The following is a 57,671-nucleotide window of genomic DNA, read 5'->3' as shown; positions in this document are numbered from 1 at the left end:
AGGGTAAGCTCGACAATGCTTTTTGCACCTGTGCGATTAATGACAGTAGGGGTGCCGATATAAACATTGCTATGGCCATATTCGCCTTCCAACAATGACCCCACTGGCAAGACGACATTTTCATTCTTTAAAATCGCTTTTGTGATTCTGGCCAATCCCATTGCGATTCCGTAATACGTAGCACCTTTAGACTCAATGATCTGGTAGGCAGCATCACGGACACTGACGGCAATCTCTTTTTTTCTTGCCTCCGTTAATTTTGGTGCGATCGGCAAACCGGAGAAATTGGCAGAGCTCCAAACCGGGAGTTGTGAATCACCATGTTCACCAATGATATAGGCATGGATACTTGTAGGTGCGGTATTGAATTCTTGCCCTAATAAAGAGCGGAATCTTGCAGAATCCAATATAGTCCCTGACCCAATCACTTTTTCTTTCGGTAAACCGGAAAATTTCCAAGTCGCATATGCCAAAATGTCCACTGGATTCGTTGCGACCAAGAAAATGCCATTAAATCCAGCTTTCATGATGCTGCCGACGATCGCTTCAAAAATGTTCATATTTTTCTTTACAAGATCTAACCTGGTTTCTCCGGGCTTTTGTGCTGCCCCAGCACATATTACGACGATTGCTGCATCCGAACAGTCCTTGTATGATCCGGATTTTATATTCATGGCACTAGGCGCATACACAAGACCATGATCTAAGTCCATAACATCGCCTTTCGCTTTTTCTTGATTCAAATCGACAAGCACCAACTCATCGCATATTCCTTGATTCATCAATGCGTAGGCATAACTTGATCCAACTGCGCCAGTACCAACCAAAACGACTTTCGTTCCTTTTGTAGAATTCATAATGAATACCTCCAATTTCTCCGAATGTAAATTACTTTTGATATAAATAATTCCCTACTCGAATTTCATTGCAGTATTATTCTGTCCCCCGTTTCCCAGGGGAATTCTTTAGAAAGGTTGCCTGATCATCCCCCCATTAAATTTGTGAACAAATTCACATATTGTTGCAAAAAAATGGCAAGCTTGCCTGTTTTCACGTTTGGGTTCTTGTTGTAAGTAATTACTTTGTGAAGTATTTCACAATGTTATTGTACTACATAGCACGACAACATTGCAACAAACAAAAGAAATAGTTAATTTGTTTTTTATATGAATGTAGCAGCATTTGCAATGGTTGCCGGATCGGCACTGACCAAAGAGAAGGCCGTTTAAAAAGGAGATGATCGATGGCACAAAGAATATAGTGTAAAGAAGGGATATTCCAAACGTTTGAAACTGGAAAAGGAGCTGGGAAGTATGAAGTATATCATCATTGGAACGCTGATTTTGGTCGTAGCATGTGTGGTAATGGCCAAACTGATTACCTATAAATATTGGACTTGTATTTATACCGCATTCGGCCATGATAATTATTTTAAGGTAATCGCAAAATTGGAAAGGGAAGGGGTGGGCTTCAAAACGAAAACGCCTCTCCAGCTAGGTTCCACGGACTTTCAAAATCGCAACAAAATGACTCAATACGATGTTTTTGTGAAAAAAGGAGATGAGCAGGCTGCCCAGAGGGCCATTCACAGCGCGTGATCTGCGTGACAGGCTATTTGCTTTGGCAAAACGGTGAATTCCAGTTGGAAGGAAATCAATGATGAAAAAACAATTGCTTAATATGATGGAAAGAAAAGAACTGGTGGAACTATACTCGGATCCTAATGACTTAAGAAAATTCGATGTGGTCAGAATCTTAAAAGTGTCGGATGCATTTTTAGTGGCAGCCAATATGGCATCCAACGGAATGTATGATGGCTATCGCCTGCTTTATGTCGATAACATCCACCAAATGAATATCCAGACGAAATATATTAAGAAAATCAAGAAACTATATCAGGCCAAAAAACAAAGTCATCTCGATTTCGTTGATGAAAATGATGATTTGCTTTTGAGTTTTCTCGACTTTGCCCATAAACATAACTTCATGGTTTCGGTTGACCTCCTTAATGTTCCCGGGGAGGTGCAAGGCTTCATAAAACACCTGGAAGCTGATATATTTGTCATTTCAATGGTGGACGATATGGGGGAACTGGATGGGGAAGCATTCATTAGGTTTGGTGCCATACACGGCATGTCATGTGATGGTCAAGATGTATCAGACTTAATGCGGATATATTCGGGAATTGGAAAATGAATGAAATCTGGCGCCGCCCTGGAAGAGGTCAAGGATTTTCAGGTGTCATTCGTTTTCTATGGTGCAAAAGACTGAAAATTTGTATAATGGGTGAGGTGGACCAGCACAATCAAAAATGGATTGACATATAGGAGGAACAAACATGAGTAAGCTTGATGGCAGGACCATTGCTTTATTGGGGGCAAGGAAAACGGAAGAGCTCAGCAAGATCGTGCATAATCTTGGGGGAGTCCCGCTTGTTCGTCCGGCACAAGGGACGGTATTCCTTGATGATTCCCATTTGGAAGAGGATGTCACCCGTTTGATGGCAGGGGAGTTCGATTGGATCATCCTTACGACGGGAGTGGGTACGGAGCTTTTATATAAAACGGCATTGAAGCTGGAAGCGGGGGAGCGTTTCATAGCAGCTTTACGGTCAATGAAAATCGCGGCCAGGGGCTATAAAACGGTGAATATGCTGAAGAAGCTTGGCCTCAAGCCGTTGATCCGTGATGATGATGGAAGTACGGCAGGACTCGTCCGCAACCTGGAGGGACATCTGTCCGGCGCTGTAAAGGTTGCCCTGCAGCTTCATGGCGATCCGGCTCCGCTCTTGATGAACTGGCTGGATGAACAAAGCGTGGAACATAAAGAAATCCTTCCCTATGAACATATAGCGCCTGAAATAGAAACTATGCAGCAGTTAGCAGGAGAAATCCTTGATGGCACCATCGATTCCGTCGTGTTCACGAGTGCACCGCAGCCTCGCAATTTAATGAAATTTGTCCGTGAACAAGGTCTGGAGGATCAAATAATTGAACAATTCAAATCGAAGGTCGTTGCACTTGCAGTCGGAAAGGTAACGGCGCAAGTGGTAATCGATGAAGGAATCGAGCGGGTCATTTATCCTGAGGATCAACGGATGGGCAGTGCAATGGTGGAACTGGTGAAATTTTATCACGGGGTTGCAAGCAGATAGGGGTGAGGGCGCAATGACCATTGGCAAGGTTTATTTTGTGGGCGCAGGCCCGGGTGATGCGGGATTGATTACCGTAAAAGGCCAAAGGGCGATTGAAAAAGCAGATGTCATTATATATGATAGACTGCTGAATCCTAAAATATTGGAAGCCGCCTCGCTCGATTGCGAATTGATTTATTGCGGGAAGACACCTTATTCGAATGGCATCAATCAATCGGACATCAATGCCCTGCTTGTGTCAAAGGCCCTTGATGGATTGATGGTCATTCGTCTGAAAGGCGGGGACCCTGCCGTTTTTGGAAGAGTGGGTGAGGAAGCGGAGTCGTTGCAAGCTAACGGGATCTCCTTTGAAATCATTCCGGGCGTTACGTCTGGGATCGCCTCCTCCATCTATGCGGGCGTCCCCGTGACACACCGAAATCATGGGCGCTCCTTTGCCATGGTGACGGGCCATGGAGAAGGATTGCAAGATATAGGTTGGAAGGGGCTCGTCGATGGGATAGATACGATTGCCTTTTATATGGGGGTGGCCAACCTTACGGATATTTGCAAAAACTTGATCGGCCATGGAAAGCCCGGAAACACGCCGGTACTTGTGATTCAATGGGGTACATATGGACGACAGGTAACCGCCGAGGGGACATTGGACGATATAGTGGAAAGGGTAAGGGAAAAGTCGCTTCTCAATCCAGCGATCACCTTGGTCGGCGATGTCATTACACTTAGGGGAAACCTGCAATGGTTCGAGAACAAACCACTATACGGCCAACAATTTTTAGTGGCCAGGACTGGCACGGCAAAGAGTCATTTGGCGGAAGAGTTGCAGGAACTTGGCGGCGATGTCATCGAGTTCCCGAAATGGATGGCGAATGGTGTGAAAATGGAAGAAAGCCAGTTGCTCTCTTTTCTTTCGTATGAACGAATTCTCTTCACTTCGCCAGAAAGCATCCACGGATTCTTGGATTCTCTCACAGAACATGCCATTGATTTTCGGCGGATATCATCTGAACTTTATGTTGTATCGAGGAAATCGAAGCAGGTTCTGCAACAGCGCGGATTGGTGGCAAAGCTCCAAACCGAGATGGAGGATACGGGAAGGCTGTTGGTTATTGGAGATAGCGATAAGAACCGAATCGATTCGGATTATGGGGAAGCGGATTATGTCCAATCGATCGAGAAATTTGTCGATGAGAGATTCTTTGAAATACTGCCGAGAATGCTAGCCGAAAAAGCTGTCGATACGGTGCTTTTTTCGAACCGGCATTCAGTTGATATGCTGATGGAATACACTAGCAAGGCAAATGTGGATATTGAAGCGCTGTTAAGGCGTGCTTCGATTGGCGTCATCGGCAAAAGCACCGGCAAAAGAATCCAAGACTATGGATTTTCCGTACATATGATGCCAGAAGAACCTTCTGTGGAAGGATTGGTGGCTCTGATTAAAACCTTTCCCTGCTTATATTGAACATCAACATTTCCAGGGTACTTCTCATTCGATGTTACATTCCCCTTTCCCCATCGCCCCTGGCGGCTGAGGATATCAAGCAAACCGCTGGCAGTTTATGTGGTTGTTTGAATAAAAGTCTTTTAATCCGCGACAAAATGGGTATTATATATGAGTAACTTTCTTGGGGAGGCGAACGAATTGAAACGTACATGGGAATACGCGTTAAGTATCATTGGCGTCAGCATCGCTGCGATCTTTTTGATTGTAACGATTATTGCAGCCGTTTATATCAACAGTGTTGATTTGAAAGGACTGGTGGACTATTCATTAATGACCGATTCGGAGTTTTCGGCATCCGAGATCGATATGTCCATCAAGTTATTCATGGGTCTGCTGTGGGCGGGGATCATCTCATTGATCATTGCATTGGCAGGCGGCTTGAGTTCTATCTTTCTATTAAAAGGCGGCAAAGCGAAGCCAGCCGGAATTATATGGATCATTACGGGGATAGTGACCGTTTTTCAAATATGGCCGGTTATTTTCTTCATCGTGCCGGGAATCATGTGTCTCGTCAGGAAGCCAATTGATACGGTGGAAGTGATCGTCTGATCGAACATGATACATAGCTTTGTGATGTGGAGAAGGAGCTGACCCGGAGATGGGTCAGCTTCTTTTTTTATTCAAGGCATTAGGATTGGGAATTACAGATTAATTTTCCTTTCATATCCGTTTTTCCCTCAAATTACTAATCTGTCATGTTACTATTATAGTAATTCTAATAGATTGGAGTTCGATCAATGAAGATCCCATTAATGAAGGTTGGAATTTTGTCCTGTTTAACATTCAGCTTGTTCAATGGACAAGCTTTCGCAGAGTCTGAATGGACCGATGTTTGTTCACCGCTAGGTCAAATCCAACCGAATAAAAATCCTTCTTACGGACAAATCAACTGCTTGCTGACGAATGCAGCAATTAAGGCTGAGATCCCCCCAGAAGTGGTGAAAGCGGTGGCCACGCAGGAAAATGGCGATTGGAGGCAATTCAATGACGCTGGCAAGCCGATCAAATCCAGTGATGGCGGCATTGGCTTGATGCAGCTTACCAATAAAAGCGGGTATGACCAGAAAAAGCTGGAAAATGATATCGTCTACAACATCGAGGCCGGTGTAGAGGTATTGAGCGGCATGTATGCAAGAAAAGATCTGCCGAAAATCAAAGGGGCAGGACGCCGTGTCATTGAAAACTGGTATTTTCCAGTCATGGCCTACAATGGAACGAAGCCAGTGAATAGCCCCCTTTACCAGGAAAACGGGAAAAGGAATACGGGTGCCTATCAAGAGGAAGTATTTGCCGAGCTGGAAAAACAAAGCTACTTGTCCGGTATAAAATTGGCAAGCTATCCATTCAGCACAACAGACTTTGAGTATGATCGAGGGAGTACGGCCAATATCATCTTTAAGAAGCCGGAATACACGCTGACCGGGCAAACGCATGACTCCGTCTATTGGTTCAAGGCAGGGGACAAAGCGGTCACCACTTCGAGTGTGAAAATAAGGGAAAAGGCCAGCACCTCTTCTGGGTTTACGACGGTGCCGAAGGATACATGGCTGATCATAACCGGCGATCTTGTCTATGAGGAGTCGGCGGCGAATAAGTTTGTCTGGTTCCCCGTACAAACGGAAGATAAAAAAATCAAGGGATACCTTTCTTCGGCTTATATCTCCAATAAGCCATCAATTCCTGTCATGGATGCAAACGCACCCGTAATTTCAGGGGCAACGAACTTAGCGGTTCCATACAACTCGAAGTTCGATGCCAAGTCCAGCGTAAAAGCCAAGGATGATAAAGATGGAGATCTGACCAGCGCCATCCGGGTCGAGGGCAAGGTGGATACAAAGAAGGTGGGTACTTATAATTTGACCTATACGGTTACTGACAAGGCAGGGAATGTTGCCAAGGTCATAAGGAAGATAACCGTTTATGATCAAGTTAAGCCAGTCATCTCAGGTGCAGGAAGTAAAACGATCGGTTTGGATGCTTCATTTGATCCGAAATCAAACGTGAGTGCCAAGGATAATGCGGATGGCAGCTTGACAAGTAAAATAAAAGTGACCGGTACGGTGAACACGAAGAAAAAGGGAAGCTATACATTGAAGTATACGGTCACCGATTCTTCAAAAAACACGGCGACGATCACCAGAAAGATCACGATAGATAGCACGAAGCCTATCATCTCGGGAGCCACCAATAAAACGATTGCCTATAAGTCCACATTCAATTTTAAATCAGGCGTAACCGCAAAAGATAATCTCGATGGCGACTTGACTGGGAAAATCAAGGTAACGGGTAAGGTGAATACGAAGAAAAAAGGAACGTATACATTAACGTATACCATTACAGACAAATCGGCTAATACAGCGACGATCACCAGAAAGATCACGATAGATAGCACGAAGCCTATCATCTCCGGAGCGGCCAATAAAACGATTGCCTACAAGTCCACATTCAATTCTAAATCAGGCGTATCGGGTAAAGATAACTTGGATGGAAACGTGACGAATAAAATCAAAATAACAGGGTCCGTGAATACGAACAAAAAGGGCACCTATACCTTGACGTATACAGTGACGGATAAATCTCAGAACAAGGCAGTGACAAAAAGGAAAATCCTGGTTAAATGATGCTAAAAAAGGATTCCGTGAAACGGGAATCCTTTTTTTAAATGATATGTGCCGATTTGTTCGGAATGGAGTGAATGTAGAGAAAAATGCTATAATTGTTAAAAGATGTATAAATTACAGGGGGGACGTTTATGGGTGATGAGCAGGGGCATGTGAATTGGATGGATCAAATTTTTCGGGATTATGAAAAAGATGGCGGTCTGAAGAATAACCCTGGTTTTGGGAAGCCGCTTCCGGAGTCGGCGCTTTCGGGAAATATGTATGACAACTTCCTGTCAAAGGCGAAAGATGCCGGTTTCCTTCCGCTGTGGATAAAATGGCAAAAGGAAATTCGCGAAGAGCTATCCGAAATCGTCCGGTTGCGAAAAACGAATGTCGAGAACAGGCCATTAACCAGTCAAATTGAACGAATCAATGAGAAAGTCCGTACCTACAATGCGATATGCCCGCCCAAAATGCAACGGCGGGAAATAGAATGGGAAACCATCGAAAGCCAGTTTGAAAAATGGAAATGATGGATTATGGGAAAAAAGCGGGTATTTGTATGACGTGATCATGAAAGGATTATGATATAATGGCATGAATAAAAAACAGAGAGAGGGACTTCGATTGGAAAATAGAAAAGAAGTTTTTTCATGGATAAAAGCGATCGGGATTGCAGTCATTCTAGCTTTTTTAATTCGGACGTATATATTTGCACCGATTGTCGTAGACGGCGAGTCGATGATGCCGACCCTGCAAGATCATGAGCGAATCGTTCTTACCAAGTTTGGAACGAACATCGATAGCATCGATCGATTTGATATTGTCGTTTTTCATGCTACGGTAGATAAAGATTATATTAAAAGGGTTATTGGTCTTCCAGGTGACCACATTGAATATAAAGATGATACGCTTTATATTAATGGAAAAGCTTATGAAGAACCCTATTTGGACGAATATAAGGAACAAATGGCAGGAGGAATGCCGCTGACTGAATCCTTTAAGCTTGAGGATATTACAGGCGGGATGACGGTACCTGATAATCAGTTGTTCCTGATGGGGGACAATCGCCAAAACAGTTTGGATAGCCGGGAAATCGGTACGATATCCGTCGATGAAATTGTCGGTAAAGCCAATCTGGTGTACTGGCCGATCAAGGAAATAAAAATCGTGAACTAAAACGGGCGGGCTCGGTCATCGAGTCCGCTTTAGCTTTGGCGCAATCATTCCTTTAGCCAGGTCTTTCAACAAAAATCGTGCTTAATCTTCTTTTTTTTTCTTTTTTTAGGAAAAACAACTCATATGGGGGAATTTAGGTTATCCTATTATATAGAAGCAATTACGTAACAAGAACGGATCGGACAATGGATTATATTTTAAAGGGGTACTATAGATGGAAATGGTAAAAGAACTGATATCAAACTATGGATATTTTGCGATATATGGACTGCTGGCACTTGGCATCATTGGTTTGCCGGTACCTGATGAGTTCATGATGACTTTTGTCGGCTATTTATCATCCATTTCCGTTTTGAATGTTCAAGGGGCATTCCTCGTAAGTTTCCTTGGCTCGATCTCCGGGATGCTTGTGAGTTATTTCATTGGGAAAAAGGTGGGCAAACCTTTTCTGAGAAAGCATGGTAAATGGATCAAAATGACTCCGCCAAGGTTGGAAAAGCTGGAGGCATGGTTCAATAGATATGGTCCATGGACCATTATCATTGCTTATTTCATCCCGGGTGTCCGCCACTTCGCAAGTTACCTTTCCGGAATGAATGGAATGGGGAAACGAAAATACTTCTTATTTGCCGGTGCAGGGGCATTTAGCTGGTGTTTGGTATTTACGGCTTTTGGCTATTTCATTGGTGTGTTAACCTGACTCTCCCATCCGTTAGATTGTCCAATTGAATATATGGAAAAACCCGCTTCCGGATTTCGGAAACGGGATTTTTTTTCTTTATTGAGCCGAATATCCGCCATCGATAACAAGCTCCGCACCTGTTACGTATGAAGCTTCATCGGATGCCAGGTAAAGCACGGCATTTGCAATATCGGCAGGTTGACCGAGACGTTGGAGCGGAGTCGCTTGGATCATCTGGTTCACAAGCTCTTTGGACTCTTCCAACTTGTGCGTCATAGGTGTTTCGATGATGCCAGGGAATACGGCGTTAACACGGACACCCATGCGGCCATATTGGGTAGCGGCAGCTTTGGATATGGCACGGACCGCGCCTTTGGAAGCTGAGTATGAGTTTAAGCCCATTCCGATTTGTGCCGTGAAGGAAGAAATATTCACAACCGCCCCTTTACCTTCTTTAACCATGTAAGGAATGACATGCTTCATTCCAAGGAATGGACCAAACCCATTGATGCCCATCATTAGCTGCCAATCGGCCAAAGTCGTATCGTTAATTCCTTTTTCGGAGGAGATACCGGCATTATTAATCAAAATGTCGACCTTCCCAAATTCAGCAATGACATCTTCCATCATGGTTTTCCAGCTATCGTCTGAAGATACATCAAGCACCATTCCATGGACGTTTTCCAATTCATTCACTACTGCCACAGCTTTTTCATTGATATCGGCAGCGATGACTTGTGCTCCCTCTTTTGTGAATAAATTGACCATTTCTCTCCCCATGCCAGATGCTCCGCCAGTAATAATGGCTACTTTATTCGTTAATCTTCCCATCATGATCACTCCCAATCGTTTTGTATGATGAATATAGGTTAATGGCTAGTTTGATAGATAATCAGCGAGCAGTACTATATAAATGTACTTGGAAAGGGGACCTATCCAAAGAGGCTCCCCTTCCAGCTTTTTAAAAAAGAATGGCTCACATCATATTGAAAGCGTTCATGTACCAATTGTGTGTTTCCACTCACTAGAATAGCTTGACCGGTCTATTAGGTGTTAGCGCCCATGAGCTTGCAGAGATCATCTTCCTGGTACATTCAGCAAAGCCTCGCTTCATGTTTAATTCTAGTGGTTAAAATTAAATTCTGCAATCATTTTGTACTTGGGATACAAAAAAATATAACGATGTTCCATTTTTGAAGTCGCATCCTTGCCGGACGACACTGCCGCTCTAACGATTGTGCCCCGCTTTTAATAACGATTTCCTTTTCTTGTTTTAATGATCCGATTAGCTGATTGGGCATCATGCCGGGTAGTTTGACTGGAGTGTTGGACAGGGAATACGAAGAAAAGGGTCCAGCACTTGGCGGAACAGGTAGGAAAAGTGATAAAATGAATAATATATATAAAAGAGGAGTTGTCGAATGTGACTGAAATGAATTGGCGAGAAGAAGTTGAAAAAAGGAAAATGGATCTACTGCTGGACACTCAAAATTTGCTGAAAATAAAAAGTGTTCTGGATGAAGAAAACAAGACAGAGGATGCACCATTTGGTCAAGGGGTGAAGGAAGCGCTTGACTTCATGCTTCAATTGGGTGAAAAAGACGGTTTTACCGTGAAGAATGTCGATAATGTCGCCGGACATATTGAAATGGGTGAAGGCGAAGAGTTAATCGGGATTTTGTGTCATGTTGACGTTGTACCGGAGGGAGATGGGTGGAGTTCGGATCCGTTTGGCGCGGAGCTCCGCAATGGCCGCATTTATGCTCGCGGTGCAATCGATGATAAAGGGCCGACGATGGCTGCCTATCATGCAATGAAGCTGGTGAGGGAGCTTGGACAGCCATTGAACAAACGTGTGAGGATGATCATCGGGACAGATGAGGAATCGAACTGGCGCTGCGTGGATCGTTATTTTGAAGTGGAGGAAATGCCATCGATGGGCTTTGCGCCAGATGCGGACTTCCCGATCATCAGTGCCGAAAAAGGTATTTGGGACTTATCCGTCATCCATCCTGTTGATGCAGGAAATGGCACGAGCTCTGAAGTGAATGTCATCGAATTCTCTTCAGGACGAAGGACGAACATGGTACCTGATTTTGCAACGGCGATTGTCGAGGCTGCCAATCCTGCTGAAGTGGTGGCAAACTATCAGGCTTATATGCAAAAATACTCGTTGAAGGGTCAAGCAGTTCCGCAAAAAAATCAAGTGCTCCTTGAATTGAACGGCGTGTCTGCACACGCGATGGAGCCGAACAATGGAATCAATGCAGGTTTGCATTTAGCTGCCTTTTTAGCGGACCTTTCGCTTGATCCGCATGCGAAATCCTACTTCACATTCATCAAGGGTCGTTTGTTTGAAGATTCCCGCGGAAATAATCTTGGGTTGGCCTATGCGGATGAGGAAACGGGTGATTTGACGATCAATGCCGGCGTTTTCAATTATTCAAAGCAAGCCGACAGCTCGATTGGCTTCAGCGTGCGCTACCCGGTGACATTCGAATGGGAACAGCAAAAGGCGGCATTGGAGGAAAGGCTGGCTGCATATAATTTAAATGTGAAGACCAATTCGCATTCAACGCCACATTATGTCAATAGCGACAGTTTTTTGATCAAGACGCTGCAGCAGGTTTATGAAGCGGAGACCGGTGATAAAGCTGAACTGCTTTCGATAGGCGGCGGTACATACGCCCGCTCGCTTAAGGAAGGCGTTGCATTTGGACCGCTATTCCCTGGCAGCGAGGATATTGCGCATCAGAAAGATGAATATATTGACATTGAAGATATGCTTAAGGCTACGTCCATTTATGCACGTGCCATTCATGAATTGGCAAAATAAGAGGTCAAAGAGGGAGAAAACATGGGAAAAATCATTTTTAACGGCGAAATAAAAAACAGGGCCGATGTTTCGGTTGATATCGAGGACAGGGGATATCAATTCGGTGATGGCGTCTACGAAGTCATCCGGGTTTATAATGGTGAGTTATTCGCGGGAGACATGCATCTGAATCGTTTGATGGACAGCGCAAGATTGATTCAGATGAAAGTTCCATTCACCGTAGCGGAAATTGAAACCCGCGTGAAAGAGCTTATCTCTGAAGATCAATTGCAGGACGGAATCATCTATATGCAGCTCACAAGGGGTGTAAGTCCGCGGACACATGCTTTTCCAAGTTCGGACGTCGAACCGGTATTTGTTGCCTATACGAAGGAAATGCCTTATACAGGAAAGATGAAATCAGGGGTAAAGGGCATCACGACGGACGATATTCGTTGGCTGCGCTGTAATATCAAAAGCTTAAATCTGCTTGGTAATATAATGGCTAAGCAAATGGCGGCGGAAGCTGGCTGTGACGAAGCGATCCAGCATCGTGACGGTCTGGTCACGGAGGGAAGCTCGTCCAATGTTTCAATCGTCGTCAACGGCACGCTGAGAACGCATCCCGCTTCCAACTTGATCTTGAACGGGATTACCCGCCAGGTGATGCTCAAGCTGTGCGCCGATCATGGCATTCCCTACGTGGAAGAAGCTTTCACGATCGAGGATATGATGGCAGCGGAGGAAGTCCTCTATACGAGCACAAGCGTCGAAGTGACACCGATCATTAACATCGATGGCCAGACGATCGCAACCGGTGCGCCCGGTCCGGTAACCAAAAGATTGCAACAGCTTTTCTCCGCGGAAATCGAAAGGCAATGCGGTTCAATTAACTGATTGTGGATCCCCCCTTTGCCGCACTGGCAAAGGGGTTTTTAGTCTTTCGCCCCCTCTCGGCCCCCCTTCTATAAGCCGCTTGAATCCATTAAAAAAATTTTCAGTTTGTCCCTTTTGACATTTTCAAGATCCAGGAATATACTTGCTAATAACCTAAAAAGTTTACTTGTAGCAACATTTTGAGTTGCATATAAAAAGGAGTTGAATAGACATGTCTGGTGCATTACATCAGTCTTCTTCCCGCGGATTCAAAAATCTGCTTCCATATTTGGGCCCAGCGTTCATTGCAGCTGTCGCCTATATCGATCCAGGGAATTATGCAACCAATATTACAGCTGGTTCAAAATATGGCTATACCTTATTGTGGGTTATCTTCGCATCGAACTTGATGGCTGTGCTCATTCAAACGCTGTCAGCCAAACTGGGGATAGCCACCGGTAAAAACCTTCCTGAGTTATGCAGGGAGAAATTTTCGAAAAAAACATCAATTTTACTATGGATACAGGCCGAAGCCGTCATCATGGCCACGGACTTAGCTGAGTTCATAGGTGCTGCACTTGGAATCTATTTGCTCTTCGACCTCCCGCTCATCACCTCGGCCCTCCTTGCAGCCATTGGTTCCTTCGCCATCTTGGAATTTCAGCGCAGAGGTTATCGGACATTCGAAGCGTTGATCACGGTCATGATCTTTGTTGTAGTGCTAGCTTTCGGAGCTCAGGTTTTTTATGCACATCCTGATACATCGGCCATCGCTCTAGGGCTATTCACTCCAAAATTCGAAGGAGTGGACAGCATTTTACTATCGGCAGGAATGCTCGGAGCGACCGTCATGCCGCATGCGATTTACCTTCATTCCTCTTTAACACAAAAAAGGATAGTCGGTAAAAATGACTTGGAGAGAAAAAGGATATTTCGTTTTGAACAAATTGATATAGTCATCGCCATGTTGATTGCAGGCGGAATCAATGCCGCCATGGTCATCGTTTCAGCCGCCCTATTTCATAAGAGTGGGATATTAGTAGAGGATTTGGATGTAGCCTATCAACAATTCGGGGCGATGCTTGGACCATCCGTCGCGATGTTTTTTGGAATCGGCTTACTGTTCGCCGGATTATCCAGCTCTTCCGTCGGTGTCATGACAGGTGATGTCGTCATGCAGGGATTCATAAAAAGACATATACCAATCTATTTGCGGAGGGTCATCACGACCTTACCGCCCCTAGTCATCATCATATGGGGAGTGAACCCATCCAAAGCACTGGTCATGAGTCAGGTCGTACTCTCATTTGGTATCGCCTTCGCATTGGTGCCATTGATCATGTTTACAAGCAATAAAAAAATCATGGGTAATCTGGTCAACCACAAAATCACCTCCAGTATTGCCTGGCTTATTGCAGTCCTCATTATTGGGCTGAACCTGTTCCTGCTTTATGAAACGTTGTTTACCTAACAAAGAATGTGACGGAAAAGGACCTCTTGGGGTCCTTTTTTTGATTTCTCAATTATATCTTCGATAATCCGCCCGAAAGCGCCCAGAATCCATCCGGAATCCAGAATAATCCGTCTCCTCTAAAAGCCCGTTTTCGGACTGAGTTTTCCTTCTTTTTCTTGCTGGCCGGAATATGATGAAAGCAAGTGCAAGGAGAGTATATGACATGGGAATTATGGTAAAATTAGAGGAAGATCAGGAAGGAATGTCAGTGACCATGAATACTCATTTTTTCTTTGCTTTAGTTTTACCTGACGATATTAAGGCTTATTTACATGCTGTGACGGAACGACTGAATTCAGGGTTTCCATTTAAGAAATGGCTGCATCCTGCCGATTATCATATTACGATGGCGTTTTTGGGCAGTGCTGACGATTCAATGAAAAAGGATGCTATAAGGCGAGTGGAGGGCGTGCTTGCGAAAGAGGCCTCATTCGGGCTTACGCTAGCTGAAATAGGCGCTTTCGGCAAGGAAGACAGTCCCAGGATCCTTTGGACGGGTGTGGAGCAGCAGGAAAGGCTTTTTTCAATGCAGGAGAAAATTTATCATTCATGTGTGGAGGCTGGTATTCAGCTTGATAAAAAGCCATTTAAGCCCCATATAACGCTAGCAAGAAAATTCGAGGGAAAAGATCCCTTTTCTTTGGAAAGCGTCCGGCAGGTGGCGAATGTAAATGATGAGCATTTCCAGGCAGTCCAGGTTGCGCTCTATCAAACACATATCGGGGAATCGCCTTCATATGAAAAGGTTTTGACGATACATCTTCAATAATAGAGAGAGAGGTGGCCGAATGGCACAGCTCATAAAGATGCAAGATTATATTTCCCGGTATGAGCAGGATATTTACCGATATCCAACACAATATGCACGATTGAAAAAACAGCAATGGGAAAAATTGAAGGCTGCTTATCAAGCAGGTGAACTGGATCAATTGTATGGCGATCATAACGTAGAGGAGGAACAGGCGATACTGGACCTAGCCCAGGACGAATCCAAGAGCTTAATGAAAAAAGTGAAGGGCTTGTTCCACCGGACGGATAAGCAGGATACAGAGGCAGAAGAGCCGGTGCTGCCGAATCGGATCGACGACCCCAATATTTTTTCATTAAGGTTTCCCTTCCGTCCAGCCAGTTTGGATGAATTAAAGCAGAATTATTTAAATCAGTTGCTTCGTTTTCAAATGAAATGGGGAAGTTCGACGCTGCGTGAAAAATCATTTGTGGACCGATCATTCTTTTTGGATGAAAGGCTCCGCTTTTTCCTGCAGCGTTTTCCCGATACGTTTCTTGTTTTATACAAGCCTATCTTTCTATTAAAAAACGCGCCTGTTGAAGTCGATGTCATCTTATTGACCCCAGTCGACGCGTGGTGCATCACTTTCGTCGAGGCGGAAGAGGATGCAGCATTCATCGGCTCGAGCGATCGGTTCTGGATCCGCAGGCATCATAAGCACCCTGACAAAAAAGTGCTGAACCCGTTATTGAGTGCAAATCGGATGGGAAACATCGTCTCCCAATTATTTTCACTTTATGAGGTGAACGTCCCGATCAAAAAGGCGATCCTATCGCGGAATGGTTATATTGATTTTCCCGAAGCTCCTTATGATATGACGGTATTGGATAAACGGACCTTCCAGGAATGGTTTGAACGGATGCGGACCACTTCATCGCCCATTAAGGCACAGCAATTGAAAGCTGCGCAGGCATTGCTGGAATATTGTCAAACGACATCGAGCATGCGACCGGAATGGGAAGCCGACCATCACCAACAAGAGGCGAATGAGCATGCCGAACCTTAATGAAACCCTTTATTTCATCGTCAACCCGAGGGCTGGAAATGAAACAAGCATGAAGGTTTGGAAGAAAGTGGAGAAGGTGCTGAAATCCAATGCCGTTCACCATGAAGTGTTTTTTACGGCAGAAAAAGGGCATGCATCCCGATTGACGGCGGAAATTTTATCAGGTACGGACCGGGATACCAGGATCATTGCGGTAGGGGGGGATGGCACGATAAATGAAATGCTCAAAGGCGCCCTTCCCTTTCCACATGCCATCCTTGGATCCCTTGCCGCGGGCTCAGGCAATGATTATGTACGGGGCATCCAAAAAACGAAGGGTGTCGCTCAAGCCCTTCGGTTATTTCAGGATAACGCACACAAAGCCATTGATATCGGTCAGTACGAGACGGATGGCATGGACGGATATTTTATGAACAGCCTGGGGATGGGGATTGATGCTGAAATTTCCGCTGAAGCTGACCGTTCTCGCCTGAAAAAATGGTTTAATCTCGTCAAGGCGGGTAAATTGATTTATCTCATCCTTTTTCTGAAACAATTATTCACCTATAAGCCTGGCAGTATGGAACTGGTCGTTGATGGGGAAATCCATATGTTGAAAAAGGTGTGGTTCATTGTCATTGCGAACCAGCCATACTTCGGCGGGGGGATGAAAATTTCACCGCAATCAAAGCTTCATGATGGCAGGTTGAATATTATCGCGGTTCACGATATTGCCCTGCTGAAATTATTGGCCGTTTTCATCACCGTTTTATGGGGCGGGCATCTAAAGATAAAAAACGTCGATTCTTTTTCTGGTAAAATGATAAAAATGAAAAATCATGGGTCAGCAAAAATCCAGTCGGATGGAGAAATAGTTGGAAAGGATCAAGTGGCTGCTGCGGTTTTGACAGATAAAATCCGCGTCATGATCAAGGATTGACTCCCATGCAAAATATGAAATGATTTATTTGTTTTTGTTTTATGAGTATAATCGTTTTATAGTACTTGACGAAGAAACCTTTTTTCAACTAAAATTTAATTTATGGCTATTGTTAAATTGCTCAATAGCTATTTTTTTATTTCTCTAGAATGAGGATGTTTTTAATTGCGGGTATCATCCCGATGCACGTATATATGCAGCTTCGCCAGCAGGCGGGTTTTTTATTAAACATGGACTCAAAGTAGTGGTAATACATACACTAGGTAACGTACCCACATTTGTATGATTAAGCGAGGAAATCGAAGGTGAACCAGTTGGAACATTTATTAGGTCAGGAGTGGGATATATCCCCTGCTGGAGGAGCTACAGGAGAAGCCTTTATAGCCGAGAAAGATGGGCAGAAGCTCTTCCTCAAACGTAATTCATCGCCATTTTTAGCTGTTCTTTCAGCTGAGGGCATTGTTCCGAAATTAATGTGGACAAAACGCCTGGAGAATGGGGATGTCATTACTGCCCAGCATTGGATGGAAGGCAGGGAGCTATCTCAGCAGGAAATGGACAATATAAGAGTCGCAAAGCTGCTTCAAAAAATTCATCAATCCGATCCTTTGTTAAGCATGCTCAAAAGGCTTGGGAAATCCCCTTTACGACCTGAAAGTATACTTACAGACATAGAAATCGGATTATCTTCCGATGTTACGGATATTCCGATCATCAAGCAGGCCATTCATTTTTTACAGGATAATCTTCTGTTGATCGAATGTGACGAAGAAGTCGTTTGTCATTGTGATGTGAACCATAATAATTGGCTCATGACCGAAACGGACGGTTTGTTCCTCATTGATTGGGATGGTGCTGTCATTGGCGATCCGGCCATTGACCTTGGCATCCTCCTGTATTCCTATATCCCTAGGGAGGAATGGAATCAATGGCTTGCCCGTTACGGCAAAAAGCTTGATGCAGGACTGGAGATGAGGATGAAATGGCACACGGTTTCACAACTTGTGCTTTCCATCCAATGGCATCATCGTAGAAATCGGTACGAGGAAAGAAATGATTTACTGCAAAAGCTAGAAGCCTTATTATTGGTTGGCTAATCAGAACTGATCGATATCATCCACCCACTGGGACAGGTCGTTCTGGTGGGTCGTAATATGTGCATCTAAATCGGCGGCACCGATGCCCCCCTGGCTGTAGTCGTAAATCTCCGTCAGTATCGTTTTCACATTGCTATCGATATCCATGTTGACCATCAAGGATTTGACGAGCCTTTCCACCTGCTCGCATTCAGAAACGGACCCGCAGCAGTCTGATTGATGGTTGGTCAATATATCCTTTAATAGTGACATTTGGTGTTCATGGGAAAGCGGCATATAATACCTCTCCTTTCTTGAATATGGATCTAAGGGGTTTCCAGGCGGATTTTGCGCCTGCCCTTCACTTATTTATGGTGTGTTTTGCGGAAAGTTTTATACATGAAAACTACAGAGACTGCCGGCTGATGGCCGGCAGTTTTTTGATTTGTTCAATGGGTGGATGCAGGGCATTCCTGAAAAAATCAACTTGCAGGAATCCATCCACTCGTGTTATGGTTTGAACGATTATATTATAAATAGGGGTGTCATCATGCGTTTAAGAAATAAACCTTGGGCTGAAGACCGTTTGAATGATTTTCCACAATATGTAATTCAGCAGCCAGTGAGCCATAAAGGTAAATGGCATGAAGTTTTCGGAAATGATAATCCGTTATATATTGAAGTGGGTACGGGGAAAGGCCGTTTCATCACCGAAATGGCAAAGGCCCATCCTGAAGTGAATTTCATTGGAATAGAAGTATATAGAAGCGTCATTGTCGCTGCACTGGACCTGCTGATTGAAGCGGAAGTGCCGAATTTAAAGCTGTTGAATGTTGATGCAGCAAACTTAGGGGATTATTTTGCAAAAGGTGACGTGGATCGCGTTTACCTGAACTTCTCCGATCCATGGCCGAAATCACGTCATGCGAAACGACGGTTAACGTATAAAACCTTCCTTGAGGTGTATGAAGGCATCCTGCCTGACAACGGCGAGATCCACTTCAAGACCGATAACCAAGGGTTATTCGAATCCTCCTTGAAGAGTATTTCCGAATACGGCATGCTGTTGAAATATGTAAGCCTGGACCTGCATAATAGCAGCTTTGAAGGGAATATCATGACGGAATACGAAGAAAAGTTCTCAAGTAAAGGAAATCGGATCTACCGCTTGGAAGCTATGTTCCAATAAGAGCCATCAACAGGTAACCAGATGCACAGCATCTGGTTTTTTGTTCTGGTCATGTGATTGCCTTGGCAAGTGCAAGCAGGCTGTCAGGGTCTTGCTGACTGGTAGGAGGGGATGGTGCAGTTCATTTACTCATCCGGGATGATCGTTATCCATTTCCAGATAATGAAGCGGGTGTTAAACTAACAGAAGAGGAGGGGTAAAATGGAAACTTTGCAAATAGGGGAAATCAAACTAACATGGTTGAATGGCGGCGTGACTCATTTGGATGGCGGAGCGATGTTCGGTGTCGTACCAAAGCCGCTCTGGTCCAAGAAGTACCCGGTTAACGATAATAATCAAATCGAATTACGTACAGATCCGATCTTAGTACAGGCCAATGGCTTGAACATGCTTATCGATTCCGGGATTGGCAATGGAAAGATGAATGACAAGCTAAAGCGGAATTTTGGGGTGACGGAGGAATCCGCTCTCATAGCGGATCTTGAAAGACTGGGCATTGGTACAAATGATATCGATTACATTTTGATGACCCACTTACATTTCGATCATGCCTGCGGTTTGACGAAACGTGAAGGTGACGCCTGGGTGCCTGTTTTCGGGCGTGCAGAAATCATTACGACCCAAACGGAATGGAATGAAATGCAAAACCCGAATATTCGGTCAAAAAGTACATATTGGGCTGAAAATTGGGAGGCGATCTCGTCTCTTGTACGCCCATTCGAAGGAGAGAAAGATATAACCGGCGGCATTAAAATGATTCACACTGGCGGTCATAGTGATGGACATGCAATCATCATCATCAAAGATGGAGCGGACAGTCTGATCCATATGGCCGATATCATGCCGACGCATGCCCATGCCAATGTCCTCTGGGTGCTCGCCTATGACGATTATCCAATGACATCCATCGAGGCAAAGGAAAAGTGGATGAAAGACGGACTGGAAAATGGGGCTTGGTACAGTTTTTACCATGATGCCTATTATCGGGCGCTCAAATGGGATAAATCGGGTAAAGAGATAATAGCGGAATTGAAACGGAACCGCTAAGCACGCACGGCAAAAGGGGGACGTCATTTTGACAGCCCCCCCCTTTTGCCGTTAATCATGTTGTGCATTGAGCTCCAGAATCGTTCCTGTCGCTGCATCTGCGACAAATTCGAATTGCTCCCGCAAGCCCTCTGTGTTTCTGGTGATCCCGCCTTTATATACTAAATAGTCCAACTCATTCTTCGTGTAGGTTTCCGGTTTCATCAAAATCCAGGAACCATATATATTTCCATCCTTTTTGACGGTTTCCTTCACGTGGGCCAGCACTTTATCCGGAGAAGTCCTGGTTGATTGTTCCAATATTTGCTTTGTCGCATAACCAGCCGCAAATCCGGCCGCAGTACCTAGTAAAAACGTTTTCCAGTTCATGATTTCTCCTCCATTGCTTTATTTCCATCACTCTATCCAGTATACAGAAGAACGCTTTATTTGACTAATAATTTGAAATTTTACCCATTAACTGATAAATTAGAACTTTGAAGTGAAACATGAAACTAAGTTCTGTAAAATAGTAAGAAATAATACATACGTTAGGGGTAGGAAAATGAATCATGAGACTTTAGAACTTTTTAAAACATTGACGGAATTACCAGGTGCCTCGGGAAATGAACATGCAGTTCGGAGTTTCATGAAGACTGAACTGGAAAAGTATTCGGATGAAATCGTACAAGATCGCCTAGGCGGAATCTTTGGTGTGAAAAAAGGGAATGAAGAAGGACCGACTGTACTTGTTGCCGGCCATATGGATGAAGTGGGCTTCATGGTCACTTCCGTAACGGAAAATGGCATGATCAGGTTCCAGCCACTAGGAGGCTGGTGGAGCCAGGTGCTATTGGCCCAACGGGTCGAAATCATTACCGATAACGGTCCGGTCATAGGGGTCATCGGTTCGATCCCGCCTCATTTGTTGGAAGAATCGCAACGCTCAAAACCGATGGATATTAAAAATATGCTGATTGATATCGGTGCGGACGATAAGGAAGATGTGAAGAGAATCGGCATTAAACCTGGACAGCAGATTGTGCCCATTTGTCCATTCACACCGATGGCCAATGAGAAAAAAATCCTAGCAAAAGCATGGGATAATCGTTATGGCTGCGGACTGGCAATCGAGCTATTAAAAGATTTACAGGGTGAAACATTGCCGAATGTTTTATATTCAGGTGCGACGGTCCAGGAGGAAGTAGGATTACGGGGGGCACAAACAGCCGCCTTCATGATCAAGCCAGATCTGTTCTTCGCCTTGGATGCAAGCCCTGCAAACGATATGTCAGGCAGTAAAAGTGAATTTGGGCAGCTGGGGAAAGGGGCATTGCTCCGCATTTTAGACCGAACGATGGTTACGCATCGCGGCATGAGGGAATTCATCCTGGATACGGCCGAGTCGAATGATATTCCTTATCAATATTTCGTTTCCCCAGGCGGCACGGACGCCGGCAAGGTCCATATTGCCAATGAGGGGATTCCAAGCGGCGTGATTGGCATTTGTTCCCGCTATATTCACACACATGCATCGATCATCCATATTGATGATTATGCGGCTGCACGTGAATTGATTGGGAAGCTGGTTCGTTCTTGTGATAAAACGACTTTCGAGACATTGAAAAATAACGGTTGATAGAGAAAGCTGATATGGAAAAGGATGGCTGTCATCGCCCCTTTTCCGGCAGCTTTTTTTTACATGGAAGGGAATTAGCAATCATGAAAATAGCAGTGGGCAGTAAAAATCCAGCGAAAATACAAGCGGTGCTTGACGTGTATGAATCGGCTGAAATCATCTCGCTTCAAGTGGAAACCGGGGTTTCGGAACAGCCGTTTTCAGATGAAGAAACGTTGGAAGGAGCCAGGACGCGGGCCCGGAATTGCTTGATTCACAGTGATGCCGATATCGGAATCGGCCTGGAAGGCGGTGTCGTGAAAATGAAGCAAGGACTGTTTCTTTGCAATTGGGGTGCGATGGCCACGAGAGACGGCTCCGTTTTTGTTGCAGGCGGGGCAAGGGTTCCGCTGCCTGATATCGTCGCCGGGAAGCTGATGCACGGCGAAGAATTGGGACCGGTCATGGACACTTTCACAAAGCAAACGAATATTAGCAAGAAGGAAGGCGCAATCGGCGTATTTACCAATGAGCGAATCACAAGAAGCGATATGTTCCTCCATATCATGAGGATGTTAGCCGGTCAACATGAATATAAGCTGAAAAACTAAAGCGAAGCTTATGTTTTCTTGTCCCGACGGAATGGAGCGGAAAAAAAGGATACTGCCGCAACAGAGCAGGATTTGACAGGATTATGTTGAGCGGGCCTGATAGTATGGATGATAAGGAGTGAGTGTAATGGGATGGGTTGAATCGATCCAGACGGCAATCGATTATATCGAGGAGCACTTATTGGATGACCTGACGATCGAGAGCATAGCCAGACAAGCGAATGCCTCCGCTTTTCATTTTCAACGGACGTTCACCATTTTAACGGATAGCACTGTCGGTGATTATGTCAGGCGTCGCAGGCTGACCTTGGCGGCCCAGGAAATTTCCTGTTCAAATGAAAAGGTCATAGATTTAGCCTGTAAATATGGGTATGACACTCCCGAGGCATTCTCGAAAGCTTTTCGAAGGCAGCACGGTGTATCACCGAGTGAAGCGCGAAAGTATATGGGAAAGCTGAAATTCTTCGAACGCCTGGTGATCCAGGTTACTTTGAAAGGAGCAAAACCGATGAAATACAAAATCCTTGAAAGAGATTCCTTTGAATTGATTGGAATCAAGCAAGAATTTTCCTTGGTGAATGAAGGAAATTTAATCGGGATTCCGAAGCTGTGGGAGCAAGTGAATGCTGACGGAACAAGTGACAGGTTAGCGAAGTTGAACAATGGGGAAATCGTTGGGTTGCTAGGGGTATGTGTCGATAAAAGGGCAGAGGAAAAAAACGAAACGATGGATTACTGGATAGCTGCCGAATATGCCGGCAAAGTGCCTGAACCGTTTTTGCCCCTTACGATACCTGCTTCCAAGTGGGTTGCTTTTGAAGTTCACGGACCGATGCCTGATGCAATCCAAACGGCGTGGAAGCAAATATTTTCCGAATGGTTCCCTACCAGTGGTTATGAACATGCGGGATTGCCGGAATTGGAAGTATACTCGAATGATGACGCTTCAAGCCCGGATTATTACTCCGAGATTTGGATACCGATTAAAAAAAGGTAAGCTTAACAAGGGAATTTTTCATTTTTCGCTTGCAGGGGGCCTTCCCTGCAAGCATTTTTTTGGGGGTAACCAGGGCTACCGTCCGTATCTCGATTCACTTCCCTTCTTCAAAAACATAAGAAAGCACCTTCATGGCTTGGTTCACGGATTCGACTGTGACACTAGCCTTTTCTGATAATTCCTTTAAGGCATGATGATGGGATTCCGGGCGGATCAAAATAAGCGGCTTACCGAGGGAAACGGCAGTGCTTGCATCCATGGCAGTATTCCACTGTTTATATTTCTCGCCAAACAAGGCGACGACAAGATCGGCTTTCTTCAGTAAAAGGCCTGTCCGTAAATTATTGATCTGCGAAGCGGCTGCATCCTTGAGGATCGGGTTTGGTTGTTCTCCCAGAATATCTTCACCAATATTATCGGAACGATCATGATTTTCCATCGGGCCGACAAACTCTATCGGAAGCTTCAAGGCCTCAGCTTTATCCTTCACTTCATTTCTCCAATTTGAATGGATTTCCCCTGCAAGATATACGGTTAATTTCATATTTTTTCCTCCTCGATGCATAGAATGCCTTCATTGTATCATGATTTTTGCAAATGGATGAATTTCGGATATTAGGATAATAGTATCTATAAGAGCAAAGAGACGGCTGGAGGGAATGGCGATGTCTTTATCGAAAAAATATGTAGTGATGTTCGTGTTGATGAGCGGCTTCATTGTTGCGTGCTCCGGTATCGAGAGGCAAACCGAAAAGGCTGTGAGAGCAGCGGAAATCGCTTTTCGTGACGATGACAAACAGCCCAATGCGGAAGCGGGTCTTATCCAGGTCCATCTGCCAAAGGGCTTCAAGGTGGAAGAGGCGCATGATAACAATTTGATTGTGAAGCAGGCCGGCAAGGCTTATCTATTATTTGTCAATCCTAATGAAAAAGAGGACAGCTCCGTATTATTTTTGGCGATAAAAAAACAAGCGGGTCAATATTTGGTCCTCCACTCCTTTCAAAATGAAGATAAATTCGGCTTTGTCTCGATTAAAGAGTCAGCGAAAGAAAAGTATGAGCTTGCGGTTGGGATCGGCGGAGTCAAGCTGACGACCGAAACGGATAAGGACCGGCTAAAAACCGATGCCAAGCAAATGATGGAGATCGTATCATCCGTGCCGCAGCGATAGAAAACGTGCACTCGTTGAACCGATCCGTATTAATGGTTGATTACTGGAGATTCTGGTATGATGAATGTAGTGAAGTGTCATTATGAAGGAGGCTCATTCAAATGGAAAATTTACAAACTATAGAGCAATATGATGCATTGAAGAATGAAGGGAAACATATATTCCTGTTTTCAGCAGCATGGTGCGTAGATTGCCGTGTAATCGAACCGATCATGCCGGAGATTGAAAAGAAATTTCCTGATTTCACTTTCATTCATGTGGACCGTGATGAATTCATCGATGTCTGTGCAGCGAATGACGTATTCGGGATACCGAGTTTCATCGCTTATGATAATGGTGAAGAGCTTGGCAGGTACGTGAGCAAGGATCGCAAAACTCAAGAACAAATCGTGGAGTTCATTCAAACATTATAAGCAAATTTCCCTTCTCGCAGGGGATTTTTTCAATGAAGAGGAGGGTCAAACATGAAAATGGACAGCACGAAGCTGAAAAATATTTTGCAGGAACGTTTGAAAGGTGATAACCGAACATTCAAATTCGATAGCAAGCAAGATACGTTAAGGGTTGAAAATGTGAAGACAGGGAAGGGCATCGCCATACAATTGGCCCCGGTTGTTGCCAATTTTGAAAACGTGCAGGAAAAGGCCATAGATGAAGTCACTTATTACGTCGAAGAGGCCTTGAATGTAATGGGAGAAGTACATAGCATGCAAGGCAAGGAGAAATCCATTTTTCCGGTCATCCGTTCGACCTCCTTTCCCATGGAATCGGAAGAAGGAAATCCTTTTCTATTCGATGAGCATACAGCCGAAACCCGGGTTTTTTATGCACTCGATTTAGGGAAAACATACCGTCTCATCGATGAAAAGATGATTCAACGGGAAAATTGGCAGGGTGATAGAATCCGGGAAATCGCTTCTTTCAATGTTCGTTCGCTTTCCGTTGATTTGAAGTCTGATATCGTCGCGGGCAATACCTTCTACTTTTTGAACACGAATGATGGATATGATGCAAGCAGGATCCTGAATGAATCTTGGCTTAGGGAAATGAAGGAAAAGATCGAGGGAACGATGGCTGTGGCCATTCCGCACCAGGATGTCATCATCATCGCCGACGTGAAGAATGATACGGGATACGATATTCTTGCACAAATGGCGATGAGCTTCTTTGCCAGCGGCCATGTACCGATAACGGCCTTATCATTTCTTTACGAGGAAAATGAATTGGAGCCCATTTTCATTTTGGGTAAAAACAAAAAGCGTGAACAGTAAAGCGCTGCAAAAAACAGGATCGTGCTGGCAGCGGTCCTGTTTTTTATTTGGGAGCTTAGTTTACTAGAGTCGGAAGCGACAAACGGGTAGCGTTACTCGTTATTTTTTTCGTGTATAGTGATATAATTGGATTATTCAGAAAAATACCTCGTGTGCATCCAAGTGCACGGAATCAAACCGCTAAAGGCAGCGAAAAGCAGGGCGCGCACTTTCGGATGAGCTGCTGCATGAATGTACGAGTAACCGCGCGCAAATTTGACTTAGCATAAGGGCAACGGGCGAAGGAGTGAGAGTCTTTTAATGCTTTCCTTTCGCCAAAATTTCATGAAATGAAGGGGGAAACAATCATGAAAAACCAATTAATGGACATGCTGGAAGCACGCAAAGAGGAAATGGTTCAGATTCGCCGCCATTTACACGAGAATCCGGAGCTATCCTTTAAAGAAGAGAAAACGGCGCAATATATCATCGATTATTATAATGGGAAGGATGTGGAGGTTCAAACGAATGCAGGAAATGGATTCGGGGTCATCGTAACGATCGAAGGAGCTAACCCGGGAAAAACGATAGGACTCCGTGCCGATTTCGATGCATTGCCTATTACAGAAGAAACGGAAGTTCCGTTCCGTTCAAAAAATGAAGGGGTCATGCATGCCTGCGGGCACGATGGACATACGGCCTATTTATTGGTTCTGGCAGACTGTCTTATCCAGCTGAAGGATTCGTTGAGCGGTACCATCAAAATCATCCATCAGCATGCAGAAGAGACTCCTCCTGGTGGAGCAAAGAGCATCATGGAATCTGGAATCCTCGATAATCTGGACGCCGTGTTTGGAATCCATTTATTCCCCTCGCATCCTGCAGGGGTCGTTGGTTATCACGGGGGCTATGCGATGGCAGGCAGGACATATTTCAAACTGGCGGTAAAGGGTATGGGCGGACATGGCTCATCCCCGCATCTGGCCAATGATGCCATCGTTGCAGGTGCCCATTTCGTCACGGCTGTTCAAACCGTGATCAGCCGGCGCTTGGATCCTTTTGAAATGGGAGTGGTCACAATCGGATCTTTCGATGGAAAAGGAAGCTTCAATGTCATCAAGGATCGGATAGAGATCGAAGGCGATGTCCGATATATGACAGAGGAGGTCCGGCAGCTGATCGATAAAGAAGTCCACAGGATCGTTAAAGGAATAGAAATGGAGTTCGATGTACAGTGCGAGCTTTCATATATTCCTGATTATCCTCCGTTATATAATGATCCTGAACTGACTTTGTTCGTGAAAAATAGCCTCGAAAGCATGGATGATACAGAAATCAGGAGCGTCCTGGAATTTCCGATGTTTTCAGGTTCCGAAGATTTTTCCTATTATGCAGAAAAGATCCCGGGTTGCTTCTTTTACATTGGCTGTAAACCGAAAGGAGTGGAGAAGGCATACTTCAATCACCATCCTAAATTCGATATCGATGAGGATGCACTTTTGATTGCTGCCAAATCGATGGCACAGGTTATATGTCATTATTATGAATGGGAATGGCCAAAATAACTGCTCTAACCCACACAACACCGTTCGGTTTAAACGAACGGAGTTGTGTGGGTTTTTAGTATATATATGGATGGCATGGCCGGTTTGCCAGGCTGCATCAAAACTTAATCTCTTTGTAAACGCGATTTAACAGCGGTGTTTTATTTAAATAGTAGACTAGGGGCTTAAGTTAACTTAAGGAAGTTAGGTTTAAACTCCGCTTGTAATGGGTTTAATAGGATAGGAGCTAGGTGAAATATGCAGCGGCCGTTACGAATCGGATAGAAAAAGCAGAAACTAAAACCGATTTAGCTTAAATTTTCTCGATATTTTTAAAATAACTGGTAGAATTAGTTACATAACTACAGACGTAGAAAGAGTGATAGGTTTGAAATGGCTAAATAAAATGAAAAAATGGTTCCAAGCAGAGGAAATTATCGAAATCGAAGAAATTATTATAGATGAACCACTTGATGAAGAAACATTAAGGAATATGGATTTTTCGAAGCTTCCTAAGGCAAAGAAGGAAGAAATAAAAGTGTACAACCAAACAGTGGAAAAGATGTCGGAAAAAATATCCCAGACGGTAGATCCGGATACGAAAATCCTGTTTCAATATCCAAAAGGGCAATTCAAGTTTCCGCTCATTCCTGACCAGGAGCAAAACAAAAGGAATTCCCGGGAAAGAATAAAGGATAAACGCGAACCGAAGCAGGCGGAAAGGACGAAAGAACCGAGAAAGCAAGCCAGGGATCCCGAACCAAAGAGAAGAAGCTTCGATCGCGAGCCGAAGCCAAAAATGAGAAACCTGGATCGGGAGCAACATACAAAAATCGTCCCGTCGAATACACCATTCCGCCCAACGGAAATACCTTCACCCATTTATGGCTTCCGTCGCCCGGAAAAAAAGATGGTGGCTTCAGAGGAAATCGTTGAATACGAATTGGAAACCAAGCTGCCTGTTCTTGAAAAAAAAGAACTTGTTAAAGAAATTCCAGTGTTCACGCCTGATCCCTCCAAGGAGGTTGCCGCTGAGGAAAGGACGGAAGAACCTGCCGTACTTATCCCAGAACAGACCCATGAAAAAGTGGAAGCATCGGAGGTACCGGCTTTCTTTCGGAAGCATGCTGTCGAGACACAGCCTGCAGAAACGGAGAGTGAGCCTGTGCTGGAAAAAATCGCGGCTGTAGAGGATGAGGTGGATTTTGGACGGGAAGTTGCCGCATCCATCATGGAGCAGTCTGAGGAGGCAAAGCCCGAAGCCTTGGCAAATCCTCGTGAAAGCGATCCAGCGGAAATGATTTCGGAAGGGCAGCCTAAACGACCGAAAAAGCATATTCCGTTTAATGTTATGATGCTCAAGCAAGATCGAAAAAAAAACGAATTCATCCATAAATTGAAACCGGAAAAAAAAAGCCTTGATTCCGAAAGGGGAGTCCTCCCATACAAGCAGGAACCTCTTCGTGGTGAGGAGGAAGATCAAGCAGCACCAGATATACCTGAAATGAAGCCGGAGGATGGTCAAGCTGCATCCAGTGCGTCCGAATCGTTCATCACTGAAGCTTCAAAAATGGATTCTTCCGGAACGTTTGCCGCCCCGGAAGAATCCGTTGAGGACGATATCGATTCGAGTCCAGTCCATGATGGGGCCGTCGGACAGGTTCCCGTTTCAGAAAATGACAAGGAAGAAGCAGTGTTATCAAAGGCCGGAGCAGAAGCCGGGCAAAGCGAAACCGAGGATTTTTTTGGTGCAGTGGAAGTCGATGATAACCCATACTATGTGTTTCCAAGCATAGGGCTGCTGACACCTCCGACTTATGCCGTGCATGATGATGAGTGGCTCGATGAACAGACTTCATTACTGGATGAGACGCTGAAAAACTTCAATGTCCGTGCCAAGGTAGTCAATGTCACCCAAGGGCCGGCAGTAACGCGTTTCGAGGTGCATCCTGAACCGGGGGTCAAGGTGAATAAGGTGACGAACTTGATGGATGACATCAAGTTAAGCCTTGCCGCCCAGGATATGAGGATGGAAGCGCCGATTCCAGGTAAACATACAATTGGGATCGAGATTCCGAACAGGAAAAGCAAGCCTGTATTTTTACGTGAGGTGTTGGAGAGCGCTGAATTCCAGGAGCATGGATCACCGCTTGCTGTGGCCCTGGGTCTCGATATATCGGGTCAGCCGATCATCACAGATCTTAGAAAGATGCCGCACGGATTGATCGCCGGCCAAACGGGATCGGGGAAAAGTGTCTGCATCAATACGATGCTGGTCAGCCTGCTGTATAAGGCGACGCCACAGGAGCTGAAATTGCTGTTGATCGACCCGAAAATGGTCGAGCTGGCACCTTATAATCGAATCCCTCATTTGGTCAGTCCGGTCATTACCGATGTGAAGGCAGCCACGGCCGCACTTAAATGGGCGGTTGAGGAGATGGAACGACGTTATGAATTGTTTGTGCATGCAGGCGTCCGTGACATCAGCCGCTTCAATGACCAAGCGGAGAAAGCCGGACAATATGCAAATAAGCTGCCTTATATCCTGGTGATCATCGATGAGCTTGCAGATCTGATGATGATGTCCCCGGCCGATGTGGAGGAAGCGATTTGCCGGATCGCCCAAAAGGCCCGCGCCTGTGGGATACACTTGATTGTAGCTACACAGCGGCCTTCAGTCGATGTCATTACCGGATTGATCAAGGCAAATATCCCGACAAGGATCGCTTTTTCCGTTTCTTCACAAGTCGATTCCCGCACGATCATCGATAGCGGCGGAGCGGAAAAATTGCTTGGAAGAGGAGATATGCTATTTGCTGAAAATGGCTCTTCAAAAACGGTTAGACTGCAAGGGACCTTTGTCAGCGATGAGGAAATCGATGAGGTAGTCAATCACGTTAAACTCGAGCAACAACCGAAATACCTATTCGAGCAGGAAGATTTGCTGAAAGTGGCAGAGGTCACGGAGGAAGCGGATGAACTGTTTTTCGAGGCATGTGAATTTGTCGTGAATCAACAGGCTGCATCGGCATCGAGTGTGCAGAGGCGCTTCCGTGTAGGGTACAACCGAGCTGCGCGTTTAATAGAAATGATGGAGCAGCAAGGGGTCGTGTCTGAATCCAGGGGCTCCAGACCGAGGGATGTATTGATCACGGAGGAAGAACTGGAATTTTTACATGTTAATTAAGAGAACCGATTAAAAGGAAATTGTATATAATGTGAAGGGATGAAAACCCTTGAATGACGAAAAAACCAATGATTTGATAAATTGGCATCTGCCTGACATGGATGAATGGGCAAATAAGTGATATAATAGTTTTTTGTTGAGTAATGATTGATGAAAACCTATGTGGAAATTGCGTTTCTAACAAGTCTCGTAATGAAAAAAACAAATAAAAGATGACGTCATATACTGTCGTACAGGTAGACGATTGGTGGAGGTTCGCTTTATGACTGCTTACCATTTTGTGGGAATTAAAGGGTCGGGTATGAGTGCTCTTGCACAAATACTGCATGATATGCATATTGAAGTGCAAGGTTCCGACTATGAAAAAGAATTTTTTACACAATTGGCATTAGAAAAAGCTGGGATTAAAATCCTTCCTTTCAATGAGGAAAATATACAACCTGGAATGACCATCATTGCAGGCAATGCATTCCCGGATACTCATCCGGAAATCGTGAAGGCAAAGGAACTTGATTTGCCGATCATCCGTTATCACCGCTTCCTTGGTGATTTCATGAAAAATTATATTAGCGTGGCTGTAACGGGAGCGCACGGTAAAACATCGACGACCGGCTTGCTGGCCCATGTCATGGGCGGGGTTAAACCGACCTCCTTCCTGATTGGGGATGGGACGGGGAAAGGGATCGTGAATTCTGACTACTTCGTATTCGAAGCATGTGAATATCGCCGTCATTTCCTTTCCTATTATCCTGATTATGCAATCATGACCAATATTGATTTTGATCATCCTGATTATTACGCCAATGTCGAAGACGTGTTTGAGGCTTTCCAAACGATGGCCCTTCAAGTCAACAAAGGCATTATTGCGTGCGGCGATGATGAGCATTTACCACATATTCAGGCGAAAGTACCGGTTATTTTTTACGGATTTGCAGAAGGGAACGATTTTCAAGCGAAAAATGTTTCCGTCACTCCGGATGGCACGACCTTCGATGTGCATGTAAGAAACAATTACTATGATACATTCACGATTCCTACCTTTGGAAAGCATAATGTATTGAATGCACTTGGTGTCATTGCACTTTGTAAATATGAAAACTTGGATACGGAAGCCGTGAAAGCCCAATTGCGGACTTTTGGCGGAGTTAAACGCCGGTTCTCCGAAAAGGAAATCGGAAGTCAGATCATCATTGATGATTATGCGCATCATCCGACTGAAATCTCGGCAACTGTCGACTCAGCACGTCAAAAATATCCAGAGCGTGAAGTTGTAGCTGTTTTTCAGCCGCATACTTTCTCAAGAACGCAGGCATTCCTGGATGAATTTGCCGACAGCTTGAATTTGGCCGACAAAGTATACTTATGTGAAATTTTTGGATCTGCTCGCGAACATCAAGGGAAATTATCGATTGAAGACCTTCAAGGTAAAATTCCCGGTGCCGAGCTAATCACGGAGAACACCACTTCCATTTTGCAAAATCATGATAACAGTGTCGTGTTATTCATGGGCGCTGGGGACATCCAAAAGTTCCAGGCAGCCTACGAGCACTCACTGCAGGTAAAATAAAAAAACGATCGATCCCAGAGCTGGGGTCGATCGTTTTTTTTTTGATTGCAATCATGCCGTTTATTTTAAATTTTCTGGATTCAAATCTTCCAGTTCAGGCAAGACGAAGCGGCCGTCCTTACGTATCAAGACATCATCGAAGTGGATTTCCCCCCCGCCGTATTCCGGGCGTTGAATATTGACCAAGTCCCAGTGGATGTCCGAGTGGTTGCCATTAAAGGCATCATCATAGCATTGCCCAGGAGTGAAATGAAAACTTCCATCAATTTTTTCATCAAAGAGGATATCTTGCATCGGGTGTAGAATATAAGGATTTACACCAATTGCAAACTCACCGACATATCTAGCACCCTCATCTGTGTCAAAAATTTTGTTGATGCGGTTTGTATCATTCGCCATCGCTTCAACGATTTTTCCATCTTTGAAGGTCAATTTCACGTTTTCAAAGGTAAAACCCTGATACGGTGATGGAGTATTATACGAAATCACTCCATTGATGGAATCCTTCACGGGAGCGGTATATACTTCACCGTCAGGAATGTTCAGCTCACCTGCACATTTGATGGCCTTGATGTCTTTGATGGAGAAGGTTAGGTCCGTTCCGGGCCCGGTTATGCGGACCTTATCCGTCTTATCCATCAATTCGACAAGGCTGTCCATGGCTGCGCTCATCTTGCCATAGTCGAGGTTACAGACTTCGAAATAAAAATCTTCGAAAGCTTCTGTACTCATCTTGGCTAATTGGGCCATGGAGTTTGTCGGGTAGCGAAGCACGACCCATTTTGTTTGTGGCACGCGGATATTCCTATGTACTTTGCCGACGGTTTGTCCATGGATCGCCATCTTCTCTGGAGGGACGTCGGATTGTTCATTGATATTATCCCCGGCGCGAAGCCCGATATAAGCATCCATCTGGCTCATTACGTTCGCTTCAAACTCACCCATCATCTTGTACTGTTCTTCTTTGGCACCCATCAGCAAGGCACGATCCACTTGATGATCCTTCAACAGGACGAATGGGTAACCACCTGCTTCATAGGCTTCATTCACAAGGGCATTAACAAGTTCACGCTGCAATCCAAAGTTTTCGATCAAGATCTTTTCACCTTTTTGAAGCTTCACGGAATAATTGATCAAGTTTTTGGCCAATGTTTCAATTCTGGGATCTTTCATAAAAATACCTCCATTGTTTAAATTCGACTTATCTTACTATCATACCCGATTTCCGGCCAGAAGTGCGACACATTGATTTCGAAGAAGGAACTGGATCTGGACAACAATATTTCCAGATTAGGGTACGATAGGGTATATTGAAAAAATAAATACGTTTATAATGAGCGGGAAGGGGTAATTAATAACTAACAGTTAAATAAGTCGATTTTTTCGGAGGTGTTCCAATGGAGATTATTTTATACGTAAGTGCTGCTGTTGCAGCGATCGCTTTCTTGGTCCTAGTTATTTTCCTAACGAAGGTACTGACATCACTTCAAACCACCCTGGACAGTGTGGCCCGGACGCTGACAGGGCTCGAGAGCCAAATGCAGGGCATAACGCTCGAAACTACTCAGCTATTACATAAAACGAATACGTTGGCTGAAGATCTGCAACATAAGTCAGAAAATCTGAACTCAGTGGTTGATGCCGTGAAGGATGTAGGTACATCCATCTCCAGCTTCAATTCTTCAGTCCAAAAGGTTTCCAATAAAGTTCAGGCTGAGATTGATAATAATCAGGAAAGAATTTCACAAATTGTCCAGTGGAGTAACGTAGCTTTAGAGATTCGGGACAAATGGAAGGCTAGAAGCAAGCAGGCCGCCCCGACTCCAGCCGAGAGAGCGGAGTTGGAACGGATAGCACTGGAAACAGATGACCTGCCTAAAAAAAGGTTTTTACGTTCTAGATCATAAAATCTAGTTAATGAAAAATAAACTGAAAATTGAGAGGGGAATGTATTATGACTCAAAAAGAATATCCGACAAAGGACTATCAAAAAACATATGAGGACGAACGCGACTCGATCAATTCAAAGGACTTTATGATTGGCGCCTTGATCGGCGGGATGATCGGTGCGGCTACAGCATTGTTCATGGCTCCGAAAACAGGTAAGGAATTAAGGAATGATTTCAACGAACAAGCTAAAAACATTTCTGAGAAGACCGAAAAATTAAGGCAAACGGCAATGGAAAAAGGTACGGTTCTTGCAGATACTGCAAAAGAAAAAACAAGTTCCGTAACGGAAATCGTTTCAAATAAATCATCCGACATCGTCAATAAGGTGAAAAGCTTGAAACCTGTCAAAGAAAACGGTGACGCAGCTGATGATACGACAAATTCAAGCAATAAGGATATTGATGTAACGGGAGCAACAGATTCCAAGATCGTATCCGTCGAAACCAATTTTGCGGACAAAAAGGATGCTGAAAACCAACCTGCCGATCCTACAAGCGGCAACAAAAACACGGCCAAATTAAAACTTGATGAAGCGAAAAAGGCGTTTGATGAAACGGAAAATAAATTAAAGAAATAATCGCCAAGTCGCTTAAGCTTGGATGAAGAAGCAATGCGGTACGAAGAATAAGGCGATGAAGCGCTGAAATGGCTTCATCGCCTTTTTGATGGTAACATTCAAATCGTGAATGAAAGGAGACTGTATGATGACAACATCCAAAATCGAAACGGAAGAACAATTCAATGAGCTTTTAAAGGAGGATACGTTCCTGCTGTTCAAGCATAGCCTAACATGTCCTGTGAGTGCCGAGGCGCATGAACAATACGGGAAGTTCATTGCCGGGAATGAACAGCTTAAAACGGCCTATTTAGCCGTTCAGGAAGCTCGCCCGCTCTCCAATTATGTGGCGGAAACTTTCGATATCAAACATCAATCCCCCCAGGCCATCCTTTTTAAAAATGGAAAGCCGGTCTGGAATGAATCTCATTGGCGGATTACATATGATTCATTGGGCAAGGCCGTAGCCGAATGATGGATAATGACCGGAGCCTTTTTTTCGAGATCCTTTGAAAGGGCATTGAAAAAGGCTAGGTATCTAGAAGGAGATGTTGTCTGTATTTTGTACAGGCGGCATCTTTTTTTTTGGCTCCGCTATCCTTTAAAAGGTTCCATTAGCATCCTTTTTGGACTTCCCGGACCGCCCGCTGGATAAGCGAGTGTCCGTAGTGGAACGGAATGATCATGATTAGGTCACTTCCTCCGTCGTGTTCTTTTGTTATAAACAAAGTCCCCTACAGGATAGACTTTTTTCAAAGGGTCTATTCTAAAGGGGACATTCGATTTTGTAATGCAGTCGATCATACGGTGGCCGGCCAATGGATTTTCAAACGGTCTCCAGGGTAAATCGTTTCATGAAAGGTCGTTTCTTGTTCGTTTTTGATAAGAGTGAAGCGATTATTGCCCTGGGCCGGGATATGGATATCGATATGGCGGAATATATCCTGAAAAATGAATGGCTCCGGCTTTTGTTGAATCAAGGTCAGTGAGTCTCCAGCAAAAATCTTATCATCGTCCTCCATTATGACTCCGTCTCGCCGGAACTCGGCCAGTTTCCGGGATAGGACGATTTTTTCATCCTCGAAGAAAACCGGTATGGAGCAGGACGGCTGGATCTTCAATTCGTTACATATTTCCCCTAATGCAGGGGGATCGATCGGTTTGATGACGATTTCATCGCCTTCATCGAACGAGTAGGCTGGCTTCGTTTCGAGACCATTTTTTGTGATCCTGCCGGTCAATGTGCGAATTTGAGTGTCTTGTCCATTCAGCTGAATCGAAAATGGTTCAAGATAGGTCAGCAGTTCCGGAAGTTGGATCGCTTTAAGCAATCCTTGAATCGTTTCCTCCATGCGGCAGACGATTTGGTCATGGTCCTCGACAAGTTCATCTCCTGATACGGCTGCGCCATTCCTGAGGATGACAGCTGGAATGGTATGCTTGACTCCATTCACCGTAACCGTTTTGCTCATTTGGCCATCAAGCAAATCACGTATTACCGTATGGGGAGGGGCGCCGTCAGTTCCTTTGGTCGTCGTGATGATATCCTCATTCCTCACTTCCGTGTCCAAGGAGGCTTCCTTGCCATTTAGTGTGATTCGTGATTTCTCCCCTTGCTGTCCCGGAAGCGTGATCTGGTGTCCGTTGATATGGACGATTTTGGCCATTCCCGGCTTTCCATATAGGGAACTCACCCGGATTCCGGCTGTAAGCAGGCAATCCCCGACGTTTGTCCGTTCCATATCGAATAGACGGATGGGGCGGCCATCAACGGTAACGCTTATATATTGAATCGGGTTTTGATCTGCCGCTATGGCAATGCCGATGGGAGTCACCAATTCGGGTCCCATCTGGATCAAATCCGAAATGTCTAGATTCTGGATGGCATCGATGCCCCGGATGGCCACCCTGTTCTCGGGCAGGTTCAGATTTTGGGCCAAAAGGCGAGGCAACTCGGGTGTTTGGCTGCCTCCACCGACAAGCATCACTGCCTTAGGTGCTTTTGAGTTATTCAAGGAAAGGATTTCCGAGCTGATGCTCTCGGCCAGACGATCGAGTGCAGGATGGATCTGATCAATGATTTCCGTTGTGGATAACTCATTGGCAAAGCCGAGAATATCGGTAACCTTTATTTGTTCATGATTCGTCAAATCCCGCTTTGCCTGTTCGGCCTGAGGGAAATCAAGGAGGAGGTGGTCGCTGATCGCTTCGGTTATTTCATCACCGGCGATCGGCACCATCCCATAGGCAATGACGGTCCCTGAATCCGTCAGGGCTATATCGGATGTTCCTGCGCCAATATCGACCAAAGCGACGTTCAAGCGCCGCATCGATGCCGGAATGAGCACATTGATGGCTGCAATCGGCTCGAGAGTAAGGGCCTGCATTTCCAGATCCGCTCTTTTTAAGGCTGCCAGCAACGATTCCACAACAACCTTTGGTAGGAAGGTTGCGATGATTTCAACGGATGCCTCATCACCGCTCTGATCAAGCAGGCTGCCTAATTCCTGCCCATCAAGATGGTAGTATAAAACGGAATATCCTACACAATAATAGGTTGATTGGGAATGTTTTTGCTTGGCTACGATGGTCTGCGCTTCCTGAACGGCACTGAATTCAAGGTGGAGGACATCCTCCCGCGTCATCAGGGGCTTCCCGCCGATCTTGATCGTCATCTTCGCCCGTTCGGTTTTTAATGCCCTTCCTGCGGCAGCTACGGATACCTTTTTTAACGGACCATGCTTTTCTTCCAATTGGCCCTTTATTTGGGAAATGACTTTGGAGACGGCCAGAACATCGTGAATCTGGCCATCAAGCATCGCTCTCTCGGAATGCTCCCAAGATAAAATGTCGACTATTTTATAGCATTCCTGTTCTTTTTCCAATATAATTCCTACTACGGATCGTGTTCCAATATCTAACGCAAACAGTTTTTCCTGCATGGGTAACACCTACTTTTATATATTTATAACTTTAATGCTTAAAAGCGTTTAACTAATAAAGAAAAAGTTAGTGACATTTGGAGATGCATGCTTTATAATTGAGTTAATTATACATGAAATATTCTAAAATTTTCATTGATAAAATAATCGGTTCGCTCTATCGGAGATTCAGAAGGGATTTTCGGGTATGGCCGCTGAGCCGATTTTCATTTTAAAAAACGAAGGGATGGATTTGTAATGAGCAACAAAGAGCTTGATGGTCTTCGTAATCAACTGGATGATGTGAACCTTCAGTTATTACATCTTATTAATCAACGTGCTGAACTTGTACAGGAAATTGGTCGCGTCAAAGAAAAACAAGGTGTAAACCGTTACGATCCGGTCCGCGAAAGAACAATGCTTGACCTTATCGAAGCGAACCACCAAGGACCGCTTGATCTTGGTTCGATTAAACATATTTTCAAGGAAATCTTCAAATTGGGCTTGGAGCTGCAAAAAGACGATCAGAAGAAGACGCTTCTTGTATCTAGAAAGCAAAAGCCTGAAGACACGATCATCGACATCAAGGGCGAATTGGTCGGTAATGGGATTCCTAGCTTCGTCTTCGGACCTTGTGCCGTTGAATCTTATGAACAAACGGCAGCAGTGGCTGAAGTCATTAAAGCTAAAGGGTTGAAATTAATGCGCGGCGGTGCATTTAAGCCACGTACATCTCCATATGATTTCCAAGGACTTGGCTTGGAGGGCTTGCAAATACTTAAACGTGTTGCAGATGAATACGGCTTGGCCGTCATCAGTGAAATCGTAAGTGCCAATGATATTGAAGCGGCGATCGATCATATTGACGTCATCCAAATCGGAGCACGTAACATGCAAAACTTCGACTTGTTAAAAGCGGCTGGTGCCGTTAATAAACCAGTGCTGTTAAAACGTGGACTGGCTGCAACGATCGAGGAGTTCATTCATGCGGCGGAATACATCATGTCACAGGGCAACGGCAACATCATCCTTTGTGAGCGCGGTATCCGTACTTACGAGAAAGCAACAAGAAATACACTGGATATCTCTGCGGTGCCGATCTTAAAACAAGAAACGCACTTACCGGTCATGGTTGATGTGACGCATTCAACTGGACGGCGCGATCTATTGCTTCCAACGGCTAAAGCGGCACTTGCCATCGGTGCTGACGGTGTAATGGCGGAAGTGCATCCGGATCCGTCCGTTGCATTATCTGACTCTGCACAGCAAATGGACTTCAAGCAATTTGATGAATTTTACGAAGAAATTAAACGTTTGAACTGGGTAACTGTATAAGCTAAAATAGTCATTAAATGATTTACTTACGGCCCTTACCACCTTGGCAAGGGCTTTTTTTAATGGTAAAATACTTGTTTTTGCAGAAAAAACACGGAAATAAGCACTATTGGATTGCAGGAAAGATTCGTCTATCGTATGATAAATAACAAGAATGAGAACTGTTCGGAAGATTGGTCATACATAAAGTGATATCTATGTGAACTTTTATACTTGCAAAGAGTATTGAATCTTTGGCTGAGAAGAGAGTGGGATTGCATTTTTCTTAGGCAGATCGTTCCTAATATAATCTTCCTTATAGAGGAAAAACGTATAAAAGATTTTTTTTCGAAATAATTCGGGTCTTTTATGGGAAAAATGAAAGAAATGGAGGAATGGATGAATGAATAATATAACCATTTATGATGTGGCGCGTGAAGCGAATGTTTCCATGGCCACCGTTTCCCGCGTAGTTAACGGGAATCCAAATGTAAAGCCGGCTACAAGGAAGAAAGTATCGGATGTGATTGAGAGGCTAGGGTACCGTCCCAATGCAGTGGCAAGGGGTCTTGCCAGCAAGAAGACGACGACCGTGGGTGTCATCATACCGGACATCTCCAGCATCTTTTTTGCCGAATTGGCAAGAGGGATAGAAGACATAGCGACAATGTATAAATACAATATCATTTTAAGCAGTTCCGATGAGAATATAGATAAGGAATTCCATTTGTTGAATACGATGCTTGGAAAACAAGTGGACGGCATCGTATTCATGGGCGGTAACATAACCGATGAACATGTCAAGGAGTTTACGAATTCCCCGGTTCCTATCGTTCTGGCTGGATCAGTCGATGAAAGCGGGCAAGTGCCATCCGTTAATATTGATTATGAGGCGGCAGCATTCGACGCAGTGACATTTTTTGCCCAAAAAGGCCATAAGAATATCGCTTTTGTAAGCGGAAACCTTTCAGCGTTGATTGATGAAAAGAAATTGGCGGGTTATAAGCGAGGGCTGAAGGAAGCAGGGCTTACCTTTGATGAACGTTATGTTGTCGAAGGCGATTATACATATGATTCGGGCATCGAGTCTTTTGAAAAGTTCCTGGAGTCCGGGGAGAAACCGACGGCGTTCATCGTTGGTGCTGATGAAATGGCGCTTGGGATCGTACATGCCGCCCAGGATAAAGGGTACAATGTGCCGGAAGACTTCGAAGTGATCAGCTTTGACAATACTAGATTGACCTTGATGGTTCGTCCGCAAATCACGACCATCGTTCAACCCCTATATGATATCGGTGCGGTTGCGATGAGGCTATTGACAAAGTTGATGAATAAGGAGCAAGTGGAGGAAGGTCATGAAAAAGTGATCCTGCCCCATCGGATCGAGGCACGTCAATCAACGAAATAAGCTTAAGAGAGTGCCCTAGAGGGCGCTCTTTTTTTATTCGACCAAACATTGCCCACAGTTTGGGAAGAGGTACTTTATTTTTTCATTCCACTGCAGTCGCTCCCGTGAGTGGAATTCATGTATGCAACTTTGTTCATTTTTTCACAGCGTATAGTAAGCAAGGGGCAGGAAAAGGTCGTTAATGGTCTCATTTTTTATTTTGCGCAAAGCTCAAAAAGGGGTTCGGGATGTTACCTGCCGAACCCCTTTCGTTAGCTATGTTCATTGCTTGTCGATGTTTGTCTGGATGACCGGATAGGGTAGAGCGCCTTTTCAAGCGTAAGTGCATTCTTTTCGGTGATTTCAGGCTTCCTCGGGATGGGCTCGTACATATCCTCCATGTCATCCCATTCCCGAGGGAGTGGAACGGGGGACTCTGGCTGCCAGCTGTCAAGCCATTCTTTTGAAAGAGGACCGGATAGGTCGTTATCGGTCATTTCAAGCCATACTCTCGACCAAGCCCTCGGGACGACACGCCATATATCATAGCCGCCGCCCCCGACTGCAATCCAGCGCCCGTTGCAATATTCATGGGCCAGTTCATGGGCAAGCTTTGGTATCTCCCGGTAAATCTTCATTGTTGCGGATAAATGGGTGAGCGGATCGTAATAATGGGAGTCGGCTCCGTTCTGGGTTAAAATGATATCCGGTTTGAAAAATTCAATGACCTCTCGAAAGGCGGCTCGATAGCACTCCAGCCAGGAGTCATCCTCCGTGAAGGCATCGACAGGGATGTTGAAAGAGAAGCCGTAGCCTTTACCTTGGCCCCTTTCGTTTATCGTCCCCGTGCCGGGAAATAAGTAGCGTCCCGTTTCATGGATGGAAAGCGTGCATACATCCGGATCATCGTAAAAGGACCATTGGACCCCATCGCCGTGATGGGCATCCGTATCGACATACAGGACACGTGCCCCATATTTCTTTTGTAAGTATTTGATTGCGACCGAACTATCATTATAAATGCAAAACCCCGAGGCTTTGCCACGAAAGCCGTGGTGCAAGCCCCCGCCAAGATTGAGTGCGTGCAGCGACTTACCGGTCATGACGGCATCCACGGCCGTCAAAGTGCCGCCTACAAGCAAGGCGCTCGCTTCATGCATGTTGGGGAAGATGGGGGTGTCCTCCGTCCCCAGACCGTAATTCAAGGCCTTTTCGCTGGGCAGCTTTCCCTCCCCGGCCAATTTGACGGCGTTTACATAATGCCGGTCATGAACTAGCTCCAACTCTTCATCCGTGGCCATTCTTGGCTTGATAATTTGATCATCACGAATGGCATGGTGTTTTTTCAGCAAATCAAGCGTAAGGGTAAGCCGCTTTTGATTGAATGGGTGCTCATCATTGAATTTGTAGGCAAGAAGTTCCTCCGAGTAGACGAAAAGGGATGTATCATTCATGGGAAGTCCCCGGTAAACTCGGCCACAAGACGGTATAGCCTTCTTGTTTCAAATCCTCCACCACCATAAATGGATTCATCGTCTGGACACGGATGACCAAAATCTTATAATCGGTGCCGTCTTTTTCCGGATAAACAAGGGTACTCAGGATATTGGAGTTGCGCCGTTTGAAAATGTGGGCAATATCGTGAAGGGTTCCTGCCTTGTCCGGGATCTTGATTTCGATTTGTGAGCCCGGCTGATTGACACCCGTCAATTCAACGAATGACTGAAGCAAGTCAGAACCGGTTATGATGCCCACCAATTTCCTCTCTTTGACGATCGGGAGGCAGCTGATGTTGCTTTCACAAAATACAGCCCCGATTTCTTCCACGAAATCGAGCGGGTGCCCTGTGATTAGATCCGTTTTCATGATGCTTGATAATGGCTTTTGTAAATCATTTTTGTATTCTGCGGTGTTGAATATCGAAGGGGCAGCATCTCGTATATCACGGTCACTGACTAATCCGACAAGTTGAAAGCTTTCATCGACAATGGGAATGTGGCGAATTCGTTTTTCCTTGATGATCACGACAGCGCTTTGGATTGTATCCGCTGGAGTGAGGGTGATTATGTCCTCATTCATTATTTTTTCAACAATCATGTTCCTTCCTCCTCCATTTCACCTCTTTAATACATGAACCGATTCATAAAACGCAGCTGGTCGAATTTCTCGATGGATTCCGGCGGCACCCTCTTGCCAATGCGGGCCATCAAGCAGTTCGCTGGGTGGGAACTGATTTCCGGATCATCCGTTGCAAAGTAAACCAGGCCCCCGGCGCTCATCATTTTTTCCATGATCTTGCGGTACTCCCAAATATTAAGGCCAGTGCCTTTTAAGTCCCAGTGCCAATAGTATTCAGTCGTGATGATGATGAAGTCTTCCACCGAATCGTCTTCCATCGAAAGGCGGATCAAGTTCTTTCCGACGGAGGCACCCCGGTATTCAGGGATGACCTCGATTGCCCCTAGCTCAATCAGGTCCTTCATCTCGATTTCCGACCATCGTTCCAACGGATCCGGATATAAATAGGTTACATAACCAACGATGGTTTCTTGTTTACGTGCGATGAAGATCCTGCCTTCAGGCAAGTCTGCAATCTCTATTAACGCTTTATGCTGCAAAGCAGGCGGACGAAAGGCGACCAAGTCTTCATGAAACTCATAAGCCGACATCCGTTCCCCATCCAATGGCCCCTCGATGATGAGGGTTCCATTTAATGTCTGCAGTTCCTTGGCATAAAAGGTCTTGTTATATTCCATTCTTTCACCATCCTTGTAAAATAGTACTCTTATACTCTTCGTTTGCGAAGGATAAGGCGTGCTGCTTGAAAACCGAGCAAATGGAAGTATACCTTAAATTATACATAGCTTAATTCAGAAAGTTCAAGGCGAATATCAATCTTTTGTCACAGCACATTTTCCTGTTAGCATCATTATACCTGTCTTCCCGATAACAATATAGTGCAGGCGAATTCGATGCTTTATCAACCATTCATTTTCCCTATTATGGAAACGGTTAGTATTTTAAAAATTGAGATAATTATTCCTTTATACTATAATGAGCATATAGAGCCGAAAAAAGGGGGAGTTTGTCGTATGAATGTGAAAGCGTTGCCAGTAGTGGAAGGTAAGTTCAATCTAAAGAATTACGATGAAACATACAAGGGGTTTGACTGGTCCGAGGCGGAAAAGGAATTCTCCTGGTCCGAAACCGGTAAGGTGAATCTGGCATATGAAGCCATTGACCGCCATGCCGAAACATACAGAAAAAACAAAATAGCCCTTTATTATAAAGACGATAAAAGAAAGGAAAAATATACATTCAAGGAAATGAAGGATTATACGAACCAAGCGGCCAATGTGTTCAAGGACATTGCCCATGTCGAAAAAGGAGATCGTGTCTTCATCTTCATGCCACGCTCCCCGGAGCTTTACTTTGCCTTGCTGGGTGCGATCAAAACGGGAGCGGTGGTCGGACCGTTGTTCGAGGCCTTCATGGAAGGCGCGGTAAGGGACCGTCTCGAAGATAGTGAAGCAAGTGTCCTCGTTACGACCCCGGAACTTCTGCCGCGCGTCCCGGTCGATGAATTGCCCCATTTGAAACATATTTTCCTAGTGGGCGAAAATATAAAAGAAGAGGGAAAGTATCATCACTTCAATAAAAAGCTAAAAGAAGCCGACACCAAATTCGACATTGAATGGGTGGATCGGAATGACGGATTGATCTTGCACTATACATCCGGTTCCACAGGGAAGCCTAAAGGCGTGCTTCACGTTCATAATGCGATGGTCCAGCATTACCAAACGGCAAGATGGGTCCTGGATCTGCAGGAGGAGGATGTGTATTGGTGCACAGCCGATCCTGGATGGGTGACAGGGACGTCTTACGGCATTTTCGGACCATGGCTTACAGGAACCTCGAATGTCATTGTAGGCGGGCGATTCAAGCCTGAATCCTGGTACAAAACCTTGCAGGATTTTGGTGTCACGGTTTGGTACAGTGCACCGACTGCCTTCAGGATGCTGATGGGGGCAGGTGACGAAATCGTTAAACGTTTCGATTTGAGTTCCCTCCGCCATATCCTGAGTGTAGGCGAGCCATTGAATCCTGAGGTGGTCCGCTGGGGAATGAAGGTTTTCAATCATCGCATCCATGATACTTGGTGGATGACGGAGACGGGAGCACAGGTCATCTGCAATTATCCTTGCCTGGAAATCAAGCCGGGCTCGATGGGAAAACCGATACCTGGCGTGAAAGCGGCGATAGTGGATGATCAAGGCAATGAACTTCCGCCGCACCGCATGGGGAACCTGGCCATTAAGAAAGGCTGGCCTTCCATGATGAAGACTGTCTGGAATAATCAAGCAAAATATGAATCTTACTTCATGCCTGGCGATTGGTATGTTTCCGGGGATTCCGCTTATATGGATGAAGAGGGGTATTTCTGGTTCCAAGGCCGGGTCGATGATGTCATCATGACGGCAGGGGAACGAGTGGGGCCGTTCGAGGTGGAAAGCAAGCTGGTCGAGCATCCGGCCGTAGCTGAAGCGGGGGTCATCGGGAAGCCCGATCCAGTCCGCGGGGAAATCATCAAAGCGTTTATCGCCCTTCGTGACGGATACGATGCAAACGATGCCTTGATTGAGGAAATCCGCCAATTTGTAAAAAACGGTCTTGCAGCGCATGCCGCGCCGCGTGAGATTGAATTCAGGGACAAGCTTCCAAAAACGAGAAGCGGTAAAATCATGCGCCGCGTCTTAAAAGCCTGGGAACTGGATTTGCCAACTGGCGATCTATCATCGATGGAGGATTGATTGCAAATAACATGTAAAAAGGCATCCATGTTCAGCGCATGGATGCCTTTTATGTCGTCTGATAGGAAAAAACAGGCTGGCGGTTTGATCCCGCCAGCCTGTTTTACGAAAAGAATCATTCTTCCTCTTCTTCCGCGTTGTTGGTTTCTTTGTCTTTATCATTGACCGTGTCTTTATTCTTGTCGGTCTTTGTATCCTCTTTATCTGCATCATCTTCGTCTTGATCCTGATCCTGATCTTTGTTTTTATCTTGTTCTTGCTGTGTATCAGAATCTTTGGCCTTATCTTGACCTGATGTGCGAGTTTCTTCTTTTGCTTCCGTTTTTTTATCTTCGTTTGCGATGTTATCTTTTTTGCGATCGTCTTTATTTTTGGTCGAATCTTCTTTGCTTGCCTTTTTAGCGCCGCTTTCGACATGTTGCGATGGAGACGATTCTTTCCCGACTATGTCAACGGCCGTTACGTAATAGGAGCCGCCTGAGCCGACTTTATAAACAAGCTCTGCACCAGCATTGATGCTCGCCACTTTTTTCCCGTCCTTATAGACACGATAGCCGACGACATCCCCTTCAGGATGAAGCCCCCAAGTGATCTTATCGCTGCTCATGGAGATGGAAAGGGGGGCGGGCGCTTTGCCATTATCATTCAATTTCGCTTTCGTAGCGACGACTTCCCCCTTTTCCTCGCCGCCAGGAATGATGGCGCCCGGATCGATCACATACTGCAAACCGATATCTGCAAACGAATCTGGGTTGAGCATGAACCCGCCGCTCGTGAATTCGCCAGGTGTTTGCGGAAGGGCGGCGTAGCGCTTGCTTCCGACTGAAACATATTGTCCGTCTATGAAACTATTATCCGCCTTGGATGGTGCGTACTTGGCGATGAATAAATCCGACTTGACCAGTCCGGCCTTTTGGCACGAACTTGAAGGCAGCAGTCCGGAAACGCCGCAGAAGGAACGGCTGACGATTCCGCCAGGCATTTGGAACCGTTTATCGGGATCGATGAGTTTCGGTTCGGCTTTGTAGGCCGCGTTGATCAGATCGGCCCAATAATATATATTCCGTTTATTGTATTCAAGTCCGTTATAGTTGCCTTGCAAGGATTTTGGCTTGTCATAACCGAGCCATGTCCCAAACGATACATTCGGATTGGTGGCTACGAACCAAGCGTCCCAATAATTTTGTGAAGTACCGGTTTTACCGGCCCAATCGCTTGAGAAGGCCAGGCGGTTCCTGACCGACGCCGCCGTCCCGCTGTTTACGACATCACGCATCATGTCAAGCGTCAGGTAAGCGGCTTGTGGGGAAAAAACATCCACTGGTTTCACTTTATGCTGATAGATGACCTTGCCATCCTTCGAAACGATTTTATCGATCATATAAGCATCGATGAATTCCCCTGAATTGGCAAAGGTGCCAAACGCATTGACGTTTTCTTCGACGGTTACACCCCTGTCCATGGCACCCAATGACATGGACAGGTTGGAGTAATCGCCTTTCGTCACGGTGGAGAAGCCCATTTTCTCCAAATACGAAGCAGGTCTCAGGTTGATTATCTTTTTGTAAAAGAGCGCTGCCGGGATATTGTAGGACTTCTTCAGGGCCTCGCGGGCAGTCGATACGCCCGTATAGCTGCCGCCGCCATAGTTCCCTGGACTCCAAGCTCCAATGGAAATCGGCACGTTGGCCGATACGCTTCCAGGTGAGATCTTGCCTAGCTCGATCCCTGGGCCATATACAAGCAATGGCTTCATCGTTGAACCGTTTGAGCGCAATGATGCGGTCGCATGGTTCGTCTGTTCCCGCTTGAAATCACGGCCGCCAACGAAACTGATGATTTTCCCTGTTTTATTCTCGATCAGGATCGCTCCGGCCTCCACGGGCTGGCTCACGGTTTTCGTTTCCTTCGTATCCGGGTCGACGACCTGCGTCGGTTTATCGTATCCGAAGTTCGGATAGTTTTTCGTTACTTCCTGCATTTTGTCATAAATCTTTTTGTTGACGGTGGTATAAATTTTATAGCCATTTTGTCGAAGCTTACGATCGGCAAGGGCTACATATTGCGCTTTTAGATCATCATCCTCTAAATCCTTTTCTTCATATCCATCTTCTTTTGCTAGATTGACAGAGAGGATTTCAATGGAGCGTTTTTCAATTTCATAGGTGAGCCATGGATACTTCTCCGATGGCATCTCCGATTTTCCGATAAAGTCTTTGGTTATGTCGTAGGCTTTTGCTTTATCATACTCGTCCTTTGTTATGTATCCGTTACTGTACATCCGTTTTAAAACGGTTTTCATCCTGTTGATGCCAGGCTGTTGATTATCTTTCAATTTCCCTTGCTGCGTATATGGTGTGTAACCGAATGGACTTTGCGGCAATCCGGCGATAAACGCGGATTGGGGCAGTGTCAGGTCTTTGGCCTCCACGCCAAAAATACCTTCAGCAGCCGACTCGACACCAGCAATGTTCCGACCGGAAGAGTTTCTTCCCAAAGTGGAGACGTTTAGGTACGTTTCCAAAATCTCTTTTTTTTCAAAGAATTTCTCTACCCGGAGTGCAAGCAGGATTTCTTTTGCCTTCCGATCAAACGACACTTCGTTTGTCAGCACCTGGTTTTTGATGAGCTGCTGCGTTAATGTGCTTCCTCCCGATTGGACGGATGCATTGGAGAATTCCTGGTAAATGGCACGCAGGATCGCCTTCGGGACAACCCCGTCATGCTCGTAAAAATATTCATCTTCTGTCGCGATGACCGCATTTTGAAGATACTTGGAAACTTTATCGATTGACACTTCTTCACGCTCGAGATCGCTCTTAAGCTTGCCCAAATACACCTCATTGGCAAAGTATACTTCAGAGGTCTCTTCATAATTGTAGATGTCTTTTTTAAGATCTTCTTTTGAGCGTACCGGCTCATCTTTGACGAGGGCAGCGAAATAGCCGGCTCCAACGCCGCCGGCGAATGAGAATCCTAGAATCCCGACAATAATGAGGATCAGCGTTAAATTCCAAAAGACCTGGTAGGTGACCCGTGCATTTTTTTGTGTCTTTTCATTTCGGAAAAAACGGGTCAGCTGCTTCCATGCCGTCCGTAATCTATCTTTTTGATTATTATTCATCGTATCATACCCCCTGAAATCACATATATTATAGCATATAACAAGTAGGCGAAAGGTCATCTTTCTTATTTTTCTAGAATCTGTAAGGGTAATGTTGACAAGCAATCTTATGTATGATAAAAGTTTATTAACAACAATAAAAGAATGAATTGATCGCGATGATAGGACCCAGTAGTCAGACTATCCCTGTTTTAGAGAGCCGGTGGTTAGTGGAAATCGGTACAAATGGTTTGATGAATTACTTCCTGGAGCATTTGCTGTGAAATGATAGTAGCAGGGAACGGTTGACGACCGTTATTCGTTTTAGAGCGGAGGGCATAGTATGTCCTCAAGTTGGGTGGTACCGCGAATTTATTCGTCCCTTCATATTTATGAAGGGGCGTTTTTGTGTGCTTTTTGCGGAGGCTTTCTATAGATGGAGGAGGAATATTACATGGAATTGCTTAAAGACCTCGAATGGAGAGGGATTATTTATCAACAAACGGACGAAAAGGGCTTTAAAGACCTATTAGAAAAAGAGAAAATTTCTTTATACTGCGGTGTAGATCCGACTGCCGATAGTATGCACATCGGACATCTGCTGCCATTCTTGACATTGCGCCGTTTCCAGCAGCACGGCCATCGTCCTCTTGTGCTAGTTGGCGGGGCGACTGGACTTATCGGTGATCCGAGTGGTAAAAAGGAGGAACGCCAGCTGCAAACGCTGGAAAAAGTTCTTTATAATGCCGACTGCATAAAAGGGCAGCTATCGCATATCTTTGAATTCGACGGCGAAAATGGTGCCGTCATGGTCAATAACTATGACTGGTTGGGTAAAATCGATCTCGTCACCTTCTTGCGTGATTATGGGAAATACATTGGCATTAACTACATTTTGGCAAAGGATACAGTTGCTTCGCGCCTGGACACGGGGATTTCCTTTACTGAATTCACGTATACGCTTTTACAAGGAATTGATTTCGGGCATTTATACAGCAATTACAACTGTAAATTACAAATTGGCGGAAGTGACCAATGGGGCAATATTACGACAGGACTTGAAGTGATTCGGAAATCGAATGATGAGGAAGCAAAAGCATACGGTATGACGATTCCGCTCGTAACGAAAGCGGATGGTACGAAATTCGGTAAAACGGAAGGCGGAGCGATCTGGCTTGATCCGGAAAAGACAACCCCGTACGAGTTTTACCAGTTCTGGATCAATACAGCTGATGCCGATGTCGTGAAATACTTGAAATTCTTCACATTCCTATCTCGTGAAACGATTGAAGAGCTAGAGCAATCCGTACAGTCTGAACCGCATCTTCGCAAAGCGCAAAAAACGTTGGGCGAAGAGATGACCCGTTTGATTCATGGTCAGGAAGCCCTTGATCAAGCAATCAAAATCTCTGCTGCGCTATTCAGCGGTGAGGTGAAAAATTTGACTGCAGCGGAAATCAAGCTGGGCTTTAAAGATGTCCCTAGCTTTGAACGTGAAACCAAGGAAGATATCGGTCTGGTCGAGTTGATCGTCGAAGCGAAAATCTCCCCATCGAAGCGCCAAGCCCGTGAAGATATCCAAAACGGTGCCATCTCCATCAATGGAGAAAAAGTGACCGATCTGCAGTATGTCGTGACGGAAGCTGCCAAGATCGAGGGAGAGTTCATTCTCGTTCGCCGCGGCAAGAAGAAATATACATTAGTCAAATAAGTGTAGGGAAGCCCGGCTGAGTGACAGCCGGGCTTTACTGCGCATGTGCAGAACGGGTGATTGGAGCGGAAATCAACCACGCCGCATAACTTATAGCAACAAACTATGCGAAAAAACAGCCTATCTAAAAAACGTCCTCCATATCAAGAGAACGAAAATTCAGGAGAACAAGAAAAAAAACCTAGAAACATTGAAATCAATGTTTCTAGGTTTTTTAAAGTTAACAAAGTATTAACGAGAGTAGAACTCAACGATAAGCGCTTCGTTAATTTCAGCAGGCAATTCAGAACGTTCTGGTAAACGAGTGAAAGTACCTTCCAATTTCTCAGCATCGAAAGTAAGGAAATCAGGTACGAAGTTAGTTGCTTCAACTGATTCTTTGATGATTGAGAAGTTGCGTGATTTTTCACGAACTGCGATTGTTTGTCCAAGGGACACTTTGTAAGATGGGATGTCTACGCGACGTCCGTCTACAATGATGTGACCGTGGTTAACAAGTTGACGTGCTTGACGACGTGTACGAGCTAAACCAAGACGGTAAACTAGGTTGTCAAGACGTGATTCAAGAAGAACCATGAAGTTTTCACCATGAACACCTTTGATTTTGCCAGCACGGTCGAACATTGAACGGAATTGACGTTCAGTGATTCCGTACATGTGACGAAGTTTTTGTTTCTCTTGTAGTTGCATTCCGTATTCAGAAATTTTTCTACGTTGGTTAGGACCATGTTGTCCTGGAGCATAAGGGCGTTTTTCTAATTCTTTACCAGTACCTGTTAGGGAAATTCCTAAACGACGGGATAGTTTCCAGCTTGGGCCAGTATAACGAGCCATAGGATGACTCCTCCTTTAAATGTTTTTATTTTGGTAAAATAAAAACCGTGTGAATGGACGATCATGACCATTTTGTTTTCATGTACCTTCGCCCTAGCAGCAGAGAGTTACGAGATACACCTCTGTAAAGGAGGAACAAAATGAGAACATAAAAGCTGTCACATAGGCTGCAATATTTTACACAAGGAGTATTGTATAATATTCTGCTCGATGAGTCAAGGGTATAGGCGATTAATTAAAGAAGCGGGAAAGTGAACCGAAGAAGATGGAAAGACAAAATATTTAAAAAATACTATTATTAGGGAGGAATTTTTCATAGTGAGCGTTATAATGAAGTAATGAGTATAAAACATAATTACATGGGTGGTTTTCCCTTTTCATTGGGACCCCTAATTATATGTTATTTGCATGGTCTGATCCCGGTTTCTTTGCATCGATTCAACTTTCGGATATGATGAAATCTCAGGTTCTCTTAAAAAAATAGGCTGTAATATAGGGATGATAAAGATGAAGAATAAAACAGCTCAGATATTAAATCAATTAAGGATGCTCTTCTTTCAACATATGCAAAATAGAAAGGGTGAACTTCATGACGCGACGTTTTTGGAGACCTTTTTATTGGATACAAAAGAATTGCTGGAGATGGAAGAGGTCACGTTCTTTAAATTCGATGAGTGGAAGCAGCAATTCTATAAAGAAGCCTCGACTGGAAGCCTTCACGACTATATCATGGAAGCCCCTGTTCAGGAGTATATTCAATTATTATGGAGAGAACAAGTTGGTGATGGGGATGGAATGGTCCGCATGCAAGCGGGAGCCCTGGATATTCATGTCGTCATCCCCCTTTGGGATAACGGGAAGGTGATCGGCGTGACGGCATTTAAAGAACGGGAAGCCAGCGCCCTTTCCAGCCTGACGTTGGAGGAAGGCTCCATCTTTGCTAATGAATTCACGATCATCTTGAAAACCGCTTTATCCATTTCAAAGATATCGGACGATGAAAGGCGGTATAAACAACTTTTCAAGGTTACTGAAAAGTTCCATTCTTCCATGAGCAGGGATGCGGTACTGGGGGAGATCATCGCTACTTTACATACCGTGTATCCGACATTCGAGTATTTCCTGTTACTTTCGCATGATCATGACGGCCATGAAAACTTGCCGATCAAGGAACTCGAATATGATAGTGATAATGTGGCTGCTTTGCAAGCCTATGTATCGGGCAATATGGAATTCGAAGATCAGCCTTCCGAAAATCAATCCATTCTATATGCGCCATTAAAGGGGAAACAGGGAGTCTATGGAGTGCTTCAGGTCATTGCTCCTAAAACCCTCACTTTCCCGAAGCAGGAAATCGAGTTTATCTCATTGCTTGCCAATACGGCCGGGAGCGCCTTGGAGAACGCCCAGCTGTATCAACAATCCAAACGGCTTGTTGCGGACCTGCAGCTAATAAATGAGATATCCCGCCATTTGAATTCCAATCTGCGCCTGGATGAAACGATGGAATATATGAAGCGGCAGATCATCACATCCTTTCATGCGGAACAAGTTGGCTTTTTGACGCTTGATTTGGATGACGCGGGGGCAATCCTCTCTGGCAGCTCGGATTTCTTTGATTCAGAGGGAGCGGGCCTTTATGTCTCATTCCTGATCGATAGGCTCGGGAGTGAGAAGGAATCGCTTTTCATCGGTGATCTAAGGGTACATCGCCCGGAAGCAGAGATACGGTATCGTTCCCTGATGGCCGTACCGATGATGAAAGGGGATGAAGTCAAGGGCTTCGCCGTCATCCTCCATACGGAGGCCTATTTCTTTTCGTTCGAAATGTTCAAGTTGCTGCAATCCCTCATCCATCACTCCAGCATGGCGATGGCCAATTCGATTCTGCGGGAAGAACTTGAAAAAATGGTCATTACCGATCATCTGACACAGCTGTATTCCAGGGGATTCCTTGATGAAAAAATGTCTAGATCGCTTGAAAAGGATGAAGGGGGAGCATTCATCATGATCGATATCGATAACTTCAAAAGGATAAATGATACATACGGTCATCAGGTTGGCGATGAAATTCTGATCCAAGTGGCGAACCTTCTCCAGCATAATATTCGTGATCATGATATAGGGGCAAGGTGGGGCGGGGAAGAGCTTGCTATCTACTTGCCATGTGAATCTTTGGAAACGGGCATTCGAATTGCGGAACGGCTGAAGGATAAAGTGAGGGATATTTCCAATCCGGGTGTAACGATCTCGGCAGGCGTGTCCCATTGGGGGAAAGGGCGTCCTGATAGTGTGAAGGAAATCGTCAAAAGGGCCGATGAAGCGTTATATAGCGCGAAGAATTCTGGCAAGGACCGGGTGCATGTGCATGGAGTCCTGCTATGAAAAAGGGAGCAGCTTGCATGAGCCGCTCCCTTTCTTTCATGTTATAAATGCTTGGAAAGGATCTCAGCGAACTTCTCGAGTCCCTGCTGATCGATTTCGTCAAATCTGTTCGTGATCGGGCTGTCGATATCGAGCACACCGATCAAATTGCCTTCCTGCATGAGAGGTATGACAATTTCAGATCGCGATGCTGCATCACAGGCAATATGTCCAGGGAATTGATGGACGTCCTCGATGCGCAAGGTTTTTGCAGTGGCCGCGGATGTCCCGCATACGCCCCTGCCCATTGGGATGCGGACACATGCCGGAAGCCCTTGGAATGGTCCTAAGATCAATTGGTCTTCTTCGTATAGATAGAAGCCGACCCAATTGACTTCATCTAGAAACTGATTCAGTAAAGCCGCCGCATTGCTTAAATTGGCAATCCGGTTCGTTTCATCTTCAACTAAGGCGTAAAGTTGTTTTTGGACCAGTTCATAGTTTTTTTCTTTTTTTCCTTGATACATTTCGACATTAAACAAAAGCGTTCACCTGTCTTCCGCATATTTTTACAGCACATTCTAGCCATGTTGCTTGATTGTTGGGAAATTGTCGAGAACTAACTAAAGGATTCAGCCTCATTCGTGCAGAAATTAGTCCACAAGACTTGTCTCAAAGAAAGCGAGGGATTGCCTGAATGAATCGCCAAACGCCAACGAAACAAGCCATTGTCGAAGCTGCCCTGCATTTATTTCATTTGAAAGGTTACCATGCGACTTCAATCCGGGATATTGCCAATAAAGCGAAAGTGAACGCTGCAAATATTGCCTACTATTTCAAAAATAAGCAGGGGCTGCTGGAATTCTGTTTCACTTCCTATTTAGAAGACTATATCCTGGTCCTTGAGACGAACATGACCCTTCTCGACCTTAAAGGACCGCAGCAGTGCTTGCTGAATCTCGTGAAGGGCATACTCGCCTTCCAGAGGGAAAACTTCCTGGCTGCACGGTTCATCTATGGGGAATCATCACTCGATTCCAATTTAAACCGGGAAATTCATTCGACTTATTTTACAAAAGAAAAGTCTTATTTTCAATATATTTTGGAACAGGGAATCAAGAACCGGAGCTTCCACTCGGTCTCGATCCCGATGTATTTGCTGCAGCTGAAGGGCCTGCTTACGGCCCCTGTCCTGCATACCCATTATGCGATGGATGTGCTTCATGTGTTTCCGCAGGAAGCCTATTACACGAATATTTATGCGAATGAAGTGGGACGGTTCCTTCAGGATACCCTTTTCATTGCAAAGGACCTCGAGCCACAGTTGGCGGGGCGGGCCTGAAGTTACCCATTGAACTCGGGAATCAATGCCTGGTAGCCCTGCCCCAAATCTTGGACCTGATGGGCATCGGAACCATAAACGAGCGGAATGCCGAGAGCCATGGCGCGTCTGGCAAACCGTTCCGGCGGATACGGTTCGCCGCATAGCGGTTTAACAAGCCCGGCGCCATTATAATCCAATTGGTAGTTTTCTTTCTTGATCAAATCCAGCACCCTGTATACATGCTCGTCAAAATTCAATGCGGATGGATAGCGCTGCTGGAATTTATGGACCAGGGTGATATGTCCGATCCGTTTCGGCTTATATATGCCTAAATCAGCTTCGATCGATTTTTCTAATGTATCATAGTATTTGGCATATAGCGCTTCGACGGATCCTAGTGTTTTAGCGATCTGACCAAACTCATCTGCACTGAAATCGATGCAGTGCCAATTCTCGTGATTCTTGATGAAGTGGACGGAAAGTATGCTATCGTCCAGGAACTCCCCGGTTTCATCGAGGAATTCCTTTGTTGCTTTCTCATGGCCTTCGATAAAGTCGACTTCCAGTCCGATTTTGATCAAGATTTTGTCTTTATGGCGTTCCTTCAACACGCGGAGCTCCTGAAGGTAATCGAGGAGCAGGGCGGCGTCCATGCCACTGTCTTTTTCAGGTGTCGGGTCATGGAAATCCCTAGGTAAGGGTGCGTGCTCCGTAAATGTGATTTCATTTAATCCCAGCTCGATTCCCCGCGTAATATATTCATTGAAAGTATCCGTAGAGCCGTGAGGGCAAAACGGAGTATGCACGTGACTATCAGCTTTCAAGGCCATTCCCTCCCAAAAAACAGGTATTTGTAGCAATTTTCTACAAAAAAATCATTTTTCTCATCAAAAATTATTGCTAACATGGTATCATAAAAGCATTAAATTTAACATTTTAAAAATTGATATATAATAGAGCAAGACTGTAAGGACTAGAACAGGGGGCCTAGCATGGAGTACATACTTGGGGTAATTGTATTAATTTTGATTTTCATCATTTGGGGTTATTTTTTCAAAAAGAGATATTTTAAAGAAATCGATCGACTGGAAACCTGGAAAATAAGCATCATGCACCGCCCCGTGCTGGAAGAGCTTTCTAAAGTCAAACAATTGAACATGACTGGTGAAACGGAGGAGATGTTCGAAAACTGGCGTATCGAATGGGACGCGATCATTACGGACCATATGCCCAAAGTCGAAGAGCTTTTATTCGATGCAGAGGAGTTTGTCGATAAGTACCGGTTCAGCCGTTCGAAAGAGGTACAGCACAAAATTACCGTCATGCTGAATGAAATTGAAGAAATGATTAAAAAGATCTTATATGAATTGAATGAACTCGTAGGCAGTGAAGAGAAGAATCGCTTGGAAATCGAGGATATTAAAGAATCCTACCGCCAACTGAAGAAATCATTGCTAGCACATAGACACAATTATGGGAAAGCGGCGGATAAGCTGGAAGGCTCCCTTGATGAAGTATTGCAGGTCCTGCAAAAGTATGAAGAAGAAACGGAAAACGGGAACTACTTGAATGCGAGGGAACTTGTTCTTTCGATAAAGGATAAACTTTCGGTCCTGGCCGTCAAAATGGAGATGCTTCCAAAGTTATTGGTTGACAGCCAATCCGAGCTGCACGCCCAAATCAATGAATTAAAGGATGGGTATGAGGAGATGTCGGGACAGGGTTACCTGTTGAGCCATATCCATTTTCAGCAGGAAATATCAAGGCTTGAGGAGGAACTGGCGCTTTATAAAACGCAATTGGAAAATGCCGAAACGGAAACGGTCGAAAAAGGAATCAAAGATATGCATGAAAGCATCGATGTACTGTATGACCTTCTGGAAAAAGAGGTGCTCTCCAAACAGTATATCCTGAAAAATGATGAAGTCCTCAGGAAAACGATAAGTGACCTTGAATATGAAAATGATAAACTTAAAGTCGAAACGATACATGTCCAGCACACCTATCATCTGACTGAAAATGAGCTCGATGCACAGCGGAAAATGGAAAAGCAGATTGCCCAAATTTCGAAACGCCATCAATTGCTTGTTTTGAAGATGGAGGATAATGTGATGGCAAGCTCTTTAATCAGTGAAGAGATGCAGGGGCTTTCAGCACAGCTGAAAGAACTACAGGAGAACCAGAAAGACTTTACCGTTAAATTACAGGCGTTGCGGAAAGATGAAATGGACGCGAGGGATTCATTGGCTGAACTGAAGCGCAAACTGGTCGATACGGGCCGTTTAATTTCCAAAAGCAATATCCCTGGGCTGCCTGAAGAATATAAAGCGGTGCTCCAGGATGCCAAGGAAAGCATCGAGGACGTTCAAAATAAACTGGAAGAAAAGCCTCTTGATATGGCCGCTGTGTATATTTATTTAGAAAAAGCGGTTCAACAGGTGCATAAGGTCTACGAAAAGGCACATGAATTGATCGAGCATATGTATTTGGCCGAAAAGGTAATTCAATTCGGAAACCGTTATCGTAGCAGTCATGATACGGTTGCCGACAGCCTTAGGGAAGCAGAGGCGAAATTCCGCAGCTATGAATATCAAGCTGCATTGGAAACGGCAGCCACGGCGATTGAAAAGGTCGACCCCGGCAGCTTACGGAAAATTGGGGCGAATATCGAAGAAGTCCTATCTTAAAACCCGCCATGGCGGGTTTTTTTATTTGGGACACGATTGGCTATGGCTATGGCAGATTATCCACTTATTGCGTGTTCTTTCAAACCAGGACCATTGATTTACATTCTCTTTCAAATTCAATTATGTTAATATTAGTAGTTGCAACAGCAACGAATAAAATTATATGTAAAAGAATGACCATCATAGATACAAAACATGGAAGGTGAACCCATGATTTATTTTGACAATAGTGCAACAACCAAACCATATCCGGAAGTGATCGAATCATTCATGAAGATATCTTCTGATTATTTCGGCAATCCATCCTCGCTGCACGGGCTTGGGGTCCAAGCCGAAAAACTTCTGGCGGCAGCACGAAGGCAGGTTGCTGATTTATTGAAGGTAAAAGGCTCGGAAATATATTTCACTTCCGGGGGGACCGAAGGGAA

Annotated in this window: 52 protein-coding genes and 1 other annotated feature (2 of these 53 running past the window's edge); of the genes, 38 read left to right on the top strand and 14 right to left on the bottom strand. The window is 45.0% G+C overall.

Annotated features, from left to right (window positions below; genetic code table 11):
* Positions 1 to 857, bottom strand: the 5' portion of a protein-coding gene (locus AS888_RS11605) for an L-lactate dehydrogenase (protein ID WP_061142306.1). 76 nt of this gene lie to the left of the window's left edge; the window shows 857 of its 933 coding nt (coding positions 1-857); the start codon lies at positions 855 to 857; the stop codon falls past the left edge of the window.
* A gap of 456 nt (positions 858 to 1,313) precedes the next feature.
* Between AS888_RS11605 and AS888_RS11600 the strand changes: the two genes are divergently transcribed.
* The 9 genes from AS888_RS11600 to AS888_RS11560 all read left to right on the top strand — a co-directional run bounded on the left by AS888_RS11600 (position 1,314) and on the right by AS888_RS11560 (position 9,143).
* Positions 1,314 to 1,598, top strand: coding sequence for a hypothetical protein (locus AS888_RS11600; protein WP_061142305.1), 285 nt, complete (start codon positions 1,314 to 1,316; stop codon positions 1,596 to 1,598).
* Between the two features lie 85 nt (positions 1,599 to 1,683).
* Entirely contained in the window at positions 1,684 to 2,196 is a 513-nt protein-coding gene (locus AS888_RS11595; RefSeq protein ID WP_221408597.1) for a hypothetical protein, read from the top strand.
* 142 nt (positions 2,197 to 2,338) lie between these two features.
* On the top strand, positions 2,339 to 3,154 hold the full coding sequence (locus AS888_RS11590) for a uroporphyrinogen-III synthase (protein ID WP_061142303.1): 816 nt from the start codon (positions 2,339 to 2,341) through the stop codon (positions 3,152 to 3,154).
* 13 nt (positions 3,155 to 3,167) lie between these two features.
* Positions 3,168 to 4,619 (top strand): uroporphyrinogen-III C-methyltransferase, encoded by a 1,452-nt coding sequence (gene cobA, locus AS888_RS11585; RefSeq protein ID WP_061142302.1) that lies wholly within the window; start codon positions 3,168 to 3,170, stop codon positions 4,617 to 4,619.
* A gap of 180 nt (positions 4,620 to 4,799) precedes the next feature.
* Positions 4,800 to 5,210, top strand: coding sequence for a DUF4064 domain-containing protein (locus tag AS888_RS11580; protein WP_061142301.1), 411 nt, complete (start codon positions 4,800 to 4,802; stop codon positions 5,208 to 5,210).
* 188 nt (positions 5,211 to 5,398) lie between these two features.
* Positions 5,399 to 7,282, top strand: coding sequence for an immunoglobulin-like domain-containing protein (locus AS888_RS25045; protein WP_081092405.1), 1,884 nt, complete (start codon positions 5,399 to 5,401; stop codon positions 7,280 to 7,282).
* A gap of 131 nt (positions 7,283 to 7,413) precedes the next feature.
* A complete protein-coding gene (locus AS888_RS11570) occupies positions 7,414 to 7,797 on the top strand; it encodes a DnaJ family domain-containing protein (RefSeq protein ID WP_061142300.1) in 384 nt (127 codons plus the stop codon).
* A gap of 64 nt (positions 7,798 to 7,861) precedes the next feature.
* Entirely contained in the window at positions 7,862 to 8,443 is a 582-nt protein-coding gene (lepB, locus tag AS888_RS11565; RefSeq protein ID WP_061142299.1) for a signal peptidase I, read from the top strand.
* 214 nt (positions 8,444 to 8,657) lie between these two features.
* Positions 8,658 to 9,143, top strand: a complete 486-nt coding sequence (locus tag AS888_RS11560; protein WP_061142298.1) for a DedA family protein — start codon at positions 8,658 to 8,660, stop codon at positions 9,141 to 9,143.
* A gap of 78 nt (positions 9,144 to 9,221) precedes the next feature.
* On the opposite strand, the gene AS888_RS11555 is transcribed toward AS888_RS11560, so the two are convergent.
* A complete protein-coding gene (locus tag AS888_RS11555) occupies positions 9,222 to 9,956 on the bottom strand; it encodes an SDR family NAD(P)-dependent oxidoreductase (protein WP_061142297.1) in 735 nt (244 codons plus the stop codon).
* A gap of 592 nt (positions 9,957 to 10,548) precedes the next feature.
* On the opposite strand from AS888_RS11555, the gene pepV reads away from it, so the two are divergent.
* The 7 genes from pepV (at position 10,549) to AS888_RS11520 (ending at position 18,141) form a co-directional block, all read left to right on the top strand.
* On the top strand, positions 10,549 to 11,961 hold the full coding sequence (pepV, locus tag AS888_RS11550) for a dipeptidase PepV (RefSeq protein ID WP_155645465.1): 1,413 nt from the start codon (positions 10,549 to 10,551) through the stop codon (positions 11,959 to 11,961).
* A gap of 21 nt (positions 11,962 to 11,982) precedes the next feature.
* Positions 11,983 to 12,837: a D-amino-acid transaminase gene (gene dat / locus AS888_RS11545; protein WP_061142296.1), complete on the top strand. Its 855-nt coding sequence runs from the start codon at positions 11,983 to 11,985 to the stop codon at positions 12,835 to 12,837.
* 211 nt (positions 12,838 to 13,048) lie between these two features.
* Positions 13,049 to 14,287, top strand: coding sequence for an Nramp family divalent metal transporter (locus AS888_RS11540; protein WP_061142295.1), 1,239 nt, complete (start codon positions 13,049 to 13,051; stop codon positions 14,285 to 14,287).
* Positions 14,288 to 14,492: 205 nt separating this feature from the next.
* Positions 14,493 to 15,098, top strand: coding sequence for an RNA 2',3'-cyclic phosphodiesterase (gene thpR / locus AS888_RS11535; RefSeq protein ID WP_061142294.1), 606 nt, complete (start codon positions 14,493 to 14,495; stop codon positions 15,096 to 15,098).
* A 19-nt stretch (positions 15,099 to 15,117) separates the two neighbouring features.
* Entirely contained in the window at positions 15,118 to 16,125 is a 1,008-nt protein-coding gene (locus tag AS888_RS11530; RefSeq protein WP_061142293.1) for a hypothetical protein, read from the top strand.
* A complete protein-coding gene (locus tag AS888_RS11525) occupies positions 16,112 to 17,044 on the top strand; it encodes a diacylglycerol/lipid kinase family protein (RefSeq protein ID WP_061142292.1) in 933 nt (310 codons plus the stop codon). The genes AS888_RS11530 and AS888_RS11525 overlap by 14 nt, the downstream gene beginning before the upstream one ends.
* A gap of 314 nt (positions 17,045 to 17,358) precedes the next feature.
* Positions 17,359 to 18,141 (top strand): phosphotransferase family protein, encoded by a 783-nt coding sequence (locus AS888_RS11520; RefSeq protein ID WP_061142330.1) that lies wholly within the window; start codon positions 17,359 to 17,361, stop codon positions 18,139 to 18,141.
* Here the strand turns inward: AS888_RS11520 and AS888_RS11515 are convergent, their stop codons facing one another.
* Positions 18,142 to 18,417 carry a YtzH-like family protein gene (locus AS888_RS11515; protein ID WP_061142291.1) on the bottom strand — a complete coding sequence of 92 codons (276 nt, stop codon included), beginning with the start codon at positions 18,415 to 18,417 and terminating at the stop codon, positions 18,142 to 18,144. It abuts the gene before it with no gap.
* Positions 18,418 to 18,670: 253 nt separating this feature from the next.
* On the opposite strand from AS888_RS11515, the gene trmB reads away from it, so the two are divergent.
* Both trmB and AS888_RS11505 read left to right on the top strand, forming a co-directional pair.
* Positions 18,671 to 19,309: a tRNA (guanosine(46)-N7)-methyltransferase TrmB gene (gene trmB, locus AS888_RS11510; RefSeq protein ID WP_061142329.1), complete on the top strand. Its 639-nt coding sequence runs from the start codon at positions 18,671 to 18,673 to the stop codon at positions 19,307 to 19,309.
* Positions 19,310 to 19,510: 201 nt separating this feature from the next.
* Positions 19,511 to 20,356: a YtnP family quorum-quenching lactonase gene (locus tag AS888_RS11505; protein ID WP_061142290.1), complete on the top strand. Its 846-nt coding sequence runs from the start codon at positions 19,511 to 19,513 to the stop codon at positions 20,354 to 20,356.
* A 51-nt stretch (positions 20,357 to 20,407) separates the two neighbouring features.
* Here AS888_RS11505 and AS888_RS11500 read toward each other — a convergent pair whose 3' ends face one another.
* Complete coding sequence (locus AS888_RS11500; protein WP_061142289.1) at positions 20,408 to 20,725, bottom strand: hypothetical protein; 318 nt, start codon at positions 20,723 to 20,725, stop codon at positions 20,408 to 20,410.
* Between the two features lie 175 nt (positions 20,726 to 20,900).
* On the opposite strand from AS888_RS11500, the gene AS888_RS11495 reads away from it, so the two are divergent.
* The 3 genes from AS888_RS11495 (at position 20,901) to AS888_RS11485 (ending at position 23,561) form a co-directional block, all read left to right on the top strand.
* Positions 20,901 to 21,974, top strand: coding sequence for a M42 family metallopeptidase (locus AS888_RS11495; RefSeq protein WP_061142288.1), 1,074 nt, complete (start codon positions 20,901 to 20,903; stop codon positions 21,972 to 21,974).
* Between the two features lie 83 nt (positions 21,975 to 22,057).
* Positions 22,058 to 22,564 carry a DUF84 family protein gene (locus tag AS888_RS11490; RefSeq protein ID WP_061142328.1) on the top strand — a complete coding sequence of 169 codons (507 nt, stop codon included), beginning with the start codon at positions 22,058 to 22,060 and terminating at the stop codon, positions 22,562 to 22,564.
* A 127-nt stretch (positions 22,565 to 22,691) separates the two neighbouring features.
* The gene (locus tag AS888_RS11485; protein ID WP_061142287.1) at positions 22,692 to 23,561 is read left to right on the top strand and encodes an AraC family transcriptional regulator; all 870 of its coding nucleotides are present in this window, start codon (positions 22,692 to 22,694) and stop codon (positions 23,559 to 23,561) included.
* A 94-nt stretch (positions 23,562 to 23,655) separates the two neighbouring features.
* Here AS888_RS11485 and AS888_RS11480 read toward each other — a convergent pair whose 3' ends face one another.
* On the bottom strand, positions 23,656 to 24,105 hold the full coding sequence (locus AS888_RS11480) for a YtoQ family protein (RefSeq protein ID WP_061142286.1): 450 nt from the start codon (positions 24,103 to 24,105) through the stop codon (positions 23,656 to 23,658).
* A 121-nt stretch (positions 24,106 to 24,226) separates the two neighbouring features.
* On the opposite strand from AS888_RS11480, the gene AS888_RS11475 reads away from it, so the two are divergent.
* The 6 genes from AS888_RS11475 to murC all read left to right on the top strand — a co-directional run bounded on the left by AS888_RS11475 (position 24,227) and on the right by murC (position 32,281).
* Positions 24,227 to 24,733, top strand: a complete 507-nt coding sequence (locus AS888_RS11475; RefSeq protein WP_061142285.1) for a hypothetical protein — start codon at positions 24,227 to 24,229, stop codon at positions 24,731 to 24,733.
* 101 nt (positions 24,734 to 24,834) lie between these two features.
* A complete protein-coding gene (locus AS888_RS11470; RefSeq protein ID WP_061142284.1) occupies positions 24,835 to 25,146 on the top strand; it encodes a thioredoxin family protein in 312 nt (103 codons plus the stop codon).
* A gap of 51 nt (positions 25,147 to 25,197) precedes the next feature.
* Positions 25,198 to 26,004, top strand: a complete 807-nt coding sequence (locus AS888_RS11465) for a DUF1444 domain-containing protein (protein ID WP_081092402.1) — start codon at positions 25,198 to 25,200, stop codon at positions 26,002 to 26,004.
* Positions 26,005 to 26,351: 347 nt separating this feature from the next.
* Complete coding sequence (locus AS888_RS11460) at positions 26,352 to 27,548, top strand: amidohydrolase (RefSeq protein ID WP_061142283.1); 1,197 nt, start codon at positions 26,352 to 26,354, stop codon at positions 27,546 to 27,548.
* Positions 27,549 to 27,933: 385 nt separating this feature from the next.
* Positions 27,934 to 30,714: a DNA translocase FtsK gene (locus AS888_RS11455; RefSeq protein WP_061142326.1), complete on the top strand. Its 2,781-nt coding sequence runs from the start codon at positions 27,934 to 27,936 to the stop codon at positions 30,712 to 30,714.
* A 262-nt stretch (positions 30,715 to 30,976) separates the two neighbouring features.
* Positions 30,977 to 32,281, top strand: a complete 1,305-nt coding sequence (murC, locus tag AS888_RS11450) for a UDP-N-acetylmuramate--L-alanine ligase (RefSeq protein ID WP_061142282.1) — start codon at positions 30,977 to 30,979, stop codon at positions 32,279 to 32,281.
* A 60-nt stretch (positions 32,282 to 32,341) separates the two neighbouring features.
* Here the strand turns inward: murC and AS888_RS11445 are convergent, their stop codons facing one another.
* Complete coding sequence (locus tag AS888_RS11445) at positions 32,342 to 33,454, bottom strand: aminopeptidase (protein ID WP_061142281.1); 1,113 nt, start codon at positions 33,452 to 33,454, stop codon at positions 32,342 to 32,344.
* A 224-nt stretch (positions 33,455 to 33,678) separates the two neighbouring features.
* On the opposite strand from AS888_RS11445, the gene AS888_RS11440 reads away from it, so the two are divergent.
* From AS888_RS11440 to ytxJ, 3 genes are all read left to right on the top strand, one after another.
* Positions 33,679 to 34,188: a DUF948 domain-containing protein gene (locus AS888_RS11440; RefSeq protein WP_061142280.1), complete on the top strand. Its 510-nt coding sequence runs from the start codon at positions 33,679 to 33,681 to the stop codon at positions 34,186 to 34,188.
* 47 nt (positions 34,189 to 34,235) lie between these two features.
* The gene (locus AS888_RS11435) at positions 34,236 to 34,808 is read left to right on the top strand and encodes a YtxH domain-containing protein (protein WP_061142279.1); all 573 of its coding nucleotides are present in this window, start codon (positions 34,236 to 34,238) and stop codon (positions 34,806 to 34,808) included.
* Between the two features lie 127 nt (positions 34,809 to 34,935).
* Positions 34,936 to 35,262: a bacillithiol system redox-active protein YtxJ gene (gene ytxJ, locus AS888_RS11430; RefSeq protein WP_061142278.1), complete on the top strand. Its 327-nt coding sequence runs from the start codon at positions 34,936 to 34,938 to the stop codon at positions 35,260 to 35,262.
* A gap of 325 nt (positions 35,263 to 35,587) precedes the next feature.
* Here the strand turns inward: ytxJ and pilM are convergent, their stop codons facing one another.
* Positions 35,588 to 37,729 (bottom strand): pilus assembly protein PilM, encoded by a 2,142-nt coding sequence (gene pilM / locus AS888_RS11425; protein WP_061142277.1) that lies wholly within the window; start codon positions 37,727 to 37,729, stop codon positions 35,588 to 35,590.
* 237 nt (positions 37,730 to 37,966) lie between these two features.
* Here pilM and AS888_RS11420 point away from each other — a divergent pair, with 237 nt between their 5' ends.
* The gene (locus AS888_RS11420; protein ID WP_061142276.1) at positions 37,967 to 39,043 is read left to right on the top strand and encodes a bifunctional 3-deoxy-7-phosphoheptulonate synthase/chorismate mutase; all 1,077 of its coding nucleotides are present in this window, start codon (positions 37,967 to 37,969) and stop codon (positions 39,041 to 39,043) included.
* A 382-nt stretch (positions 39,044 to 39,425) separates the two neighbouring features.
* Positions 39,426 to 40,430, top strand: coding sequence for a catabolite control protein A (gene ccpA / locus AS888_RS11415; protein ID WP_061142275.1), 1,005 nt, complete (start codon positions 39,426 to 39,428; stop codon positions 40,428 to 40,430).
* A gap of 251 nt (positions 40,431 to 40,681) precedes the next feature.
* On the opposite strand, the gene AS888_RS11410 is transcribed toward ccpA, so the two are convergent.
* Genes AS888_RS11410 through AS888_RS11400 form a run of 3 tightly spaced genes read right to left on the bottom strand, consistent with a single transcriptional unit; the run spans position 40,682 to position 43,165 of the window.
* Positions 40,682 to 41,863 (bottom strand): acetoin utilization protein AcuC, encoded by a 1,182-nt coding sequence (locus AS888_RS11410; protein WP_061142274.1) that lies wholly within the window; start codon positions 41,861 to 41,863, stop codon positions 40,682 to 40,684.
* Positions 41,856 to 42,506 (bottom strand): acetoin utilization AcuB family protein, encoded by a 651-nt coding sequence (locus AS888_RS11405; protein WP_061142273.1) that lies wholly within the window; start codon positions 42,504 to 42,506, stop codon positions 41,856 to 41,858. Before AS888_RS11405 ends, AS888_RS11410 begins: the two co-directional genes overlap by 8 nt.
* A gap of 26 nt (positions 42,507 to 42,532) precedes the next feature.
* Positions 42,533 to 43,165 (bottom strand): GNAT family N-acetyltransferase, encoded by a 633-nt coding sequence (locus tag AS888_RS11400; RefSeq protein ID WP_061142272.1) that lies wholly within the window; start codon positions 43,163 to 43,165, stop codon positions 42,533 to 42,535.
* 336 nt (positions 43,166 to 43,501) lie between these two features.
* Here AS888_RS11400 and acsA point away from each other — a divergent pair, with 336 nt between their 5' ends.
* Complete coding sequence (gene acsA / locus AS888_RS11395) at positions 43,502 to 45,220, top strand: acetate--CoA ligase (protein ID WP_061142271.1); 1,719 nt, start codon at positions 43,502 to 43,504, stop codon at positions 45,218 to 45,220.
* Between the two features lie 115 nt (positions 45,221 to 45,335).
* Here the strand turns inward: acsA and AS888_RS11390 are convergent, their stop codons facing one another.
* Positions 45,336 to 48,344, bottom strand: a complete 3,009-nt coding sequence (locus tag AS888_RS11390) for a transglycosylase domain-containing protein (RefSeq protein WP_081092401.1) — start codon at positions 48,342 to 48,344, stop codon at positions 45,336 to 45,338.
* Positions 48,345 to 48,493: 149 nt separating this feature from the next.
* Positions 48,494 to 48,710 (top strand) — a binding site (T-box leader).
* Between the two features lie 67 nt (positions 48,711 to 48,777).
* Here AS888_RS11390 and tyrS point away from each other — a divergent pair.
* Entirely contained in the window at positions 48,778 to 50,034 is a 1,257-nt protein-coding gene (gene tyrS, locus AS888_RS11385) for a tyrosine--tRNA ligase (RefSeq protein WP_061142270.1), read from the top strand.
* A gap of 231 nt (positions 50,035 to 50,265) precedes the next feature.
* Here the strand turns inward: tyrS and rpsD are convergent, their stop codons facing one another.
* Complete coding sequence (gene rpsD, locus AS888_RS11375) at positions 50,266 to 50,868, bottom strand: 30S ribosomal protein S4 (RefSeq protein WP_061142268.1); 603 nt, start codon at positions 50,866 to 50,868, stop codon at positions 50,266 to 50,268.
* A 564-nt stretch (positions 50,869 to 51,432) separates the two neighbouring features.
* On the opposite strand from rpsD, the gene AS888_RS11370 reads away from it, so the two are divergent.
* Complete coding sequence (locus tag AS888_RS11370) at positions 51,433 to 53,253, top strand: sensor domain-containing diguanylate cyclase (RefSeq protein ID WP_185113076.1); 1,821 nt, start codon at positions 51,433 to 51,435, stop codon at positions 53,251 to 53,253.
* 41 nt (positions 53,254 to 53,294) lie between these two features.
* Here the strand turns inward: AS888_RS11370 and AS888_RS11365 are convergent, their stop codons facing one another.
* Complete coding sequence (locus AS888_RS11365; protein WP_061142266.1) at positions 53,295 to 53,774, bottom strand: GAF domain-containing protein; 480 nt, start codon at positions 53,772 to 53,774, stop codon at positions 53,295 to 53,297.
* Positions 53,775 to 53,929: 155 nt separating this feature from the next.
* Here AS888_RS11365 and refZ point away from each other — a divergent pair, with 155 nt between their 5' ends.
* Positions 53,930 to 54,574, top strand: a complete 645-nt coding sequence (gene refZ / locus AS888_RS11360) for a forespore capture DNA-binding protein RefZ (RefSeq protein WP_061142265.1) — start codon at positions 53,930 to 53,932, stop codon at positions 54,572 to 54,574.
* Positions 54,575 to 54,576: 2 nt separating this feature from the next.
* Here the strand turns inward: refZ and hisJ are convergent, their stop codons facing one another.
* Positions 54,577 to 55,380, bottom strand: a complete 804-nt coding sequence (gene hisJ / locus AS888_RS11355) for a histidinol-phosphatase HisJ (RefSeq protein ID WP_061142264.1) — start codon at positions 55,378 to 55,380, stop codon at positions 54,577 to 54,579.
* Between the two features lie 168 nt (positions 55,381 to 55,548).
* Here hisJ and ezrA point away from each other — a divergent pair, with 168 nt between their 5' ends.
* Both ezrA and AS888_RS11345 read left to right on the top strand, forming a co-directional pair.
* Positions 55,549 to 57,243 (top strand): septation ring formation regulator EzrA, encoded by a 1,695-nt coding sequence (ezrA, locus tag AS888_RS11350; protein WP_061142263.1) that lies wholly within the window; start codon positions 55,549 to 55,551, stop codon positions 57,241 to 57,243.
* Between the two features lie 210 nt (positions 57,244 to 57,453).
* On the top strand, positions 57,454 to 57,671 hold the 5' end (the start) of the coding sequence (locus tag AS888_RS11345; RefSeq protein WP_061142262.1) for a cysteine desulfurase family protein. The gene runs 931 nt beyond the window's last position; only the first 218 of its 1,149 coding nucleotides appear in the window; its start codon is at positions 57,454 to 57,456; its stop codon lies beyond the right edge, outside the window.

The sequence above is a fragment of the Peribacillus simplex genome (genome assembly GCF_001542915.1).
In the GTDB taxonomy this organism is placed as follows: Bacteria; Bacillota; Bacilli; order Bacillales; family DSM-1321; genus Peribacillus; species Peribacillus simplex_B.
This window is presented reverse-complemented; position numbering and strand designations above follow the sequence as displayed.

Coding starts and splice junctions, on each gene's coding strand:
- AS888_RS25045 (WP_081092405.1), top strand. CDS start 5,399: ATGAAGATCCCATTAATGAAGGTTGGAATTTTGTCCTGTTTAACATTC.
- AS888_RS11555 (WP_061142297.1), bottom strand. CDS start 9,956: ATGGGAAGATTAACGAATAAAGTAGCCATTATTACTGGCGGAGCATCT.
- murC (WP_061142282.1), top strand. CDS start 30,977: ATGACTGCTTACCATTTTGTGGGAATTAAAGGGTCGGGTATGAGTGCT.
- AS888_RS11515 (WP_061142291.1), bottom strand. CDS start 18,417: ATGCCGCTTTCCCATGAACACCAAATGTCACTATTAAAGGATATATTG.
- AS888_RS11420 (WP_061142276.1), top strand. CDS start 37,967: ATGAGCAACAAAGAGCTTGATGGTCTTCGTAATCAACTGGATGATGTG.
- AS888_RS11445 (WP_061142281.1), bottom strand. CDS start 33,454: ATGAAAGATCCCAGAATTGAAACATTGGCCAAAAACTTGATCAATTAT.
- rpsD (WP_061142268.1), bottom strand. CDS start 50,868: ATGGCTCGTTATACTGGCCCAAGCTGGAAACTATCCCGTCGTTTAGGA.
- AS888_RS11590 (WP_061142303.1), top strand. CDS start 2,339: ATGAGTAAGCTTGATGGCAGGACCATTGCTTTATTGGGGGCAAGGAAA.
- ezrA (WP_061142263.1), top strand. CDS start 55,549: ATGGAGTACATACTTGGGGTAATTGTATTAATTTTGATTTTCATCATT.
- AS888_RS11560 (WP_061142298.1), top strand. CDS start 8,658: ATGGAAATGGTAAAAGAACTGATATCAAACTATGGATATTTTGCGATA.
- AS888_RS11530 (WP_061142293.1), top strand. CDS start 15,118: ATGGCACAGCTCATAAAGATGCAAGATTATATTTCCCGGTATGAGCAG.
- AS888_RS11410 (WP_061142274.1), bottom strand. CDS start 41,863: ATGAATGATACATCCCTTTTCGTCTACTCGGAGGAACTTCTTGCCTAC.
- AS888_RS11475 (WP_061142285.1), top strand. CDS start 24,227: ATGTCTTTATCGAAAAAATATGTAGTGATGTTCGTGTTGATGAGCGGC.
- AS888_RS11480 (WP_061142286.1), bottom strand. CDS start 24,105: ATGAAATTAACCGTATATCTTGCAGGGGAAATCCATTCAAATTGGAGA.
- pilM (WP_061142277.1), bottom strand. CDS start 37,729: ATGCAGGAAAAACTGTTTGCGTTAGATATTGGAACACGATCCGTAGTA.
- AS888_RS11525 (WP_061142292.1), top strand. CDS start 16,112: ATGCCGAACCTTAATGAAACCCTTTATTTCATCGTCAACCCGAGGGCT.
- ytxJ (WP_061142278.1), top strand. CDS start 34,936: ATGACAACATCCAAAATCGAAACGGAAGAACAATTCAATGAGCTTTTA.
- trmB (WP_061142329.1), top strand. CDS start 18,671: ATGCGTTTAAGAAATAAACCTTGGGCTGAAGACCGTTTGAATGATTTT.
- refZ (WP_061142265.1), top strand. CDS start 53,930: ATGAATCGCCAAACGCCAACGAAACAAGCCATTGTCGAAGCTGCCCTG.
- AS888_RS11460 (WP_061142283.1), top strand. CDS start 26,352: ATGAAAAACCAATTAATGGACATGCTGGAAGCACGCAAAGAGGAAATG.
- AS888_RS11435 (WP_061142279.1), top strand. CDS start 34,236: ATGACTCAAAAAGAATATCCGACAAAGGACTATCAAAAAACATATGAG.
- AS888_RS11600 (WP_061142305.1), top strand. CDS start 1,314: ATGAAGTATATCATCATTGGAACGCTGATTTTGGTCGTAGCATGTGTG.
- AS888_RS11465 (WP_081092402.1), top strand. CDS start 25,198: ATGAAAATGGACAGCACGAAGCTGAAAAATATTTTGCAGGAACGTTTG.
- AS888_RS11470 (WP_061142284.1), top strand. CDS start 24,835: ATGGAAAATTTACAAACTATAGAGCAATATGATGCATTGAAGAATGAA.
- acsA (WP_061142271.1), top strand. CDS start 43,502: ATGAATGTGAAAGCGTTGCCAGTAGTGGAAGGTAAGTTCAATCTAAAG.
- lepB (WP_061142299.1), top strand. CDS start 7,862: ATGAATAAAAAACAGAGAGAGGGACTTCGATTGGAAAATAGAAAAGAA.
- AS888_RS11440 (WP_061142280.1), top strand. CDS start 33,679: ATGGAGATTATTTTATACGTAAGTGCTGCTGTTGCAGCGATCGCTTTC.
- AS888_RS11405 (WP_061142273.1), bottom strand. CDS start 42,506: ATGATTGTTGAAAAAATAATGAATGAGGACATAATCACCCTCACTCCA.
- AS888_RS11370 (WP_185113076.1), top strand. CDS start 51,433: ATGCAAAATAGAAAGGGTGAACTTCATGACGCGACGTTTTTGGAGACC.
- AS888_RS11390 (WP_081092401.1), bottom strand. CDS start 48,344: ATGAATAATAATCAAAAAGATAGATTACGGACGGCATGGAAGCAGCTG.
- cobA (WP_061142302.1), top strand. CDS start 3,168: ATGACCATTGGCAAGGTTTATTTTGTGGGCGCAGGCCCGGGTGATGCG.
- thpR (WP_061142294.1), top strand. CDS start 14,493: ATGGGAATTATGGTAAAATTAGAGGAAGATCAGGAAGGAATGTCAGTG.
- AS888_RS11485 (WP_061142287.1), top strand. CDS start 22,692: ATGGGATGGGTTGAATCGATCCAGACGGCAATCGATTATATCGAGGAG.
- AS888_RS11400 (WP_061142272.1), bottom strand. CDS start 43,165: ATGGAATATAACAAGACCTTTTATGCCAAGGAACTGCAGACATTAAAT.
- AS888_RS11490 (WP_061142328.1), top strand. CDS start 22,058: ATGAAAATAGCAGTGGGCAGTAAAAATCCAGCGAAAATACAAGCGGTG.
- tyrS (WP_061142270.1), top strand. CDS start 48,778: ATGGAATTGCTTAAAGACCTCGAATGGAGAGGGATTATTTATCAACAA.
- AS888_RS11505 (WP_061142290.1), top strand. CDS start 19,511: ATGGAAACTTTGCAAATAGGGGAAATCAAACTAACATGGTTGAATGGC.
- AS888_RS11500 (WP_061142289.1), bottom strand. CDS start 20,725: ATGAACTGGAAAACGTTTTTACTAGGTACTGCGGCCGGATTTGCGGCT.
- dat (WP_061142296.1), top strand. CDS start 11,983: ATGGGAAAAATCATTTTTAACGGCGAAATAAAAAACAGGGCCGATGTT.
- AS888_RS11540 (WP_061142295.1), top strand. CDS start 13,049: ATGTCTGGTGCATTACATCAGTCTTCTTCCCGCGGATTCAAAAATCTG.
- AS888_RS11455 (WP_061142326.1), top strand. CDS start 27,934: ATGAAAAAATGGTTCCAAGCAGAGGAAATTATCGAAATCGAAGAAATT.
- ccpA (WP_061142275.1), top strand. CDS start 39,426: ATGAATAATATAACCATTTATGATGTGGCGCGTGAAGCGAATGTTTCC.
- AS888_RS11595 (WP_221408597.1), top strand. CDS start 1,684: ATGGAAAGAAAAGAACTGGTGGAACTATACTCGGATCCTAATGACTTA.
- AS888_RS11570 (WP_061142300.1), top strand. CDS start 7,414: ATGGGTGATGAGCAGGGGCATGTGAATTGGATGGATCAAATTTTTCGG.
- AS888_RS11495 (WP_061142288.1), top strand. CDS start 20,901: ATGAATCATGAGACTTTAGAACTTTTTAAAACATTGACGGAATTACCA.